At 65.3% G+C, this 53,897-nt stretch carries 63 protein-coding genes, 1 tRNA gene and 1 pseudogene (2 of these 65 cut by a window edge); 38 read left to right on the top strand and 27 right to left on the bottom strand.

The window, feature by feature from the left end:
- The 9 genes from H165_RS0100855 to H165_RS0100815 form a co-directional block, all read left to right on the top strand.
- A protein-coding gene (locus tag H165_RS0100855; RefSeq protein ID WP_017937001.1) for an AAA family ATPase crosses the window boundary here: on the top strand, nucleotides 1-489 show its 3' portion. It extends 231 nt beyond the left edge of the window; only the last 489 of its 720 coding nucleotides appear in the window; its start codon lies off the left edge, out of view; it ends in the stop codon at nucleotides 487-489.
- Entirely contained in the window at nucleotides 489-713 is a 225-nt protein-coding gene (locus H165_RS0100850) for a hypothetical protein (protein WP_017937000.1), read from the top strand. Before H165_RS0100855 ends, H165_RS0100850 begins: the two co-directional genes overlap by 1 nt.
- A gap of 67 nt (nucleotides 714-780) precedes the next feature.
- Entirely contained in the window at nucleotides 781-1,251 is a 471-nt protein-coding gene (locus H165_RS0100845; RefSeq protein WP_211206279.1) for a hypothetical protein, read from the top strand.
- Nucleotide 1,252: 1 nt separating this feature from the next.
- The gene (locus H165_RS18205) at nucleotides 1,253-1,531 is read left to right on the top strand and encodes a hypothetical protein (protein WP_017936998.1); all 279 of its coding nucleotides are present in this window, start codon (nucleotides 1,253-1,255) and stop codon (nucleotides 1,529-1,531) included.
- A gap of 67 nt (nucleotides 1,532-1,598) precedes the next feature.
- Complete coding sequence (locus H165_RS0100835; protein ID WP_017936997.1) at nucleotides 1,599-2,060, top strand: phage protein GemA/Gp16 family protein; 462 nt, start codon at nucleotides 1,599-1,601, stop codon at nucleotides 2,058-2,060.
- Nucleotides 2,057-2,560, top strand: coding sequence for a hypothetical protein (locus H165_RS18200; protein WP_017936996.1), 504 nt, complete (start codon nucleotides 2,057-2,059; stop codon nucleotides 2,558-2,560). Before H165_RS0100835 ends, H165_RS18200 begins: the two co-directional genes overlap by 4 nt.
- Nucleotides 2,557-2,925: a hypothetical protein gene (locus H165_RS18195; protein ID WP_017936995.1), complete on the top strand. Its 369-nt coding sequence runs from the start codon at nucleotides 2,557-2,559 to the stop codon at nucleotides 2,923-2,925. Before H165_RS18200 ends, H165_RS18195 begins: the two co-directional genes overlap by 4 nt.
- Nucleotides 2,926-3,023: 98 nt before the next feature.
- Nucleotides 3,024-3,257 (top strand): hypothetical protein, encoded by a 234-nt coding sequence (locus H165_RS0100820; protein WP_040640557.1) that lies wholly within the window; start codon nucleotides 3,024-3,026, stop codon nucleotides 3,255-3,257.
- Nucleotides 3,244-3,600 carry a Mor transcription activator family protein gene (locus tag H165_RS0100815; protein WP_017936993.1) on the top strand — a complete coding sequence of 119 codons (357 nt, stop codon included), beginning with the start codon at nucleotides 3,244-3,246 and terminating at the stop codon, nucleotides 3,598-3,600. The genes H165_RS0100820 and H165_RS0100815 overlap by 14 nt, the downstream gene beginning before the upstream one ends.
- 27 nt (nucleotides 3,601-3,627) lie before the next feature.
- Here the strand turns inward: H165_RS0100815 and H165_RS0100810 are convergent, their stop codons facing one another.
- From H165_RS0100810 to H165_RS0100755, 11 genes are all read right to left on the bottom strand, one after another.
- The gene (locus H165_RS0100810; protein WP_017936992.1) at nucleotides 3,628-4,113 is read right to left on the bottom strand and encodes a phage virion morphogenesis protein; all 486 of its coding nucleotides are present in this window, start codon (nucleotides 4,111-4,113) and stop codon (nucleotides 3,628-3,630) included.
- Between the two features lie 64 nt (nucleotides 4,114-4,177).
- Nucleotides 4,178-5,500, bottom strand: coding sequence for a phage minor head protein (locus H165_RS18190; RefSeq protein ID WP_017936991.1), 1,323 nt, complete (start codon nucleotides 5,498-5,500; stop codon nucleotides 4,178-4,180).
- Complete coding sequence (locus tag H165_RS0100800) at nucleotides 5,475-5,669, bottom strand: hypothetical protein (RefSeq protein WP_017936990.1); 195 nt, start codon at nucleotides 5,667-5,669, stop codon at nucleotides 5,475-5,477. Before H165_RS0100800 ends, H165_RS18190 begins: the two co-directional genes overlap by 26 nt.
- Before the next feature lie 198 nt (nucleotides 5,670-5,867).
- A complete protein-coding gene (locus H165_RS0100790) occupies nucleotides 5,868-7,436 on the bottom strand; it encodes a DUF935 domain-containing protein (protein WP_017936988.1) in 1,569 nt (522 codons plus the stop codon).
- The gene (locus tag H165_RS0100785; RefSeq protein WP_017936987.1) at nucleotides 7,433-8,764 is read right to left on the bottom strand and encodes a phage terminase large subunit family protein; all 1,332 of its coding nucleotides are present in this window, start codon (nucleotides 8,762-8,764) and stop codon (nucleotides 7,433-7,435) included. The genes H165_RS0100790 and H165_RS0100785 overlap by 4 nt, the downstream gene beginning before the upstream one ends.
- Nucleotides 8,761-9,330 (bottom strand): DNA-methyltransferase, encoded by a 570-nt coding sequence (locus H165_RS19010; protein ID WP_169333504.1) that lies wholly within the window; start codon nucleotides 9,328-9,330, stop codon nucleotides 8,761-8,763. The genes H165_RS0100785 and H165_RS19010 overlap by 4 nt, the downstream gene beginning before the upstream one ends.
- An 85-nt stretch (nucleotides 9,331-9,415) precedes the next feature.
- Nucleotides 9,416-9,943, bottom strand: coding sequence for a phage protein Gp27 family protein (locus H165_RS0100775; RefSeq protein WP_017936985.1), 528 nt, complete (start codon nucleotides 9,941-9,943; stop codon nucleotides 9,416-9,418).
- A gap of 1 nt (nucleotide 9,944) precedes the next feature.
- A complete protein-coding gene (locus H165_RS0100770; protein ID WP_017936984.1) occupies nucleotides 9,945-10,265 on the bottom strand; it encodes a hypothetical protein in 321 nt (106 codons plus the stop codon).
- Nucleotides 10,258-10,581, bottom strand: a complete 324-nt coding sequence (locus H165_RS0100765) for a hypothetical protein (RefSeq protein ID WP_017936983.1) — start codon at nucleotides 10,579-10,581, stop codon at nucleotides 10,258-10,260. Before H165_RS0100765 ends, H165_RS0100770 begins: the two co-directional genes overlap by 8 nt.
- Nucleotides 10,571-11,092, bottom strand: coding sequence for a hypothetical protein (locus H165_RS0100760; protein ID WP_017936982.1), 522 nt, complete (start codon nucleotides 11,090-11,092; stop codon nucleotides 10,571-10,573). The genes H165_RS0100765 and H165_RS0100760 overlap by 11 nt, the downstream gene beginning before the upstream one ends.
- Nucleotides 11,089-11,571 carry a lysozyme gene (locus H165_RS0100755; RefSeq protein ID WP_017936981.1) on the bottom strand — a complete coding sequence of 161 codons (483 nt, stop codon included), beginning with the start codon at nucleotides 11,569-11,571 and terminating at the stop codon, nucleotides 11,089-11,091. The genes H165_RS0100760 and H165_RS0100755 overlap by 4 nt, the downstream gene beginning before the upstream one ends.
- Before the next feature lie 90 nt (nucleotides 11,572-11,661).
- Here H165_RS0100755 and H165_RS0100750 point away from each other — a divergent pair, with 90 nt between their 5' ends.
- The 10 genes from H165_RS0100750 (at nucleotide 11,662) to H165_RS19525 (ending at nucleotide 16,491) form a co-directional block, all read left to right on the top strand.
- The gene (locus tag H165_RS0100750) at nucleotides 11,662-12,582 is read left to right on the top strand and encodes a phage protease (protein ID WP_026146260.1); all 921 of its coding nucleotides are present in this window, start codon (nucleotides 11,662-11,664) and stop codon (nucleotides 12,580-12,582) included.
- A gap of 3 nt (nucleotides 12,583-12,585) precedes the next feature.
- Entirely contained in the window at nucleotides 12,586-13,491 is a 906-nt protein-coding gene (locus H165_RS0100745; protein WP_017936979.1) for a Mu-like prophage major head subunit gpT family protein, read from the top strand.
- A 14-nt stretch (nucleotides 13,492-13,505) separates the two neighbouring features.
- Complete coding sequence (locus H165_RS0100740) at nucleotides 13,506-13,766, top strand: hypothetical protein (RefSeq protein ID WP_017936978.1); 261 nt, start codon at nucleotides 13,506-13,508, stop codon at nucleotides 13,764-13,766.
- A gap of 87 nt (nucleotides 13,767-13,853) precedes the next feature.
- A complete protein-coding gene (locus H165_RS0100735; RefSeq protein ID WP_017936977.1) occupies nucleotides 13,854-14,267 on the top strand; it encodes a gp436 family protein in 414 nt (137 codons plus the stop codon).
- Nucleotides 14,264-14,716, top strand: a complete 453-nt coding sequence (locus tag H165_RS0100730; protein ID WP_017936976.1) for a phage tail terminator protein — start codon at nucleotides 14,264-14,266, stop codon at nucleotides 14,714-14,716. The genes H165_RS0100735 and H165_RS0100730 overlap by 4 nt, the downstream gene beginning before the upstream one ends.
- A 12-nt stretch (nucleotides 14,717-14,728) precedes the next feature.
- On the top strand, nucleotides 14,729-15,478 hold the full coding sequence (locus tag H165_RS0100725; protein ID WP_017936975.1) for a phage tail tube protein: 750 nt from the start codon (nucleotides 14,729-14,731) through the stop codon (nucleotides 15,476-15,478).
- 3 nt (nucleotides 15,479-15,481) lie between these two features.
- A complete protein-coding gene (locus H165_RS18175; RefSeq protein WP_040640549.1) occupies nucleotides 15,482-15,820 on the top strand; it encodes a hypothetical protein in 339 nt (112 codons plus the stop codon).
- Between the two features lie 2 nt (nucleotides 15,821-15,822).
- Nucleotides 15,823-15,981 carry a hypothetical protein gene (locus tag H165_RS19530; RefSeq protein ID WP_155943562.1) on the top strand — a complete coding sequence of 53 codons (159 nt, stop codon included), beginning with the start codon at nucleotides 15,823-15,825 and terminating at the stop codon, nucleotides 15,979-15,981.
- The gene (locus H165_RS18170) at nucleotides 15,974-16,342 is read left to right on the top strand and encodes a DUF6631 family protein (RefSeq protein WP_017936973.1); all 369 of its coding nucleotides are present in this window, start codon (nucleotides 15,974-15,976) and stop codon (nucleotides 16,340-16,342) included. The genes H165_RS19530 and H165_RS18170 overlap by 8 nt, the downstream gene beginning before the upstream one ends.
- 5 nt (nucleotides 16,343-16,347) lie before the next feature.
- Nucleotides 16,348-16,491 (top strand): hypothetical protein, encoded by a 144-nt coding sequence (locus tag H165_RS19525; protein WP_017936972.1) that lies wholly within the window; start codon nucleotides 16,348-16,350, stop codon nucleotides 16,489-16,491.
- A 1-nt stretch (nucleotide 16,492) separates the two neighbouring features.
- On the opposite strand, the gene H165_RS0100705 is transcribed toward H165_RS19525, so the two are convergent.
- Nucleotides 16,493-16,690, bottom strand: a complete 198-nt coding sequence (locus H165_RS0100705; RefSeq protein WP_017936971.1) for a hypothetical protein — start codon at nucleotides 16,688-16,690, stop codon at nucleotides 16,493-16,495.
- On the opposite strand from H165_RS0100705, the gene H165_RS19005 reads away from it, so the two are divergent.
- The 13 genes and pseudogenes from H165_RS19005 to H165_RS19860 form a co-directional block, all read left to right on the top strand.
- Nucleotides 16,689-20,045 carry a tape measure protein gene (locus H165_RS19005; protein WP_017936970.1) on the top strand — a complete coding sequence of 1,119 codons (3,357 nt, stop codon included), beginning with the start codon at nucleotides 16,689-16,691 and terminating at the stop codon, nucleotides 20,043-20,045. The two genes, H165_RS0100705 and H165_RS19005, sit on opposite strands and share 2 nt — an antisense overlap.
- Before the next feature lie 3 nt (nucleotides 20,046-20,048).
- Nucleotides 20,049-21,104: a hypothetical protein gene (locus H165_RS0100695; protein WP_017936969.1), complete on the top strand. Its 1,056-nt coding sequence runs from the start codon at nucleotides 20,049-20,051 to the stop codon at nucleotides 21,102-21,104.
- Between the two features lie 816 nt (nucleotides 21,105-21,920).
- Entirely contained in the window at nucleotides 21,921-22,463 is a 543-nt protein-coding gene (locus H165_RS20160) for a Cys-every-fifth RiPP peptide CefA (RefSeq protein WP_211206282.1), read from the top strand.
- A 256-nt stretch (nucleotides 22,464-22,719) separates the two neighbouring features.
- Entirely contained in the window at nucleotides 22,720-23,502 is a 783-nt protein-coding gene (locus H165_RS0100685) for a DUF2163 domain-containing protein (protein WP_017936967.1), read from the top strand.
- Nucleotides 23,503-23,515: 13 nt separating this feature from the next.
- Nucleotides 23,516-23,743 carry a hypothetical protein gene (locus H165_RS0100680; protein WP_017936966.1) on the top strand — a complete coding sequence of 76 codons (228 nt, stop codon included), beginning with the start codon at nucleotides 23,516-23,518 and terminating at the stop codon, nucleotides 23,741-23,743.
- Nucleotides 23,740-23,949, top strand: a complete 210-nt coding sequence (locus H165_RS0100675; protein WP_017936965.1) for a hypothetical protein — start codon at nucleotides 23,740-23,742, stop codon at nucleotides 23,947-23,949. The genes H165_RS0100680 and H165_RS0100675 overlap by 4 nt, the downstream gene beginning before the upstream one ends.
- Entirely contained in the window at nucleotides 23,949-26,231 is a 2,283-nt protein-coding gene (locus H165_RS0100670; RefSeq protein WP_017936964.1) for a phage tail protein, read from the top strand. Before H165_RS0100675 ends, H165_RS0100670 begins: the two co-directional genes overlap by 1 nt.
- Nucleotides 26,232-26,298: 67 nt before the next feature.
- Nucleotides 26,299-26,892, top strand: a complete 594-nt coding sequence (locus tag H165_RS0100665) for a glycosyltransferase family protein (protein ID WP_017936963.1) — start codon at nucleotides 26,299-26,301, stop codon at nucleotides 26,890-26,892.
- Nucleotides 26,893-26,904: 12 nt separating this feature from the next.
- Nucleotides 26,905-27,255: a DUF2793 domain-containing protein gene (locus tag H165_RS0100660; protein ID WP_017936962.1), complete on the top strand. Its 351-nt coding sequence runs from the start codon at nucleotides 26,905-26,907 to the stop codon at nucleotides 27,253-27,255.
- Between the two features lie 62 nt (nucleotides 27,256-27,317).
- A complete protein-coding gene (locus H165_RS18160; RefSeq protein ID WP_248681179.1) occupies nucleotides 27,318-27,866 on the top strand; it encodes a VOC family protein in 549 nt (182 codons plus the stop codon).
- The gene (locus tag H165_RS0100650) at nucleotides 27,863-28,711 is read left to right on the top strand and encodes an alpha/beta fold hydrolase (protein ID WP_017936960.1); all 849 of its coding nucleotides are present in this window, start codon (nucleotides 27,863-27,865) and stop codon (nucleotides 28,709-28,711) included. Before H165_RS18160 ends, H165_RS0100650 begins: the two co-directional genes overlap by 4 nt.
- 2 nt (nucleotides 28,712-28,713) lie before the next feature.
- Entirely contained in the window at nucleotides 28,714-29,148 is a 435-nt protein-coding gene (locus H165_RS0100645) for a lipocalin-like domain-containing protein (protein WP_017936959.1), read from the top strand.
- 133 nt (nucleotides 29,149-29,281) lie between these two features.
- Nucleotides 29,282-29,539: pseudogene (locus H165_RS19860) on the top strand (phage integrase); the annotation flags it as partial.
- Nucleotides 29,540-29,591: 52 nt separating this feature from the next.
- Here H165_RS19860 and H165_RS0100640 read toward each other — a convergent pair.
- Nucleotides 29,592-29,668: transfer RNA gene (locus H165_RS0100640), tRNA-Met, on the bottom strand.
- 345 nt (nucleotides 29,669-30,013) lie between these two features.
- Here H165_RS0100640 and H165_RS0100635 point away from each other — a divergent pair.
- Nucleotides 30,014-30,283 (top strand): hypothetical protein, encoded by a 270-nt coding sequence (locus H165_RS0100635; protein ID WP_026146255.1) that lies wholly within the window; start codon nucleotides 30,014-30,016, stop codon nucleotides 30,281-30,283.
- Between the two features lie 239 nt (nucleotides 30,284-30,522).
- Here the strand turns inward: H165_RS0100635 and H165_RS0100630 are convergent, their stop codons facing one another.
- From H165_RS0100630 to H165_RS0100620, 3 genes are all read right to left on the bottom strand, one after another.
- Complete coding sequence (locus H165_RS0100630) at nucleotides 30,523-31,746, bottom strand: type II toxin-antitoxin system HipA family toxin (RefSeq protein WP_017936957.1); 1,224 nt, start codon at nucleotides 31,744-31,746, stop codon at nucleotides 30,523-30,525.
- Complete coding sequence (locus H165_RS18995) at nucleotides 31,743-32,054, bottom strand: helix-turn-helix domain-containing protein (protein ID WP_017936956.1); 312 nt, start codon at nucleotides 32,052-32,054, stop codon at nucleotides 31,743-31,745. The genes H165_RS0100630 and H165_RS18995 overlap by 4 nt, the downstream gene beginning before the upstream one ends.
- 144 nt (nucleotides 32,055-32,198) lie before the next feature.
- Nucleotides 32,199-32,438 carry a helix-turn-helix domain-containing protein gene (locus tag H165_RS0100620; RefSeq protein ID WP_017936955.1) on the bottom strand — a complete coding sequence of 80 codons (240 nt, stop codon included), beginning with the start codon at nucleotides 32,436-32,438 and terminating at the stop codon, nucleotides 32,199-32,201.
- Nucleotides 32,439-32,525: 87 nt separating this feature from the next.
- Between H165_RS0100620 and H165_RS18155 the strand changes: the two genes are divergently transcribed.
- Genes H165_RS18155 through H165_RS18990 form a run of 4 tightly spaced genes read left to right on the top strand, consistent with a single transcriptional unit; the run spans nucleotide 32,526 to nucleotide 34,184 of the window.
- Nucleotides 32,526-33,008 (top strand): hypothetical protein, encoded by a 483-nt coding sequence (locus H165_RS18155; RefSeq protein ID WP_211206278.1) that lies wholly within the window; start codon nucleotides 32,526-32,528, stop codon nucleotides 33,006-33,008.
- A gap of 30 nt (nucleotides 33,009-33,038) precedes the next feature.
- Nucleotides 33,039-33,455 carry a hypothetical protein gene (locus H165_RS0100605; protein WP_017936952.1) on the top strand — a complete coding sequence of 139 codons (417 nt, stop codon included), beginning with the start codon at nucleotides 33,039-33,041 and terminating at the stop codon, nucleotides 33,453-33,455.
- Nucleotides 33,452-33,928: a putative molybdenum carrier protein gene (locus H165_RS0100600; protein ID WP_017936951.1), complete on the top strand. Its 477-nt coding sequence runs from the start codon at nucleotides 33,452-33,454 to the stop codon at nucleotides 33,926-33,928. The genes H165_RS0100605 and H165_RS0100600 overlap by 4 nt, the downstream gene beginning before the upstream one ends.
- Nucleotides 33,915-34,184 (top strand): hypothetical protein, encoded by a 270-nt coding sequence (locus H165_RS18990; protein ID WP_017936950.1) that lies wholly within the window; start codon nucleotides 33,915-33,917, stop codon nucleotides 34,182-34,184. Before H165_RS0100600 ends, H165_RS18990 begins: the two co-directional genes overlap by 14 nt.
- A 6-nt stretch (nucleotides 34,185-34,190) precedes the next feature.
- Here H165_RS18990 and H165_RS0100590 read toward each other — a convergent pair whose 3' ends face one another.
- Complete coding sequence (locus H165_RS0100590) at nucleotides 34,191-35,765, bottom strand: AAA family ATPase (RefSeq protein WP_026146253.1); 1,575 nt, start codon at nucleotides 35,763-35,765, stop codon at nucleotides 34,191-34,193.
- Nucleotides 35,766-35,894: 129 nt separating this feature from the next.
- On the opposite strand from H165_RS0100590, the gene H165_RS0100585 reads away from it, so the two are divergent.
- Complete coding sequence (locus tag H165_RS0100585) at nucleotides 35,895-36,605, top strand: hypothetical protein (RefSeq protein WP_017936948.1); 711 nt, start codon at nucleotides 35,895-35,897, stop codon at nucleotides 36,603-36,605.
- Here the strand turns inward: H165_RS0100585 and H165_RS0100580 are convergent.
- From H165_RS0100580 to H165_RS0100535, 10 genes are all read right to left on the bottom strand, one after another.
- Nucleotides 36,591-37,454 carry a DUF7281 domain-containing protein gene (locus tag H165_RS0100580; protein WP_017936947.1) on the bottom strand — a complete coding sequence of 288 codons (864 nt, stop codon included), beginning with the start codon at nucleotides 37,452-37,454 and terminating at the stop codon, nucleotides 36,591-36,593. The genes H165_RS0100585 and H165_RS0100580 overlap by 15 nt on opposite strands.
- Nucleotides 37,455-37,456: 2 nt before the next feature.
- Nucleotides 37,457-40,210, bottom strand: coding sequence for a hypothetical protein (locus tag H165_RS0100575; RefSeq protein WP_017936946.1), 2,754 nt, complete (start codon nucleotides 40,208-40,210; stop codon nucleotides 37,457-37,459).
- Entirely contained in the window at nucleotides 40,210-40,824 is a 615-nt protein-coding gene (locus H165_RS0100570; RefSeq protein ID WP_026146252.1) for a condensin complex protein MksE, read from the bottom strand. Before H165_RS0100570 ends, H165_RS0100575 begins: the two co-directional genes overlap by 1 nt.
- A complete protein-coding gene (locus H165_RS0100565; protein ID WP_017936944.1) occupies nucleotides 40,821-42,080 on the bottom strand; it encodes a hypothetical protein in 1,260 nt (419 codons plus the stop codon). Before H165_RS0100565 ends, H165_RS0100570 begins: the two co-directional genes overlap by 4 nt.
- 413 nt (nucleotides 42,081-42,493) lie before the next feature.
- Nucleotides 42,494-44,209 (bottom strand): GmrSD restriction endonuclease domain-containing protein, encoded by a 1,716-nt coding sequence (locus H165_RS0100560; protein ID WP_017936943.1) that lies wholly within the window; start codon nucleotides 44,207-44,209, stop codon nucleotides 42,494-42,496.
- 55 nt (nucleotides 44,210-44,264) lie between these two features.
- Entirely contained in the window at nucleotides 44,265-46,994 is a 2,730-nt protein-coding gene (locus H165_RS0100555; protein WP_017936942.1) for a DEAD/DEAH box helicase, read from the bottom strand.
- Nucleotides 46,994-48,718 (bottom strand): site-specific DNA-methyltransferase, encoded by a 1,725-nt coding sequence (locus H165_RS0100550; RefSeq protein ID WP_017936941.1) that lies wholly within the window; start codon nucleotides 48,716-48,718, stop codon nucleotides 46,994-46,996. Before H165_RS0100550 ends, H165_RS0100555 begins: the two co-directional genes overlap by 1 nt.
- A 10-nt stretch (nucleotides 48,719-48,728) precedes the next feature.
- Nucleotides 48,729-50,519 (bottom strand): AIPR family protein, encoded by a 1,791-nt coding sequence (locus H165_RS0100545; protein ID WP_017936940.1) that lies wholly within the window; start codon nucleotides 50,517-50,519, stop codon nucleotides 48,729-48,731.
- On the bottom strand, nucleotides 50,519-52,885 hold the full coding sequence (locus H165_RS0100540) for a S8 family peptidase (protein WP_081609307.1): 2,367 nt from the start codon (nucleotides 52,883-52,885) through the stop codon (nucleotides 50,519-50,521). Before H165_RS0100540 ends, H165_RS0100545 begins: the two co-directional genes overlap by 1 nt.
- Nucleotides 52,886-52,915: 30 nt before the next feature.
- A protein-coding gene (locus H165_RS0100535; RefSeq protein WP_026146250.1) for an AAA family ATPase crosses the window boundary here: on the bottom strand, nucleotides 52,916-53,897 show its 3' portion. Its footprint extends 5 nt past the window's final position; the window shows 982 of its 987 coding nt (coding positions 6-987); its start codon lies off the right edge, out of view; the stop codon is at nucleotides 52,916-52,918.

Raw genomic sequence — 53,897 nt, 5'->3', positions numbered from 1 at the left:
CCGGGCAGCGCCGACCGGGTGCTGCGGCGCGGCGCGGAGGCCGAGCGGGTGATGCTGGTGGTGGACGAGGCCAACAAGCTCTCCTGGCGGGTGCTGGAGACCATCCGGTATCTGGCCGACGAGTGCAGCTTTGCGGTGCTGTTGATCGGCACCGAGCTCTACACCCGCAAGTTCAGCGACGCGCGCACCCGGCCGCTTTTGGTGCAGCTGGGCAGCCGGATCGGCGCCAAGCGCGCGGGCACCCGGCACCTGGACCGCGCCGAGACCTATGCGCACGTGATCCGGCCTGCCTTCGGCGACATCACCGACAAGGAACTGGTGACGGCCTTCTGGCAGGCCTGCCGCAAGGGTAACTACCGCGAGGCGGTGGAGCTGGCCGAGGAGTGCCGCCGCATCATGGCGCAGAACGGCATGCAGGCGCTCACGCCTGCGGTGCTGGAGCTGGCGGCGAAGTGGATGGCGAACAGGCACGCGGCGGAGGCGGCTTGATGACGCTGGAGGACATCGCCGTGATCCTGGGGTGCAGCAAGCCCACCGCCAGTCAGCTTCGGTCGGGCACGTACCCGACCGACAACACCACGCTCAAGGCGCGCTATGCGCGCCTGGTGGCGGTGGTGGAGGCGGCGCGGCGGGAGGCGGCGCTGGACCCGGAGGCGATTTGCCGCAGCTGCCCGCGCGAGGATTGCACGGGCTGCCGGGTGGCGGAAATTTGACTGTTGAGGGCAATCAGGCCCGCTGGCCGGCGGGCAGATGTGTGGAGTGAATGACATGGCAAAGGCGGTGACGAAGAGCAAATCCGAAGATCTTGGCAAGCGCAAAGGCGCGCAGCCGGCGGCGTGGATCGAGGTGCACGGCTCGGATGAGCGGCTGGGGGCGGTGGCGCCGAAGCTGGTGCAGGCGGCGATGCGGGCCATGGAGCTGGTCAAGCGCATCGATGAGCTGGATGAGGAGCTCAAGGGCCTGAAGGCCGAGTTGGCCGAGGGCGTGGGCGCTGGGCGCAGCCTGGTGGTGCCGGGGGGGTGCCGCGTCAGCGTGGCCAAGACCACGAGCGTGGGCATCAAGGATGCGGACAAGCTGCGCGAGCTGCTGGGCAGCCGCTTCGGCGACCTGGTGAGCGAGTCGGTGAGCTACAAGCCGAGTGAGGCGCTCATCGAGATGAGCGCCGATGGCGACGATCCGATGGCGCCGGCTTACCGGGCGCTGCTGACGGTGCGCTCGGGCACCACGGTACGCATCATGGCGGAGAAGTGAGATGGATGCGCTGGCGATCGACCTGATCGAGGATGGGGAAGACGCCGCGCTGGCCGCGCCGCCGGCGCGCGTGATCGATACGGAGCTGCCGGCGCGGATTGCGCGCGGCGGCGGCACGGTGTGGGAGGCGCAGCAGGTGGCCGGCCTGATGGCGTGGATGGAGCGCTACGAAAGCGCGCTGCGGCACATCGCGGTGCACGGCACGGGCGAGGCGGCCATGGTGGCGGCCCGCGCGCTGGTGGGCGACTGGGCAGGCGAAGACGGCGTGGTGTCTGCGTGATCCAGCCCATGCCCATGCGCCATGGGCGCGTGGGCATGCACGGGATCGACGCGATGGAGGATGTATCGTGGATGCCAAGACGAGACGGCGCGTGCTGTTGGGCGTGGCGCACAAGGCAGCGGCGCAGCTGGGGATGGATGAGGAGACGCGCCGGGCGGCGCAGATGGCGTTTGCGGGCAAGGGCAGTCTGCGCGACTTCAGTGACGCGCAGCTCATCGCCTGGTGCTGGGAGTTGAAGCGCCGGGGCGCCGACATCGGCATCCCGGCCCCGCCGCCCAAGGGTGGCGCGGGCTGGGGGCGACCCACGGATACGCAGTGGGCCGAGATCGAGCGGCTGGCGCTGCGGATGGGCTGGAGCGGGCTGGATGACGGCGCGCTGCGCGGCTTTGTGCGGCGCACCTGCGAGGTGGAGGATGCGCGCTTCATCACCCGCGGGCAGGCCACCGCCGTGATCTCGGGCCTGCGGCGCTGGGTGGCGCAGCGCGAGCGCAGCGCCGGGCAGCGTGAAGTGAGCCGGGGGCGGGCATGAGGCTGCGCTGTCCGGTGTGCCACGCCGAGGCGGCGCTGGAGGCCTGGGCAGAGGACGAGGCGGCGCGCGAGATGATGGGGCTTTTGTCCGGATTGGAGGCGACGTTAGGCCGGGCGCTGGTGGCGTATCTGGGGCTGTGGCGCTCGCCCAGCCGGGCGCTGGCATGGGAGCGGGCGCTGCGGCTGGCGCGCGAGGTGCTGGCGCTGGAGCCGGATGCGGCGCGGCTGGCCGCGGCGCTCAGCCAGACGGTGGAGCAGCTGCGCGGCAAGCGCGAGGCGGGCGATGGACGGGCGCTGTCGAGCCACGGCTATCTGCGGCGCGTGCTGGAGGGGATGCCGCGGGCGGCGCAGGCGCTGGCCGCTGCGCAGCCGCAGACGCCGGAGGCGGCAAGCGGCCGGCGCCCGCGCGCAACGGCGCCGTCGGCGACGCTGGATGGGTTGATGGCGCTCGAGGACCTCAAGCGCCGCGCCCGCGGCGATGATCCGGGAGCGGCGAGATGAGCGCGGATGAGGCGGTGCCGGGCTGGCTGGTGGCCGAGGTGGCCGAAGGCGTGCAGCGGCTGCTGGTGCTGCGGCTGGAGGGCTGCCCGCCGGCCGATACGGTGCAGGCGGTGGCGCTGGCGTGGGCCGATGCGCTGTGGCTGCGCGCTGGGCGCTGGTCGGCGCAGGAGGATGCGCCGCGCCTGCGGCAGGCGTTTCGGGCGCTGGCTGCGCACGCCACGCGCTGGCCGGCGCCCGCGCAGCTGTGGGAGCATCTGCCGCCGCGCCCCGAGCCGCTGCGGATCAATCCGCCTCCGCTGACGCCGCAGGAGCGCGAGCGCATCCGCGCGATGCTGCAACAAGCGCGTCGAAAACTTGTATCATGATAAGGATTTGCGCGACGCCTGCACTGTGCGGGTGGCGCGCAAACCCCTATCCGGAGGGCACCTGACGCGCTGTGGCCGAAGCGCTTTGGGGGTGCGACATGGCAAGTATTCACGCCGCGCGGCTAGAGCGCTCGCCGCGCTTGCAGCGGGTGCTGGAGCTGCTCTCTGACGGGCGTTGGTACTCCACGCTCGACATCGTGGTCGGCGCTGGCGTGTGCGCCGTCAACTCTTGCGTGGCGGAGCTGCGCGCCAACGGGATTCCGGTGGCCTGCCGCCGGGTTGGGCGCGAGCGCTTCGAGTACCGGATCGGATCGAGCGATGGCCGCGCATGATCTGGAGCGCCTGATCGGGCGCGAGGCGCTCGTGACGCTGGCGCAGGTGGCCGGCGGCCTGGACCTCTACATCCCGGCCAAGGTGCCGATGGACGGGCCGTTGCTGGAGCTGCCGCTGGCGGCGCAGGAGGCGCTGGCGCGGTACGCCGGCGGCACGCGGTTGTACATTCCCATGCTCTCCGGCGAACTGCGGCGCATCCGCGATGCGCAGATCCGGGCGGCCTCCGACGCCGGCGAGCGGGTGCAGGACATCGCGCGCCGATTCCGCCTCTCCGAGCGGCGGGTGTGGGCGATCCTGGGGTCGCCGGAGCCGCAGGATGAGGCGCAGGCGAGCCTGTTTTGAGCGGATTGCAGGCGACAAGGCGCGGCGTCAGCGGCCTTGCGTAGCTCGCTCCAGCGCCTCGGTGATGGTCTCCAGCACGGCCTCCTCGTCCTCTTTGGATAGCCCAACAAAAGGCCGCGCCGGGATGTCGCCCCACGGAATGGGCGCGCCGCGGCGGGTTTTGCCGTGCGCGCCGCGCTTGGCGCCGAAGTGCAGCGTGGCGGCCTGCACGGCGTTGCTGCCGGCCTCGACATAATCGCGCCCGGCCTGGTACGCGAACTGGCTGGCCATCATGCCGGAGTCCACCAGGGGGCGGGTGCCCTTCTTGCGTGCCAGCGTCACGGGCGAGTTGGGCGCGAAGGGCCGGCCCTCCACGTCGCGGCTGTCGCGCAGCCGCGCGCGCATGCCCTCCACCAGCACCTGGCCGATGTCGTGCATGACGGGGGTGAGGTCCGAGACGCGGCGCTGGAGGTTTTCGAGCGCCTGCCGCACTTCGCGGTCGTCGATTTCGATGCGGATGGGGGGCTTGGTCATCTTCCTGTTTGCTATACTTTATTCAGGTGCGGGCATCCCATCGTCGCGCTCATACCGCGAAGCGTTACGGACGTATGATGGGGGGACGCACCTTTCTCTTGTACATCGTTTTGAGCGCCACCATGCGGCGCTTGGGCAACACTTCAAAGACGGCATGGTATTCGACGCCGTCGATATCGTGAATTAACTCAATGGCTCGTCGGCCTGCATCCGTGACGCCTGCGTCCTCTATGCGCCGGGCATCATTGATGATGCGCGGCAAGAGGCGATAGTCGCCAGCGGAAACGGCAATTTGTCCTCTTCGCGCCTCGACTGAGACATCCCCATGTTGATTGTGGATATGTCGCACGGCGTAGGGATCGAGCGCCCAGTCATATAGCTCATTGCCGAGCTTGTCGATGCCTGTGATGGCGGAAATCTTCCGCGACTGATCCGATGTCAGCAGCCCGATGGTCTGATAGGGTGATGTCGGCGGAGGGACAGGCGCGCCGTTGCGCAAGCCAAGTGCGCGTTCGGCATAGCGGCGCACAATGTCAGCGGTTTCTGCGGCGCTACGCTGCGCAGTCGCGAAGGCGTCTCGCGCAGTCTGTGGCACGGCATCCATGTAAGCCTTGGCGATGGCGTATTCCCACTGGATGGTCTTTTTTGCCAGCGCCCGCACCCGCTCCACCACGCTGCCGCCGGGCATATAGCCGAACCCCTTGTCCACCCCCACCGGCGCGCCGGTCTTGGGGTCGGTCTGCCCGGCCCACGAGGGCAGCGGCTTGTCCCAGTCGCCGCCCAGGCGGCGCGCCTGCGCGGGGCCGCGCACCCCAAGCACCCGGCAGCGGCAGCCCCAGCCGTTGGGCGGATAGTGCGTCTGCCAGAAGGGGTCGTCCTTGGATCGCACGATGCCGTTCAGCGCCACGTGATGCGGGCGCGGGCGCTGCACGAAGTCGCTGTGCTTGTACATCCAGTGGGTGTAGCCGCCGTCTTCGAGCTGGGCGCGGCGGCCGGCGGCGTAGCTGGTGAGCAGGTTGGTCTCGTAGATGACGCGCGTGCGCCAGGCCAGGCCGCGGCCGCCCTGGGGACGGTCGGTGGTGCGGTCGTCGCCGGTAAAGCCCGCCCAGCCGCGGCGCTGGATGATCTCCAGGAAGCGGCGGCGGAACTGCTGGATCGTCTCGCCGTTGCTGATCGCCTTGTCCACCGCCTCGGCCAGGTCGGCCAGCAGGTCGGCCTTGGCTGCACCCGCGACCATGAAGGCCACGTCGTGCTCCTGCTGCCAGAGGTCGGTCCACTTGGCGGTGGGCACGAGCCGCCCGAGCTTGCCGCGGAAGAAGGCGATCTGCTCGGCAAACGGCAGCTTCAGCGCTGCCGCCACCTCAGGCGCGCGTGCGGCGGCGGGCATGGGCGTGCTCCTCAAAGCGCTGCCAGGCAGGCAGCCTGGCGGCCCGGCATTCCAGCCATTCTCCGACCCCACCCACCATCATGAGCGCCCGGCCGGCCAGCATCAGCGCCGCCCGCACGAGCACGACGGGGGTGAGGCACGCATTGCGTGCAATCAGGCGATATTTCACGTGTGCCGGTCTCCCATCAAGGCCGTGCGTCTGGAATGGGCGCGCTCCCAATCGTCGCGGCAGTCGGTGTCGCACCAGCGGCGTGGTGCGGGCAGCGGCTCGCCGCACCAGTAGCACTGGCCGCAGTAGGGCAGGATGGGTGCTGGCGGCGTGCGGCGGCGCAGGGCCTCTTCGCGCTCCATGCGCTCCTGGGTCAGGTCAACCTCGTCCGCCACTTTCCGTCTCCACGTCATAGCGCCCGGCCAGATGCGCGGCGGCAAAGCCGAGCGCCATGACCTCGGCAAGCTGGTCGCTGGGCAGGTCGCCGTAGGCGGCAAGGAGCGCATCGCGCAGGTCTTCGAGGCTTTCGGCCTCATCGACCAGGCGGCGCACGGCGTCGAGGATCACCCCCCAGGCGGGCGCGGCCTCGATGTCCATGCGCTCGACCATGGCGGTGACGGGCGTGGGGTCGTCGGCGGCATCGCGCCAGCCGTCCGGCGTGCCCGCATTGCAGGCGACAAGCTGCGCGGCATTGGCTTCGGTGTCGGGCGCAGGCGGCGGCGCGGCGCCGCCCAGCACCGGCTCGTCCTGCGCCGGGTCGGGGATGCCCAGGCGCTGGCGCACCCAGCGCTCGGGGATGCGCACGCCGGCGGCCGCCAGCGCCGGGATGGCCTGGGCGTAGGCGGCGATGTCGTCCGGCTCGCTGGTATCGAACACCAGGCGCGGGCAACGGACTGGCGGGATGCCAAAGTTCAGCGCGGCAAAGGGCGCGATGAGGTCGCGCGTGAGCGTGGCGGCCACCTGACGCGCGTCGGCGTCGCGGATGTCCTCGCGCACACGCTCGTGCATGTCGGCCACGCCGGAGCCCAGGCCGGTGCTCTTGGCCTGGGTGGAGAGCGTCTGCCCAAGGATGGCGAGGGCGATGGCCTCATCCGCCCAGCGCACCATGGCCAGGTGCGGGCTGTCGCCGCCGGAGGCGTTGACGTGCTGGATTTCCAGCTGCATCTCGAGCGGCATGATGGCGCGCGCATCGTGGGCGAGGCTGGCTACTGCTTGCAGCAGGCGGCTCTTGTCCTCCTCGGTGGCCTCGCGGCCGTATTTGCCGATGACGAAGGGCAGGCCGAAGGTCTCCAAAAACTCGGCGAAGTCGCCAATGGCATAGGCCTTGTAGACGAACGGCCAGACGATGGCGCGGTAGATGCCGCCGCGCGCCACATAGCCCGCGCGCGGCATGCGCGGCTGGTGCAGGATCCACGTGTAGGGGCGCAGCGGCTCCGATCCGGCGTCGGTGGCCAGCTCGATGCTGCGGCGATCCTCGGAGATGGCGAACCAGTCGTGGGGCCGGGCGTGCAGCTGCGGCAGCCACAGGCCGTCGCCCCTGTCCCACGCGATCTCGATGGCGGAAAACCCATGCCCCACGGCGTCCATCAGCGCCACGATGGCGTCCTCGATGGCGTCGTCCATGCTCTCCAGCCACCCGGCGATGGCCTCGGCGGCGCGTTTTTCTGCCGTCGAGGCGTCCTTGGGCGGCTCGATCTTCCTCGGCAGCCGCGCGATGGCGAGCGCACGTTGCTGCATGGCGGCGGCGATCATGGCGTCGCGGTCTTGCATGTCGGCAAAGAGCCGCGCCTGGGCGGAGAGGTCGCCCGCGTCGGCATCGCGCAGCATGGCGGCCACGGTGGCGGGTTTGAGGCCCGAGAGGGCCGACTCGTGCCAGGGCCGGGCGTAGCGCGCCACGCGCGCGGTCTGCGGCTCGCGCAGGGCTGCGGGCCGGATGGTCTCGGTCATGCGAATACCTCCCCGCGCCCGCCGTATCGGGGCGCGTCATCGAAGTCCGGTTTGGCTGGACGGCGCGGCAGCGGCACGAAGCCGTCATAGGCCGGGGCGGCATCGAGGCTGGCGGAGACCGCCAGCGCCAGCGCCCAGAAGCGGTCGGCGTGGCCTTGCTCGCTTCGCTCGGCCACCAGGCGCGGCGCGCCGGTGGGGCCGGCCACCCGCTGCACGGAATGCAGGTCGGCGCGCAGGGCCGCGTTGCCGGCGGGCAGGCGCAGCCTGCGGTCTTCCATCGCCTCCTTCAAGGCGGTGGCCATGTCGAGCTTGCGCGCCTGGCTGAAAAGCACCCCCTCGACGCGATAGGCGCCGTGCCGCCGCTGCGCCTCCTGCACCGGCATCTCGCCCAGCCCCGTCTGGTCCAGCGCGGCGCGGATGACGCGGTATTGCCGCATCACGCGGTCGAGCTCGGCCAGCTGGGCGGCGAAGCTCGTCGCGCGCAATTCGATCAGTTCGCGCAGCCAGAGCACGTCGCCGACCTGCTCCAGCACGGCGATGACGGTGAGGTCGCCGCGCGCGGCGAAGTCCATGCCCACGTACACCGGGCCGCCGGTGTACTTGCCGGGGGCGGCGGCATCCTCGCAGCCGTCGATGAGGTCGTAGGGCAGCCAGGCGGTGGCCTCGTCGATGAACTGGCACTCGAACTCCTGCGCCCAGGCGATGGGGTCGGACATGGCGCGCTTGAGCTCGTCCACGTTGCGCGGCAGGCCGTCCGCCACGGCGTCGTAGATGGTGACCACGTGCCGGGAAAACAGGCTGTCCGGCGCGGTCATGATCTCGTAGAACTTGTCGCCACGGCCGTTGGGCGTGGAAATCACGCGCAGCTTGAGATCGGGGCGCGAGACCACGGGCAGCAGCGCCGTCCAGATGGCGCGGTTGTCCTGGTGGTGGGCGAACTCGTCCAGGATCAGGTTGTCGCTCATGCCGCGCGCGGTGGATGGCTTGCTGGCAATGGCGCGGATGTAGCTGCCGCGGTGGCCAATCCTCACCACGTGCGCGAGCTCGTCCACATCCAGCGGCTCATCCAGCGCCTCGAAGGCCGCGCCGATGGCGCGCAGGTGGAGCTTGACCCCGTTGTCCATCGCATCCAGCGCCCGGTCGCGGCTGACAGACAGGATCGTCCAGCGCGACACGCGCCCGGCGGCCTCGGCCTCGAGCACGTCCAGCACCGCCTCCAGCGTGGTGGTGAAGGTTTTGCCCGTCTGGCGGCTCCACATGCCGGCCTTGAAGCGGGCCGTGTCGGCCAGATAGCGGCGCTGGTAGGGGTAGAGGATGGGGCGGGTCATGGGATTGTCCCTGCCTCCGCTTCCGTCAGGCGCTCCACGGCCACGCGGTGGTAATACTCCACCGACTCAACGCCGATATATCGGCGCCCGCTTTTGATCGTGGCCACTCCTGTTGAGCCGGCGCCCTGATATGGATCGAGTACGGTGCCTCCTGGTGGGCAGGCTTCCACGAGCTGCGCCAAAAGCTCGACTGGCTTTTCGACGGGATGACGCCGAGATGCTCTAGGCACTACTGGGTGGCGGAACACTCCGTCTAGATAGACGACTGGTTCGCGGAGCTGCTTGCCTGGTTTTTTTGCGCAGATGATGAACTCAGACTGTGCGCGGAAGCCGTTCTGCGTCGGTCGCGTTGCGCGGCCCTTGTCCCATACGCAAACGCTTGCGATGCAAAACCCGATGTCACCCAGCATGTCTAACATTGGAGTCAGCGCACGCCAGTCAGAAAATGCCAGCGCATATCCCCCTGGCTCCAGGACCCGGTGGCACTCGAAGAATACCGCTCCTGAACCATAGGGCGGATCGGTCAGCACCATCTGGATGCTGTTTTCAGGCAGATGCTGCAACACGCGTTGTGCCCTGCCGCAGTAGGCTTCGAATCGAAGCCCGGCATGGTGGTGCGTGTAGTCTGACCTGAAGCAGAAAGGGCGTGCATCACCCGCCATACAACCCCTCCCTTACAGCCTTGAGCGTCTCGGCATCGAGCGTGCGGCCGGCTTTTCCTGCCTCGCGCTCGATGGCGTCCAGTTTCGTTTTCACTTCTTCCGCCCACTTCTTCTGCCCGATGCTGGCGCGGCTGGCCTCGGCCACGGCGCGGGCGGCTTGCGACAGGAGCTTGACCTGCTCGGCCGGGTCGGCGTCTTCGGCTTCGCGCACGCGCAACATCGCCTCGAACAGGGCCGACTGCACCAGGCGGATGACGGCTGCCGAGTGTTCGTCGGCGGCGTCGGGCGCGGCTTCGGCGATGAGCCGGGCGGCTTCGGCGCTGGCTTTGATGGCGCTCATGGTGCGCTGGATGCGCTGATCCGCCCGCCAGATGGCCGAGTGCGAAAGCTCATACCCTTGCGCCTTGAGCGCTTCGGAGAGCGCCACGTAGCCTGGGTGGCTGCGGTCGGCCAGGGTCTTTTCCAGCCAGGCGCGCACCTCGGGCGGCAGGGCATCGACCTTGCTTCTGCGCGCCATGTCACCACCTCGGCGGGCGGGCGATGCCGGCGGGGGCGTCCGCGCGGTATTCGTACACGTCCATCCCGTGCGCGGTGAGTTCGGCGGACCACACGGGGCCGCGCTCGTCGATGGTGACCAGGCCGTGGGCCTTGAGCCAACCGAGTTCGCGGCGGATGTCGGCGGCGCTGGCGCGCACCGGGATGTCGTGCGCGCAGGCGGCCAGCAGCGTCTCCAGCGCCCCGTAGGGGCGGGCGTGCCACAGGGCGGTCAGCAGCACCCAGCGCAGGGTTTCGCGCTCGGCGCGCTCGATGTCGATGGCCTGGCCGAGCGGGTTAGCCATGGCGGGTCTCCTTGACGATCATGAGCAGCATTTCGTGGATGCGGTCGAGCTTGATGGTGATGGCCGACATGTCGCGGATGTGGTCTTCGCGCCGGATGTAGTGCAGCGGGAGTTCCGCGCGCAGGCCGGTGAGCTCGGCGTCGATGCGCCGGATCTCGGCGGCCATGGATTCCAGGCGCTCGAACCGCTGGTCGATCTCGCGCATGAGCCGGTTGGCAAAGCCGCGCGCCATCAGCGCCACGGCGCCCAGCAGCGCGCCGATGGCCCACACCGAGACCTGCCAGCGCATCAGGCCGGAGAGCACGTCACCTTCCATGCGTCACCTCGTCCCACTGGCGGATGGCGTCGATGCGGGCGCGGCATTCGCCGTAGAGGGCGATGGCGTCTGCGGCCCATCCGGCGATGTCGGCCTCTGTCGCGCCGGGATCGGCGGAAGCGGCGGCATCGGTGTGAGCAGGCTCGCCGGCGGGCGCGGGCACGGCACTGGCGTCTGCGATGGTGGCGTTGAGCAGCCCGCGAGCAGGGCCAGACAGGCCGCAGCGGTCAGCGGTCGGCAATCCATACAGGGTCTCCTTGAGGCGGCGTTGGGTGTCGGTGAGGCGGTTTTTCGTCGCCTGCAATGCGTGCACGGCGGCGCGCTCGGCGTCCTGCGCGGCGGCCAGCCGCCGGGCCGCATCCTCGGCGGCGGCCTGGCGTTCAGCGGCATGGGCGGCCTCAATGCGGGCGATTTCGGCGCTGGCAAAGCGCCCCTTGAGGGCGTGGCCGGCGGCAAATCCGCTTGCGGCACAGATCACGGCGACGGCGAGCAGGGGCCAGGGGGTGATCACTTTGATTCTCCAAGGCACAGCCTGTATTCCGCCTCGCGCCGCTTGACCAGTCCGGTCAGCTCGCGCCCACCGGCGCGCGTCCAGCGCCTGATCTCGGCGCAGGCCCCGGCGTAGTCGGGCGGGGTCTGTTTGAGTTTCTTCACCAGCGTGCTGCGGCAAAAGGCGCCCGGCCCGATGTTGTAGACCAGCGACTGAAAGGCGGCCGCCTCATGGGCGGCCAGCGGCACCTCGCCAATGCAGGCGGCCGCCTCGCGCCAGAGGCGGTTGGCATCCTGCGCCAGGCGCAACACGGCGCGCTCCGGCGTGATGGTGTCGCCGGGCCTGACCGGGCGGCCGTCTTCGTGGGTGGTGGAGCCAAAGCCCACGGTCTGCACGCCTGCGCCGTCGTCGTAGGCTGTGCGGCGGTAACCCTCCCAGCCGGCGATGCCGGCCAGCGTGATGGCCGAGACGGTGATGAAGATGGCGGGTGTGCGCTGCATGCCGGCGATGCTCGCGCGACGCCGCGCGCGATGGCAGCCTGACGCTTTTCATGCTTCCCATGCCCTCCCCCGGCGCGCAGCATGCGCGCCATGAAGTGCACACACCACGCTCACGCCATTGATCTGCATGCCTCCGCCGACGCCCCGCCGGAGTGGGTCGAGCTCATTCCGGCGGGGGATTTTTCCGGGCGGGACGGGCGCGGGCCGTACCGGCTCGATGCCGAGGCGGTGCTGACGGCCTTTGCCGACGGCGGCATCGACCTGCCCATCGATTACGAGCACCAGAGCCTGGCCGCCGATGACAAGGCCGGTCCCGTACCGGCAGCCGGATGGATCAAGGCGCTGGAGGTGCGCGAGGGCGCGCTGTGGGGGCGCGTGCAGTGGACGCCGCGCGCCGCCGAGCTGATCGCCGCGCGCGAGTACCGCTTCCTCTCCCCGGTGTTCCGTCACGTCCAGGGTCGCGTGGTGGCCCTGGCCGGGGCGGGACTGGTCCACTACCCGAATCTCGACCTCACGCCGGTTGCCAACCGACAAGGAGACGCCATGTCCGATCAGATCGATCTTGCGCCCATCGCCGAGGCCCTGGGCGCGCCTGCCGACGCCGACGCCGCGCAGCTCGCAGCGCACGCCGCGAGCCTGCGCCGCCGCGCCGAGTCGCCCGATCCCGCCGAGTGGGTGCCGATGAGCCAGCACAAGGCCGTGGCCGACGAGCTGGCCCGGCTGCAGGCCGAGGTGGCCCGGCACAAGGCCGAGGCCGCCGTGAGCGAGGCCATGCGCGCCGGCAAGCTGGCCCCGGCGCTCAAAGACTGGGCCATGGGCTACGCCAGCCGCGACCCCGAGGGCTTTGCCGCCTGGGCGGCTGCGGCGCCGGTCATCGTCAGCGCCCAGTCCGACGCGCACGCGGCCAAGACGCCCGAGGCGCTGACCGAGGAGGAGCGCTACGTCTGCGCCCAGCTCGGCCTGACCGAGGCCGACTTCATCGCCCACAAGCGCCTTATCAATAAGGAGTGATCCATGGCCATCATCACCCCCGCCCTGCTGTCCGGCCTGCGCACCGGCTTCTCGAAAGCCTTCCAGGACGCGCTCGCCGCCACCCCCACCGACTGGGAGAAGGTCGCCACCCGCGTGCCGTCCTCTTCCGCCAGCAACACCTACGGCTGGCTGGGCCAGTTCCCGGCCCTGCGCGAGTGGGTGGGCGACCGCGTGCTCAAGGACATGGCGGCGCAGGCCTACCAGGTGCAGAACAAGCTCTACGAGGGCACGGTCGCCGTCAAACGCACCGACATCGAGGACGACAACGTGGGCGTCTATACCCCGCTGTTCGCCGAGATGGGCCGCGCCGCCAAGGCCCACGCCGACCAGCTGGTCTTTGCCCTGCTGGCCGCCGGCGAGACCACGACCTGCTACGACGGGCAGAACTTCTTCGACACCGACCACCCGGTCTATCCGAACGTGGACGGCACCGGCACGGCCACGCTGGTGTCCAACCTGCAAGCCGGCACCGGCCCGGCCTGGTATCTGCTGGACACCAGCCGCGCGCTCAAGCCGCTCATCTTCCAGGAGCGCACCACGCCGGAGCTCGATGCGCTGACCAGCACGCAGGATGAGATGGTGTTCATGTCGGACACCTACCGCTACGGCGTGCGCTACCGCTGCAACGCGGGCTTCGGCTTCTGGCAGCTGGCCTACAAGAGCAAGGCCGCGCTCGACGCCGACAACTTCAACGCCGCGATGGCCGCCATGATGGACGTCAAGGCCGATGGCGGCCGCCCGATGGGGGTCAAGCCCACCCATCTGGTGGTGCCGCCTTCGCTTCGCGCCGCCGCGCTGTCGCTCATCGAGGCGCAACTGACCACGGGCGGGGTGAGCAACCCCAACTACAAGGCGGTCGAGGTGATCGTCTCGCCGTGGCTGGCCTGAGGTGAGGTGACGCCGTGATCCGCCTGATCGTCCGCACCCGGCCCGCCCACGGCGACGCGCGGCGCTACCGCGCGGGCCTGGGCCCCTTCGGGCGCGAGCCGCTCGAAGTGCAGGCCACGCCCGCGCAGGCCGAGCGGCTACGCGCCGACCCGGCGCTGCTGGTGGCCGAGGCGGACGGGGCAGCCGATGCGCCCGCGCCCGCCGCAAAACCCGCGCCGCCGCCCGCTGCTGCACGCACCCGGCGCAAAAACGGCGCTGAGGCCGCGAACGGCTGAGGTGGCTATGGAGGTATCACCCATCCCCAAAAAATCGCTCCACGGGCCTAAAAACCCGTTTGACGGGGTTAGATGGAGGACGGCGCAATGAGCTACGCCGCATTTGCCGATTTTGTGGCGTCGGTGGGCGAGGCCGAGGCCACCGAACTGACCGATGCCGTGGGCGCTGGCGTGCCCGATGCCGCCGTGTATGCAGCGGCGGCGGCGGACGTGGACGCGGAGATCGACGGCTATCTCGCCGGGCGCTATGCCCTGCCGCTGTCGCCGGTGCCGCGCCTGATCGTGCGCATCGCCTGCGACATGGCGCGCTACCGGCTCTGGCGCGAGCAGGCCAGCGACGAGGTGCGCCGCCGATTCGAGGATGCCCGCCGTCTGCTGGAGGCCATCGCCGCCGGGCGGGTGCAACTGGACGCGCCGCGCCCGGCTCAGGAGGGCTTGACCGGCGGCACGCTGGAGGTGGCTCCGGGCACCCGGCCGCGCGACTGGGGGGTGCTGCAATGAGGCTGCCGCAAGACTGGCTCGACATCGGCGCGCAGATCGTCGAGCGGCTCCAAGGCGAGCTTTCCGGCGAGCTCAGGCAGGTCCGGCTGGCCGCCGCCATCGAGGAGATCGGCGACGCCACCCCGGCCTCGCCTGCCGTGTGGGTGGCCTGGGGCGGCGACCGCATCGTCGAGGGCGCAGGACCCGGACAGGGCGCGGCCCAGGCCATCGACCAGCAGTGGATCGTGGCGCTCTTGGTGCGCTCGGCCAAGGACGCGGCCAGCGGCGGCGGTGTCACCGACAAGGCCGGGCCGCTGCTCGCCCGCATCCTCGCCGCGCTGATGGGCTGGCAGCCCCAGGGCTGCCGCGCCCTACGGCGCGTCGAGGCCCCTCGCCCCACCTACCTGGCCGGCACCGGCGTCTATCCGCTGGCCTTTGCCGCCCGCCTCACCCCCGTCAACACACCGTAAAGGAGTCCCACCATGGCCTATTTCTCCGGACAAGGGCGTGTGTATCTGGCCCAGCGCGACGCCACCGGCAACCCGCTGTCGCTGCGCTGGGTCGGCAACGTGCCCGACCTCAAGATCAGCCTCAATGTCGAGACCATCGAGCACAAGGAGAGCTACTCCGGTCAGCGGCTCACCGACTTGCAGATCATCAAGAGCAAGGACGGCGAGTTCTCCTGCACGCTGGAGGAAATCTCCAGCGAGAACCTCGAGCTCTCGCTGTTTGGCCAGACCAGCCAGGTCAACAGCGGCAGCGTTACCGGCGAGGCGCTGCCCACCGGCATTGCCGCTGGCGACCTGCGCTTGCTGACCCACCAATTCGTTTCTGCCGTCACCGTCACCGATTCGGCCAGCACGCCGGCCACCCTTGTCGAGGGCACCGACTACCGGGTGCATGCCGCGCAGGGGGCGATTGAATTCCTGTCCGTGACCGGCTTCACCCAGCCGTTCCTGGTGGACTACAGCTACGGCGCGGCCAAGCGCACCGCCATGTTCAAGAGCGCTCAGCCCGAGGTGTGGCTGCGCTTCGATGGCATCAACACCGCCGACGGCAACCGCCCGGTGATCGTCGACCTGTACCGCGTGGCCATCAACCCGACCAAAGACCTCTCGCTCATTTCGGATGAACTGCAGAAGTTCGAGCTCTCCGGCAAGGTACTGGCCGATGTGAGCAAGGACGTCTCGGGGCCGCTCGGCCAGTTCGGCCGCATGATCATGCAGGGCTGATCCATGGCTGAGTTTTTTCGCAAATTCGACGTGCCTGATCTTGCGGTCAATACGTCATGGATGTCACCCATCATCGACATGATAGGTGTGCCTGGTGTCGTCAAGATCGTGTCCCATTTCACCAATGGCGCGCCACAGTGCTCTGCGTATCTCGTGGAGTCGGACGATGCGACGGAATGGTGGTCAATGGTGGCTGATAACGGCGTTACCGCGTGGAATGATTCTGTCTATGGCCCGGTATTGGCTGGCATGAACACTGCGCGATACGTGAGGGTGGTGTTCGAGGCTGGATCGACGCCAACGCCTGCCTGCAAGTGCATCATCGCCGGTCTGAGGAGTTGATCATGCGCGAGTTTTGTGACGACGAAGAACTGCGCGAGTGGATCGCCAGGCATGAGTACATACTGATCGATGCGCGCGAGGATGGTGGCGGCACGGTCTATGAGCCTGGCGATCCTCTTCCAGAATGGTTCGCAAGCATCAAGGCTCCGACTCATGACTGATATCGCTCCCCTCAAAGTAAAAGACCTGCCGGCCTTTCTCGCCGCCATCGAGCCGGTGGCGCGCGAGCTGGTGGCGGGCGACATTTTCGCCGCGCTGGCGAAGCATGCAGATGGCGTGATCGAGGCCACCGCCATCGGCGCGCGCGTGGATCGTCAATGGCTGGAGGAGCAGCCGATCGACGTGCTCGTCGATCTGGCCATCCGCGTGCTGGAGGTCAACGCGGATTTTTTCGTCCGGCAGGTGCTGCCGCGCATCACGGCGGCGGCGGAGCGGCTCGCCGCGCTGCAGGCCGCGAGCGGCTCTGGTGGCACGAATGGGTCGCCCGGCTCGTCGGCGCAGGCTTCGGCTATCGGGACGTGATGGAGATGCCGTGGACGCTGGCGCGGGATTTCGCCGAGGCTTGTGCCCGCATTCGGCGCGACAAGCTGCTGGAGGCTGCGGTCGCGGCGCGCGCGGCGCAGGCGGAGGGCAAGGATTGGGCGAGGTGGGTGAAGGAGATCGAGCGGTGAGTCAGCGCGGCCAGAACAGCCAGCCATTGACGCGCCTGGCCCAGCCGTACCCGAGCCCTTCGGCGACGGCGAGCAGCAGGACGATGATGCCCACCACGGCGAGCGTCTTCCACAGCCAGCCAGGCCACAGGATCAAGGCGAACACCGCGCCGAAGGCCGCCAGCATCCAGCCGACGAACTGAAGCAGCAGTTTGACCATGGCCAAAGACCTCGACCTCGCGATACGCATTACCGCCAAGGATAGCACCGCCGGCGCGCTCGGTAAGACGCGCGCGGGGCTGCAATCCATCTCCCGCGAGCTGGCGGTGATGCGCAACGCCTTCCTGAGCATCCAGGGCGTGATGGGCTTGCAGTCCGGCATCGCCGGCCTGGCCCGCCTGGCCGACGCAGTGCAGTCCACCAACGCCCGCCTCATGCTCGCCGTCGGCACGGTGCGGGAATTCGCCCAGGCGCAGCAGTTCGCCTACCGCGTGGCGGCGCAGACCGGCGCGGGCTACGAGGCGGTGGCCACCCTCTACACGCGGCTGGCGACCACGGCTAAGGGTTTTGGTCTCTCCCAGGAGCGGATCGCCACCGTCACCGAGGCGACCGCGCTCGCGTTCAAGGTCTCCGGCGCGTCCGCCGCAGAATCCGCCGGAGCGGTGCGCCAGTTCGCCCAGGCGCTGGGCTCTGGCGTGCTGCGCGGCGATGAGTTCAACTCCATGATGGAGCAGGCCCCACGCTTGATGCAGGCACTTGCCGACGGCCTTGGGGTGCCGATTGGCAGGCTGCGTCAGCTGGCCGAGCAGGGGCTGCTCACCACCGACGTGGTGGTGCAGGCCATCGAGTCGCAACGGGGTGCGATCCAGCGCGAGGCCGAGGCCATGCCGCGCACCCTCGGGCAGTCCCTGTCCCATGTGCGCGATGAGTTCGGTCGGACTATCGATGCGTTCAACCAGGCCAGCGGCGCAACCCGCATCGTCGGCGCGGCATTCGACGCACTGGCGAATCACATGGACGCCATCGCCGGCACCGGCCTGGTCGCGGCAGTCGGTGGGGTCACCGTGGCGATCACCCGCGCAGGCATCGCCGCCAAGGAGCGTGTGGCCGCCATGCTGGCCGAGATCGCGGCCGAGCGTCAGGCCACGGCCACGGCCATCGCCCATGCGCGGGCCAAGGTGTCGTATGCCCAGGCGGAGCTTGCCGCCGCCCAGGCCGCCGTGGCCTCGGCCACGGGCATGGCGCGCCTGGCCGTGGTCGAAAACACGCTCGTCCCGGCCCAACAGCGGCTTGCGGCAGCCCAGGCCGGGCTCAACGCGGCCATGGCCGCAGGCACCGGCATCGCAGGCGGGTTGCGCGCCGCGCTTGCGTTTTTGGGCGGGCCGCTCGGCATTATCCTCACCCTGCTCACGGCGGGCGCCACCGCATGGGCCATCTGGGGCGACAAGGCCGAGAGCGCCGCAGACAAGGCCCGCGCCGCCATCGACCGCGCGCGCGAGGCGTCCGAGCGGCTTGCGCGCGAGCAGAAGTTCGGCACCGGGGATGCCGCCGACCTGCGCGAGGCCATCGAAGCGCTCGAAAAGCGCAAGGCGGTGCTGGAAGAGACCGCGCGCGTGACCTATCGCGGCAAGCCCAGCAACGAATTCCAGTCCGAGCTGGATCGCGTGACCAAGGACCTGGAGCGATTCCGCTCCGACCTGGCCGAGATCGAAAAACGCGACGGAGTATCCAACCCTGGCGCACCGACCGAGGCAGGCCGAGCGCTGCTGCGCAAGCAGTGGGATGCCTACATCGCCCAGTACGAGACCGGGGCCGACCGGCTCAAGCGCGCCATCGCAGAGCTGCGGGAAAAGGCCAGGGAAGCAGGCATCGGCGAGGATACGCCGGAGTTCCGACGTGCCCTGGAAAATCTGAAAGCGAAACTCGGCGGCCAATCCGCCGGCAAGGCGGATGCCGCGGTTTCCACCCGCCTGTCCGCCGACCGCGAGCAGGCCGAGGCCGCGCTTGCCCTGCTCAAGGACGGCCTTGCCCGGCAACAGGCCGCGCTGGATGCCGCGCTGGAGGATCGGCTCATCTCCACCCGCGACTACTACGCGCAGAAAGCGGCCATCGAGCAGCGGGAGATCGACGCCGAGATCGCCCGCCAGACCGCATTGCTCGCCGAGGCGCGTCGCACGCAATCCGATCCGCGCGCCTCCGAATCCGACCGTATCCGCGCCAAGGGCGAGGTGGCGAAGATCGAGTCCGAGCTGATCGTGCTCAACAACCGCCGCGCCGATATCGAGCAGGCCAACGCTCGCAAGGCGGCCGCCGCCGAGCGCGAGCTTGCCGATGCGCTCGCCCAGGCGCGCGAGGAACTCGCCCAGCTCACCGGCACCGACACCGCAGCCGACCGCCGCGCGGCCATCGAGCGCAGCTATCGCGACTTGCGCGCGCGTCTCATCGCCGAGAGCGACACGGCGGGCGTGCAGATCATCGACCGGCTCATCGACGTGAAGGCCGCGCAGGCCAACCTCGCCCGGCTGGAACAGGAGTGGCGGCTCGTCACCGAGCGGCTGCGCAACGCCCAGGAGGCGATCCAGATCCAGAGCCAGGCGGGGCTGCTCACCGAAGCCCAGGCCCGGCAGCGGATCGTGGTCTTGCAACAGCAATCGGCGGCCGAGATGCAGCGCCTGCTGCCCGCGATGCAGCAGGCCGCGCAGGCGATCGGACCGGAGGCGGTCAACCGCGTGGCCGCCTGGCGCAACGAACTGGAGCGCACGCGGCTGGTCGCCGACGAGCTCGCGCCGCTGTGGAACCGCATCGGCGAAGGCTTCGGCAACGCCCTGCAAGGCATGGTCACCGGCGCGCAGACGCTGCGCGAGGGCCTGTCGAGCATCTTCCGCAGCATCTCGGACGCCTTCCTGCAGCAGATGGTGATCCAGCCCTTCCAGCAGTGGGTGGCGATGCAGGCGCGGATGCTCGCCATGAAGCTGGGATTCACACAGCAAGAAGCGGCCATCGAGCAGGCGGCCGCCGCCCAGTCGGTAGCCACCAAATCCGCCGAGACCACCGCCAAGGTGTCGATGGACGCCGCCCAGGCCGGCGCGGGCGCGGCCGCCTCGCAGGCGTCGATTCCGTATGTGGGGCCGGTGCTGGCGATTGCCGCGATGGCGGCGATGGTGGCCGCCGTCATGGCGCTGCTGGGCAACATCAAGAAGTTCGCTGTGGGCGGCTATGTCACCGGCCCCGGCACCTCGACCTCGGACTCGATCCCTGCGCGGCTGTCGGCGGGCGAATACGTGGTGCGTGCGGCGGCCGTCAAGCGCGTGGGCGTGGCCTTTCTGGACGCCATCAACGGCCTGAAGGCCCCGCCCGGCTGGGACGGCCAGCGCCTGGCCTTCGCCGCTGGCGGACTGGTGCCGGCAGTGAACGTGCCGCCTGCGCAGCCGCAGGTGAACCAGGCCGTGCGCATCGTCAACGCCATCGACCCCGGCGTGACGCACGACCATCTTCAGACGCCCGCCGGCGAGCGGGTGATCCTCAACATCATCGGGCGCAACGCGCGCGCGGTGCGCGCCGCACTTCAAGGGTGAATCATGGCACTGATCTTCATCGACGGCTTCGACCACTACGACCCGCAGGCACTCGACCCCTTCGGCGATCCGTGGCTCGCGCGCGGCAAGGCGGCGTACCTGTCGCCGCAGGCCACGCGCATCCAGGGCCGGCGACCCTCGTCCTACGCCTTGCGCCTGCCCGCAGGCGCCGGCGGCGGGTATGTGAAGAACCTGGAGGCCGGGCGCACCCGCCTCATCGTGGGCGCGGCACTGCGCGTGGCGCCCTTCGAGAACACGGGCGCAGAGCCCGTGCTGCTGGGCGTGCGCGATGCGAATGCGCGAGTGGCGCACCTCGTCAAGATCGGCGAGGACGGGCGGCTCAAGCTCTACCGGCGGCTGTACGGAAACGACCAGCTGATCTCGACCTCGGTCATGACGGCGGCCGCGCGGGGGTGGCACTACGTCGAACTGCAGGTCGTGCAGGGCACGAGCACCGGCACGTTGAACGTGCGCCTCAACGGCGTGCTCGCGATCACCCTGTCGGCGCAGAACACCACCCAGGGCGGCGGGCAGTTGCTCACCGCCTTCGTGGGCGCTGTGCCGGGCGAGGATTGCCTGGTGACCACGGACGTGGACGACCTCTATCTCGCGGACACCTCGGGCACGATCAACAACACCTTCCTCGGCGACGTGCGGGTCGATGCGCTGAAGCCGCAAGCGTCCGGGGCACTGAACCAATGGGCGGTCGAGGGCGCGGCATCCGCCTGGGAGGCGGTCAGCGATGACGACGAAGCCACGGCCATCCGTGCGGCCACGGCGGGCCTGAGCCAGACCTTCGGCGTCGAGGCGCTGCCCGCAATGACCACCCCGGCGATCCACGGCGTGCAGGTGACCCTGCTCGCGCGCAAGACCGATGCGGGCAACGGCCGCGTGCGCGGGATCGTGGCGAGCGGTGCGCAGACGGCGGTGAGCGACGACATCCTGCTGCAAGAGCAACTGGCCTGGCACACGGCGCTGTTTGAGCGCGACCCCAACGGCAACGTGCCGTGGACGGAAGGCGCCTTCAACGCTGCCGAGTTCGGCGTGGAGTCGGCATGACGGATCGGCTTGTGCCTGAGGTGGTGGCCGAGGTCGGTGGCCAACCCACACCGGGGGTCAGCGTTGTCGAGCAACGGGCCGAGGCGATCTCGCGCGCGGCCTTCGGAGCGCTCGCCGTCACCGCCTTCGCCGAGACGCTGGCCGAGCCCGCGCCGCCGCTGCACGCCGCCGCCTTGCTCGTCGAGGTGTTGCGCCGCGACACCGCCGCGGCGGCGATGGTCGCAGAAGCGATGGAGGCCTTCGGCGAAGCGCCCTGGCCCGAGGCTCCACGCGGGGTGTTCGCCTTCCGTCACGACTGGGCCGAGCCCCTCATCGAGCGCCTGCAATGGGCCACCGGCGTGGCGCGGCTCGCCTCGGGCAACGAGGCGAGGCAGGGACAGCGGTGCGTGCCGCGGCGCTTTCTGACCTACCACGTGGGCCACGGGCGCGCGAGCGACGCGCTGGTGGCCGACTGGCTGGCCGACCATCTGGGCAGGACTGCGTGGTGGCCGCTGCCGCAACATGCGGTGCGGCTGGGTGCTGCCGCCGAGGCCGGGGCCTTCGCGCTGGACATCCTTGCGCCAGCCGGCCACGGCTTCGCGTCTGCTTCCTACCGGCTGGAAGAGGGCGGGCTGCAGCGCGAGGACGCGCCGTTGCGCGCCATCGTGTTCACGCAGACGGGCTGGCAGGTGCTGACGCTCACCGAGGTGGAGCCGGATCGACTGTGGCTCGCCGAGCCGCTAGCGCGGGCGGTTCCCGCGGGCGCGACCGTCCTGCCGCTGGTCGAGGGCGTGGCGGTGGAGCCGGCGGAGTTCGCGCAGTGGGTGCCGGGCGTCAATGCGGGCCGCGTCACCGCGCAGGTGGCCTTCGAGCCGCTGCCCGACGAAGAGCTGCCCGACGAAGAGCTGCCCGACGAAGAGCTGCTCGACGAAGAGCTGCCCGACGAAGAGCTGCCCGACGAAGAGCTGCTCGACGAAGAGCTGCCCGACGAAGAGCTGCCCGACGAAGAGCTGCTCGACGACCCCTGGCTCGACGGCCTGCCCGTCTGGCCCGACGGCAACTGGCGCGACGACCCCACCCATACGGCGCAGGGCGTGCTCACCCGGCAGGACCTCTCCCCGGCCGCCCCCTGGGTGCGCCGTGACGACCCGTGGCCGACGAGCACCTTCCAGCGCCGCTATCTCGCCACGGGGCGCGAGGACATCGCCCGCTGGCGCGCGCGGCTGTACCGCGCCCAGGGGCGGCTCGGTGCCTGTTGGATCCCCGACGGGCTTGCGTCCGTGCTACACGTGCGGGACGAGGCCGAGGTCGAGGCCGGGTACTTGCGCGTGGACGCCGAGGCCGGCGCCGCCTTCTGGCACCGCCCGGCCGCCGCGCTGATCCTGCACCCCGACGGCACGCGCCAGGCCGTGCTGACGGGCTCATTCCACCAGGACCACGGCGGCGTGCTCGTCTTGCGCTCGGGCCTCGATGCCGCCGTGCCCGCCGGCAGCCGCGTCGTGCGTCTGGCCCGCTGCCGGCTCGACCACGACGCCGTCGATCTGTACTGGCACACCCCCGAGCTGGTCGAGATTCCCCTGACCCTGCGCCGGCTGCCCGAGCCGCGCGGCAACGATCGCCTTACCCACGCCGAGGCATGAGCATGAACGAAGGGCCCTTGTCCGAGGTCGAGCTCTACGCCTTCGAGGGCGCGAGCGGCAGCTTCTACCTCACCCCGCACGAGTTCGACGTGGAGCTCTACGGGGAGCGCTACGAGCGCTGCCCCCTCGAGCGCAGCGCGCTCGCGCTCGGCGCCGAAGCGGCCAAGTCGGCGCTGGAGTTGAAGCTCCCGCCCGACCACGCGCTCGTGCGGCATCTGCTGCAGGCGACCCTCACCGGCGAGGCGACCGCGGTGCGACTGCGGATCGTCCAACGTGAGTATTGGTGGCTTTCCGGCACGCGCTGGATGGGCTGCGTGCTCGGGGTGGAGGTGGCCGATGACGCGGCCCGCATCCGCTGCGAGTCTGCCCAGGTGAGCTTGAAGCGCATTGGTCTCAGGCGGCTCTACAGCCGCGCCTGCTCGCACGTGCTGTATTCCGCCGCGTGCGGGGCGAAGCCGATTGCGGCCTGGGCCACGGTGGTCCAGGTCCTCGGCCGCAGCGTCGAGTTCGATGGCGGTGTGCCCGCCGCCGTGGCCGGCACGCTCGCCGGCGGCTGGCTGGAGACCGACGCCGGGGCGCGCCACATGATCGTGAGCGAATCGACCGTGGGCGTGGAACTGCTCTACCCGGTTGCCATCGAAGTCGGCACCGGGGTGCAACTGACAGCGGGCTGTGACCACAGCACGTCCACCTGCCAATCCCGCTTTGACAACCTCGACAACTACGGCGGATTTCCCTTCATCCCCACCAAGAACCCGTTCTCGACGGGCATCTTCTAAGGAGATCGATTGCATGTGGTACCTCGCCGTCATCGTCGTCGCCGCGCTGGTCTCCGTCGCCCTCGCGCCCAAACCGCCCACCCCGAAACCCGCCGAACTCTCCGACCTCGACGCGCCCACGGCCGAGGAGGGCCGACCGATCCCGGTCGTCTTCGGCGCGGTGCTGCTGCGCGGGGCGAACGTCGTGTGGTACGGGGATCTTTCTGCCGAACCGATCAAGAAGAAGGGCGGCAAGAAATGAGCAAGGACGTGACCGTCACCATCGCCCACGTGCGCGCCGCAGGCCTGTGCGTGCACGGCACGCGCACCTGGTTCGCACGCCAGGGCCTGGACTTCCGTGACTTCCTCGCCCGGGGGCTGCCGGCTTCGGTGCTGCTGGCCACGGGCGATGCGATGGCGCAGCGCGTGGTCGAGGTCGCGTGCCGAGATGCTGAGGAGCTGCGCTGATGGGCAGCCGCCGCAAGAAGAAGCAGACCGTCGGCTACCGCTACCGGATCGGCATGCACCTGGTGCTGTGCCAGGGGCCGGTGGATGCGGTGCAGGAGATCCAGGTCGGCGATCGCAGCGCCTGGGGCGATGCGAGCCGCGCGCCGCTGGCGAGCGGCCATGGGCTGGGGCGGCTCTCGATCCACAAGCCCAGGCTCTTCGGCGGCGACGAGCGCGAAGGCGGCGTGGTGGGTGAGGTGGATGTGCTCAGCGGCGATGCGACGCAAGGCCGCAACGACTACCTGATGAGCCGCCTGGGCGCAGCGATCCCGGCGTTTCGCGGGGTGTTGTCGATCGTGGCACGCAAGATCCTGTTCGCCGCGAACAACCCCTACCTCAAGCCCTGGGCGGTGCGGGTGCGGCGCTTCACGGCGGGCTGGCACGACGAACCCTGGGAGCCCTGGGACGCCGAGGTGCGGGCCTGGGATGACGAAGCCGGGGCCTACGTCACCGTCGGCATGAACCCGGCCCACATCCTGGTGCAGTGCCTCACCGATCCGCACTGGGGCATGGGCTATCCGCGGAGCACCATCGGCTGGAGTTTCTGGAACGCGGCATGGGCTTTGTCGAGTGATGGCTTCGGCCTCAATCTGATCTGGACACGGCAGCAGCCCATCGAGAGCTTCATCGGCCAGGTCATCGACCACATTGGCGGCATCCTCTACACCGATCCGGAGCAAGGCACGTTTGAGCTCAAGCTGCTGCGCGACGACTATTGGATCGACAGCCTGCCGCAGTTGGGGCCTGACGAAATTGTGCGGCTGGAACGATTCGAACGTGCCCAGTGGGGCGAACTGCCCAATGAACTGACCGTGGTCTACACCGACTGGGCCACCGGCAAGGAGGCCACCGTCACGGTGCAAAACCTCGCCGCGATCCAACTGCAAGGCGGCGTGATCAACCAGCGGCGCGACTATCCGGGCGTCAACTACGGGCCGCTGGCCGCCAGGCTTGCCTTGCGCGACCTGCGGGCGCTGGGTTCGCCGCTGGCGCGCATGACGCTCACCATCGCCCCCGGCGCCCTGGAGCGTCCGCCCCTGCCGGGAGACGTGTTCCTGCTGCATTGGCCACGCCTCGGCATCGAGCGCATGGTGGTGCGCGTCACCGGTATCGACACCGGCACGCTGGGCGCCACCGAATGGCGCATCGAGGCCGTGGAGGACGTGTTCGGGATGAGCAACACCGTGCTCTCGCCCCCGCCGCCGCACGTCGAGGAGCCGCCGCTGGAGGCGCTGCCGCCAGCCCTGGTGCTGGCGGTGGAAGTGCCGTACTGGGAACTGGCGCGCAACCTGAGCCGGGCCGATCTGGCCCAGATCACCGACACCGACACCTACGTGGGGGCCCTGGCCTGTGCGGGCGGCACGGGGCAGTTGAACTGGCAGCTCGCTACCGGGACCGCGAGCGCCGATCTCGAGGCGGTGGCCCCGGAGGACTACGCGCCTTTGCTCACGCTCGGCCAGGCGCTGTCGGCGAGCGAAGCCGATGCGTTGGCCGTGCCGGTGACGGCGCTGGCCCAGCCCGAGCGCCTGGCGGTCGGCGACTACGCCTACCTGGTCGATGCGGCCGGCGCCCCGCGCGAAGCGGTGGCGATCCTCGCCTTCGATGCCACCGCGGGCACGGTGGATCTCGCCCGCGGGGTGCTCGACACCACGCCGCAGATGCATCCGGCCGGCACGCGACTGGTGGGCGTGGGCGAATGGCTGGCCGCAGAGACCACCGAGCGCGCGCCGGGCGAGTCGGTGTTCGTCGCCGCCATCCCGCGCACGGCCAGCGCCGAAGGGGATGCGGTGCTGGCTGCCAACGGCGCGCCGATCGTGCTCGCCGGCCGCCAGGCGCGGCCGTACCCACCCGGGCGCATCCGGCTCAACGGCCAGCGCGAGCCCGCCGTGGTCGCCGGCGACCTGATCCTGACTTGGGCACACCGCGACCGCCTTCTCCAGACCGCCTACCTCGTGCGGCAGGACGAGGGCGACATCGGCCCGGAACCGGGCACCACCTACCGGGTGCGCGTGCGCGACCGCAACGGCACCCTGGTGCGCACCGAGACCGGCCTCACCGGCAACACCTGGACCTGGGACGTGGCGAGTAGCGCGACAGACGCCGGCGCGGCAGGCGACCGCGTCACCGTCGAGATCGAGGCCGAGCGCGACGGGCTGGCGAGCTGGCAGGCGCAAGTGCGCACCGTCGAGCGCGCGGGCTATGGCCTGCGCTGGGGGCAGTACTGGGGCGGGGTGTCGCCATGATCGCCGGGCCGTCCCAAGATCATGGCGCGCCCCCTCGGGGGGCCGCCGCCCAGCGGCGGGGGCAGCTATGAGTCCGCCGCGCATCGACGTGCACATCTTGACGCTCGATGATCCGACCGAATGGCGCGAGGCCTGCATCGCCAGCCTCGCCGGCGCGCCGATCCGCCTGCACCGGCTGCCCGGCATCCGGGAGCGGGTCGGGCAAGCCCGCGCGGCGGGCTTCGCGCGAGGGACCTTGCCGCTCGTGTCCTTCGTCGATCCCGACGACCGCTATGAGGCCGGCGCCTTCGCATCGCTGGCCGATGCCCTCGATGCCTACCCGTCGGCGGTGCTGGCCTACACCGACGAAGCGCTGATGGACGAAGATGGCCGCCCCCTCGGCGTGCGGCGACTGGCCTACAGCGCCTTCCAGCACGCCCACTCGGCCAGCCACGTCCACGGCCTGATCGTGATGCGCCGAAGCGCCGTCGAGCCGGTGCTGACACGCATCGCCGATCTCGACGCCGGCGCCGACTGGTGGCTCACCCGCCTCGTGGCCAGGCGTGGCGGCGTGCTGCACCTGCCCCTCGTCGGGCGCCACTGGCGGCAGCACCCGAACCAGCGCCACCGCCGCGCGCGCAGCACGGCTTTGGGGCCACTGCCGAGTCTTTCGACACCTTGAGGAGATGAACCGATGCCATTGACCGATCCGAACCTGGGCCTCGTCTACGGCTGGACGCTGGGCGAATCCGGCTGGCACGCCGGGATGGACGCGAACCTGAAGCGCCTGGGCGCTGTCGTGGGCCTGTCGGTGACGAGCCGCACCGTGACCACGCCACCCGCAAGCCCCGCCGAGGGCGATCGCTACATCGTGCCGGCCGGTGCCACCGGCGCCTGGGCCGGCAGGACCGACCAGATCGCGCTGTGGATCGACGGCGCCTGGGAGTACCACGCCCCGAAGGTCGGCTGGCTCGCCTACATCGCTGCCGAGGACAGGCTCGCCGTCTACAAGACCGGCGGCTGGAGCGCCGGCGTCGTCGTCTGATCCTCGTGCTCGCATTGCGTGCGAATATTTACGTCGCACGTAATCCGATCATGTCGCCTGCAATGCGATCACTCGTCGCATTTAATTTGTGCAAGCCCACCGAGCACTTCGACGAGCTCAGCCACCTGTACCGCAACATCTTCGGCTTCAGGGTCAGCGACCACACCCAGGCGCCGTTCCGCGTCGAGTTCCTGCACTGCAACCCGCGCCATCACACCATGGGCCTGGCCCATACCGGCGGCCCGGCGAAGATCTATCACCTGATGCTCGAATACAACGACTTCGACGACCTCGGCAGGGCCTACGACATGGCTCTGGAGAAGCCGGAGTCCATCGGCGTCACCCTGGGGCGCCACATCAACGACCACACCACCTCCTTCTACCTGAAGAATCCGGACGGCTGGATGTTCGAACTGGGCTGGGCCAGCCGCACCATCGGCCCCAACTGGCAGGTCGAGGAACTGCAGGGTATGAGCCTGTGGGGCCACGACCGCACCTGGCTGCCCGATCACAAACGTGAAGAAGCCCGCCAGATCCTCAAACGCCTGGCCGCACAGGGTGTGCGTGCCCCGGTCGTCACCAACTCGCAAACTGCCAAGGCCTCACAATGAGTACCAATGCATCCCCGGAAATCGCCAAGCGCATCCAGATTGGCGAATGCACCCTCAACTACCATGACCAGGGTGAAGGCGAGGTTATCCTGCTGATCCACGGCTCCGGCCCCGGCGTCACCGCCTGGGCCAACTGGCGCGGGGTGATTCCCACCCTGTCCCAGCGCGCCCGGATCATCGCCCCGGACATGCTTGGCTTCGGCTACACCAGCTGTCCGCCCGAGTGGAAGCTCGACCCGGCCACTTGGGTGGAGTCCTTGGTCGGCCTGTTGTCCGCCCTGGACATTCCCCGGGTGTCCATCGTCGGCAACTCCTTCGGCGGCGCCATCGCCCTGCATTTCGCCAAGACCTATCCGCAGCGCGTGCAGCGCCTGGTGCTGATGGGCGCGGCCGGGCTGTCGTTCCCCATCACCGATGGCCTGGAAAAGGTCTGGGGCTATCAGCCTTCGCTGCAGGCCATGCGCGAGCTGATGGAAGTCTTCGCCTACGACCACAGCCTGATCAACGACGACCTGGTGCGCATGCGCTACGAAGCCAGCATCCGTGACGACGTGCAGACCCGCTTCGCCCAGCTGTTCCCGGCGCCACGCCAGCAGGGTGTGGAAATGCTCGCCCTGGCCGATGAGGATCTGCGCGCGCTACCCCACGAGACCCTGCTGATCCACGGCCGCGACGACAAGGTGATTCCGCTGGAGCTGTCCGAGCGCATGCTGCGCCTGATCCCCCACGCTCAGCTGCACGCCTTCGGCGAATGTGGCCACTGGGTGCAGATCGAGAAGGCCCAGGCCTTTACCCGTCTGCTGGTCGATTTCCTGATCGAGCAGCCTGCCAACCAAGGAGCATGAACATGAATCGCGACAGCATTAAGGGGCGCTGGACCATCCTCTCCTGGGAGCAGGTCTACGACGACGGTCGGATAGTGCGGCCCATGGGTACCGAGCTGGAAGGTTTCATCGAGTACAGCGATTACGGCATGTTCTGCGTGGTCGCCAAGAAGGACCGTGCCAAGTTCACCACCGGCGGCCAGTGGAACGCCTCGGACGCCGAGAAGGCGGAGGCCTACAACAGCTACCTGACCTATGCCGGCGACTACGAAGTGAACGGTGACACCATCACCCACAAGGTGCGTTACAGCATCTTCCCCAACTGGGTCGGTGGCAGCCAGCTGCGCAACGCCGAATTTGACGGCGAAGTCCTGACCCTTACCGCACGGCTGGAGGAAGGCACCTCCGAAGCCCGCACCGCCCGCCTGAGCTGGAAGCGCGCCGTCGCTGCCAGCTGACCTGCCCCGGGCACCGGCACCGCTGCTCGGCGCGCCGGTGCCCCTTCCTTCCGTTCAGTCCCCGAGCCTTAGAGAGCCGCGATGCGGCTCTTTTTTCTGCTGTGTGCCCCGTCCGTGGAAATGGGGTAGAACCCTGGGGATGCTGGGGAATGGGCGTCTGTTCATGCCTTGCCGGTCTGCCTTCCGGGCCGCTTACCAGCGGTGTGGTTTCCATGGTTTGCTGCGGATCTTGGGGCATTCGTCGATCACGATGACCATGCGCTATGCGTACCTGTCGCCGGGTCATCTGGAGTCTGCGCCTAGGCTGTCTCCGCTCTCGCAAGGCGGATATGTGGGGCGGTTGATGGCCCCAGGCGGGGAGGGGGGTAGTCGGGACGTAGTCTGTTTGTAGGCTGCCCGGACAATAAAAAAGGGGCTAGCTCTCGCTAACCCCTTGAAAATCATGGTGGCTACGCAGGGACTTGAACCCCGGACCCCAGCATTATGAATGCCGTGCTCTAACCGACTGAGCTACGTAGCCATTCGAGGCGCGCATTATTCTTGGCGCGAGGCCTGCTGTCAAGCTCTTTGCGAAGAGTTTTTCACGTCGGATCAAATGCTTAGGCTAGCCTTGCAGAGCCTCGGGGGTGGGGCGGCGAGCGGCGGGGGCGGTCTCGTAGCGACAGGCTGGCGTCTTGCCTTTCCGGGTGGAAAAGCGTGTGTTATGGCAGCGCATGCTCCCGGCCCCGTGGAGCTTGTGCGGACGGCCCCAACAGCTGATGCGCTGCGGCTGTCTGCCACTGCAGTCCGCGGAAGCCCTGGAAAGCCTGGTCAGGCTCGTGAGATAAAAAGAGGACGTTCCTGAGGATCTTTTCGGAGTACGCCCATGCGCCTTTCTGAGGGCCGCTGCGCCACGCCCTATCTGTATGCAGGGATGCTGGAATCCCGCCCCGAGGTGGAAGCCGCCCTGGCGGCAATGAACGACAGGCCCTATACCGCGGTGCCCAGCTGGCGCCAGGACGGCACCTGGGAACTGTGGACGCGGGAGGGTGGCGAGGAAGGCGAACCCTGCATCATCAGCGGCCCGTCCACCACCTATCCCAGCGAAGCGGCGGCCTTGGCCGCCGGCGCCGCCTGGCTGGCCAGTCGCGGCTGATCGGCACGAATATCCGGACGGGGGCCAGAAACAAAGAACCCCGGGAGACCCGGGGTTCTTCGCTCGCTTCAGGATGTCGCTGCGCAGGGCTCAGACGTTGAACAGCGATTGTGACTGCAAGTCATTGAATGAAAGGTTAACCATGCTGCTCCATTAAAAAACATACTCATGTTTGTACTCAAGAAACTCAGCATTGAGTATGTTCAACCCTGATCTGGCACCGTTGCGCCGGCTCGGATTCAGGTTTCCAGGCGCCGGCGACAGGCATCAATGGTGGATTTGATCTGTTGCACCAGCATCTGCCTGATCGGCGCACGCTCCAACCGCTCACCCAATGAGCTTGCCTGCGGCAGCATCCGTTCGATGACCTCTTCCGCCCGTTTCCTTGGGACGCCACCTTCCTCCGCCAGACGCAATAAATGCCGGCGTTCGATGGCAGCACCTTCGCCGCAAACGTCCAGGTGATGCTGGCCCATCGGGCCTTCGCTGAAGGTCAGGTCGAATGCCGGAGCCAGACGCCAGCGCCGGTCAGGCCCGAGACGCCAGGCGAAATTCTTGGGGTGGTCGTCACGGTTGTGGAAGAGCACATTGAAGACGGCTCGCGCGTAGGCTTTCTCCACTTCGCGCTCGTCGCGCGTCAGGAAACGGGTAGCTCGCAGGAAGGCGGTGTAGTCGGTGGCACCAGGCAGGCGAAAATCCACTTGCAACAATCCAGCCAGACTGTGCACCGGGACGCGTTGCCCTCCCTCCCGGTCGAAGCGCGCGACGCCGAAGGCGGCCAGCTCGGGGCCAAGGTCGAACCAGCGACTTTCGGGCACATCCAGTCCGCAATCCCGAGCCAACTCGGCATAGAGCTGCTCGATGACGCAAACCTCCTTGTGTTCGTTCTGCGCCGGAAACTTGACCAGCCAGGGGCTGCCGGGCGCATCCGGACGGGTGCTCACTTGCCCGGTCGTTGCGTCGTACTGCACCAAGGCCTTGGGCCTGGCCCCTTGCGGTGAGCCGCCGGTGAGCGCGAGCTCGCGCAGGGCTGCCCCCGCCTCGCCCGCGAGCGCGAGACGGCTTTGCTCGGCCAGCGCCAGCAAGGACCAGTCGGGCTCGTGGGCGCCGGCGTCGCTTGCTGGAACGAAGCGCAACGCGCCCATCGCGCGCTCACCAATGAAGGCCAGGCGGTCCAGTGGCCCGGGATGGCGCAAGCCGTGTTGACGGAACAGGCGATCCATCAGCAGCAAACCCCAGCCGTCAGGCAGACTGTCGGCTATTAGGCCCGGAAGGCGATGCAAATGGGTCGGAAAACCACCGTAGGCATCCGCACGCAGCTTGAGGTGCAAGGGCGACAGTTCCAAGCCCTGAGACAGAGCTTCGGGAGAATATTCGAAGAGCAGGGATTGACCGTCATCGGCCAGGCGTCCCAACGGCCAGTCTTCTCCCCAGCCGCAATAATGCACGGTAAGCAGCTTCATGATGTTCTCTTACGCGGCGCACGCTGGCGGCGGCTCACAAGGTCCACCTGCTCCATCTGGGCGATGGATTGCCGTTTAAGTACAAAGAGATCGTCCAGCGCCTCCAGCAAGCCAAGTGCCTGCGCGACACGGACCAGCGTTTCCAGCGAGCACTGACCGTCGCTTTCGAGTTTGCGCAACGCCCCCAGCGACAGTCCAGCCATTTGCGCCAGTTCACGCTGCGTAAGCGATTGGGCAAGCCGCTGCTCGCGCAGACGAACACCCAGCGCGTGCAGGATCTCAGCGGGAGTCGAGAGATGAAAAGTCACTTTTATGACCCTTAACGCGTAAAAAATTGCGTAAGTACCATTTTAGTGGACTTTACTTATTCTTGAAAGCAGATGGCTGCGATAGCTGCCGCGAGCGACTAGGCAGTGACCATCGTAACGTTACGATACCGTAGCGCTACGATGTTACGGAGTTGGCTCCTGTCCAGCCGCCGGCGCCTCCAGCAGTACTGAAGGCTCCACCCCCAGCGCCTCGGCCAGCTTGAAGATGTTGAGCAATGCGATGTTGCGCTGACCACGCTCAACACCCCCCAGATAGCTGCGTGCCAAGCCACTTTCCAGTGCTAGGCGTTCTTGCGACCACCCTCTAGTCTTTCTGATTTCTATCAGCTTCAGGCCGAAGCGTAGTCGGGGATCAAGGGCCATATTTCTCTCTTCTTTAAAGAGAAATGACTCTATGAGTACCCCCTCTATAGGGCTACGCCCGATAAGCACCCGCACTATGAGTGACAATTGAATGCAGGCGCCATAGCAAGCGCGGCAAACCGCAACAGCTTGCTGGGAACTCCACTGCATAACGCCTTGCGCCAGAATCTGTCTACCGACGGTCGCGCCCCGGAGTGGCCCAAGGTGGCGATCAGCAATCTGCAAATTCCGGCGGATCAGATGACCCTGACCCGTAGCCTCACGCTCAAAGCCAGTGATTGCATTCGCTTTGACGCAGTGCTCTGGTACGACGCCAAGCGCTCCGAGCGCTTCAGCAATCTGTCGCTTTGCGCGCCGGAGCTGCCAAAACAGTCAAACAACTTCGTACTGACCTGGAAGAGCTTTTCCATCTCCGGCAAAACCACCGGTCAGGTTCGTAGCGATGGACCGATCCCACCGTACAGCAAGCTGCCCAGCGATGGAACGCTGGCTGATGAATCAGTTCGGCCTTTACTATGTCGGCTCGCTGCTGACACTGGTCGGCTACGACCCCAATTTCACGGTCGATGACCGCCGCTTCTGGATCAGGAACATCAAGGGATGAAAGCGTTGCTACTGGCAGCCATGCCGGTGGTGCTGATGGATGGCACTGCCCCAGACCTCAACCACTGGTTGCGGATCGAGCCAGCCATCGTCGCCGCCGTGGAATGCCGTCAAGCCTTGCCGTTGCACGTACTGGACGGCATTGCGCCCAATGCTCCCGGCAGTTGGTCGCTGACGCCGGAACGCAGCTTCACGGCATTCGGCTTGCCGGTGACGCGTATCGAGCTGTTCATCGACCCGGATGGTGAATTGGGTGCGAGCTATACCGCAGTGATCGAAAAGCGCAGCCTGGAACAGGTGCGCAAGCAACTGACACTTGCCAGCCAGCGCGGGCGCATCGGCCAGCTCTCGGCAGATCAGCCCAGCGCAGAGGTTCAAGTGACTTGCACGGTCGCCGCAACGGAGCAAGGGTGAGCATTCAGCGCATCCTCTCCGGCGGCCAGACCGGCGTAGACCGGGCGGCGCTGGATTTCGCCATTGCCCGGCAGATTCCGCACGGCGGCTGGTGCCCGGCAGGCCGACGGGCCGCTGATGGCGTACTGGATGCTCGCTACCAGTTGATGGAGACCGAATCCAGCGGTTATCGCCAGCGCACCAAACGCAATGTGCTGGACGCTGATGCCACACTGATCATTTACCGGGACAGGATCGAAGGTGGCAGCCTGCTCACTCGCGATCTGGCGACGGGACACGGCAAGCCGCTACTGCTGAGCGATTTGCATGACCCTGCAGAAGAGCTGTTGGCGGCATGGCAAGACTGGTTGCTTAGCCATTCCATCGCTATTCTCAACATTGCTGGCCCGAGTGAAGCACGCAACCCCGGTATCTACCTGCAGGCGAGCGCACTACTGGAGCTTTTCTGGAGCAAGGAACATGAGCCGATCTGATGCCCGCTGCGCGACACCCTATATCTACTCGGGTGAGTTGCAGATTCGCCCCGAAGTGGATGCCGCGCTGGCTGCGCTGAAAGACAAACCCTACACCGCCATCCCTAGCTGGAAAAATGACGGAACCTGGGAGCTGTGGACGGTGGAAGGCGACGGCGAAACCAAGCCCTGCATCATCAGCGGCCCATCGACCACTTACCCCAGCGAGGCCGATGCACTGGCCGCCGGTGCGGCCTGGCTATCCGGACAACGCTGAGCAACCTCAATTCCAGCCCTCGCTGACAAAGCCAACGCCATGGCGGTTGATCTCGACCGGCGGCCTGATGTCTTGCACTTGGACAACACCACGGCCATCACGAGCTGCCGAGCCCAAGGCCCGCTGCAGAACCAGACGCACACTGCGCGGCGGCAAGGCTTGCAGACGGGACAGGACATCATCATTCAGTCGCTCGGCAAAGGCAGTGCCCCAGCTCGACTCGTCGCGGAGGCGGTTGTAAATCGACTGCGCAATGCTTCTTACCTGCTCCGGTCTGGGAGGTTGAATGTGCAACACCGTCAGCCGTGAGCGCAGCGGCCCTGGAATCGCTTCCAGCTCATTCGCGGTCGCCATCCAATTGACATGACTGGCGTCGATGGAGAAATCACGGATCGACAGGTCGATGAAATTCCGCGCACTGCGCGGTTCCAGCAAGGTATAGAGCGCCGCCAACGGATCGTATTGCGGTCGCCCGTTGCTGGCCTTATCCAGCTCATCGAGCACCACCACCGGGTTGGCCAGTGGCTGGTAGGCCAACAGCTCAAAGAGCTGGCCTGGCTCGGAATTGCTCCAAAATGATTCGGAACCGGCGAGCGGCGAACTCGATTGCGTACTCGCCATGTCGAAGACCCGGAACGGTAGCACGAGCTGATCGGCCAGCCAGCGTGCCGCCTCGGTTTTGCCGATGCCCGCCGGGCCGACCAGCAACACGGCAGGCCAGGATACGCGGCCATCGCCCAGGCTGGAGAGGGCAAAGTGGTCACGTAGCAGCTCTGCCAGTTCATGGAAGTTTGGAAAAGCCAGCGCGAACTCATCCAGAAGGGCTTTCCAGTCCTGGGGCAGCAGGCCCAATTGGCGGCTGCCATGCCCCGCCCGCTTGATCCGCTCCGCCATCGCCTGTGCGCGCTTGAACTTGTCGTCGCCTTTCGGTCGGTGGCGATCCACGAACGCCTCCAGTCCGGCTTCATCAAGAAAGACGATGCTCGGCAAGGGCACTGATTTAGCGGCTTCTGCTGGCTGCTCCTGAACCTGCTCCGACTTGGCCTCACTCGGGACAGGCCCATCTTTAACCGCCATGGCGGGGCATACATCTTCGGTCGTCACCTTGCCCAGGTTGCGCACCACCTGCTGTACCCCCTGTTCGACGATGAGCTGGCGGCTGCGGCGCACTTCTTCGGCAAACAATCCTTGGATGCCGTCGTGTTGCGGGCAGCGTTGCGGACGTATGCCGTCCCCGACAACCTGTACACCGCACACGGGGCATTGTTGCAGCGAAAGGTGCTTGGTCTGGGCAATCAGATCGAACACTGCTGCTGCACGTTCGCTGTGGCGTCGCGGCGGCTGGTAATGGATGGCCAGGCGATCCCGATTGCAGCTCACTGACAGTGAGCCCTTGCGGGCGAGCACGGCGGGTGGCAGCAGGTATTCCACCTGGGCAAACAGATGTGCCACCACGGTCAGATGCCCCGGCGCAGGTTCGACGATCTGCCGGACAAGCCAGGGATGCTGCTCCTTGAGCGCAGCAATGGCTGCTTCGTATTCCCGCAGGCGCAATGGGCGGGCTTGCTTTGGCTTACGCATGATGGCCTCCGAAGTGATTTAACTATAATTTACTATAACAGCGCTTTGCGCGAATCGCCAAACTCCTCACTCTCGTCTTGTCGGTCAATAAGTCTTATAGTGATTTACAGTGAATTCAGAGAGCCCGACATGCCAACCCTTGCCCCCGAACAATTGCCAGCCCTTGCCGCCGCCTTGATACGACTGCGCGGGGAAACGCTGGGGCGGATCGCCGAAGCCACCGGTATCCGCGCCGCCAACCTCTCGGTCTGGCTGCGTGGCAAGGAACAGGTGATCTCCGCCAAACGTTTGGTCGGCCTGTTACATCACCTCGGTATGGAAGGCGGCCGCCTGCGTACCGACGTGTTGCACCAGTGGCAGGATCGTGGGGCACTGGATGACAGCAAGCTCGTGCTAGGCAAGCTGCTGGCCAACAAGCAGTCGGTGTGGTTGTTTCAGGATGAGCAGCCGGGGCTTATCAAGACCCGCTTTCTGTTGGCTGGCGATGTGCTGATCCGCATGGAGATCGAGCCGGGCGTCGATCAAGCCCTTGATTTGGCGACAGTCGTCAGGGTGGATCGTGTCATCACCACCCCTGCAGCATTGGCCGGGGTGCCAATCGACTCGTTGGCATCAGCACACAACGTCCTCTTGGCGCTGGCGGAGCAGGCCGCAGCGGACGTGGGTGACGAAGAACTGCTGGAAGGGCTGATGTTCCGTCTAACCGAAACATTAGGCAGTAATGTCTCTTCAGCGCAGGGCTGGCAACAATTGGAGCAGGCGCTGAGGCGGTCCCTAGAGGCTGGCCTGGCCCCAGGTGACATTGCGAGCTTACTCAAAGGGCACCTACAGAACAGATAGCCAGACCGCTTCCTGTTCGAGTGCCAGCCCGGATTGGCGCATTTGTTCGGTTAACGGGCTCAGATAGTCGGGCAACTGGGCAACGGCACTGGCGAATTCCCGAAACGTATCCTGCCATAGCCGCTGGCTGCCATAACGTGCCAGCTTGCTTTGCCAGTCGGGCATCAGCCAGCATTCGCAAGCATCGCCCAGCTGTGCATAAAGCCGCGCGAAATTGGCCAGCCCCACGCCGTCATAGTCCGGGAACAGTACGACACGGCTTGCACGCGGGCGCTGCCCCAGCCAGGCGAGAAGCCGGCCATCAAGCTGTCCGCCGTAGTACAGCAGGGTGGCTTGCGTTCCTACTGGCAGCCAATCCGTGCGGTCAAACAGCGCCTGGTTCTCCACCAGCCAGAGCGGCTGCCCGCTTTGCCAGGTGTCGCCAGTTTCAATGCGCAGGCTGGCAGCCCCGAAGTGGTGCGTGAGCTGGCTGAGTGGCAGTTCGCTCCCGTGTTCGCCTTGCCGCCAGAGAACCTTTTCGCCAACGGCCTTGAGCAAGGGGTAGTAGCACTCATGCTGATGATTGCGCGCTTTGCTGTCGCGCGCGTGGGCGATGTGTTGCGCGCGCTGCGGCAGGTCGTCCGTGGGCGGTATCTCGACTTGAGGCGAAAGCGCGCCCAGATGGATATCGAATAGCTGTGGGTCGCCGACACGGTAAACATCCCCGCGCCCCTGACGCAGGCAGATTACCGCTCCTGTCTGCCGGGCAAAGCGATCCAGAGCGCTGCGCTGAGCGGCGGTGAAATGGCTGGCCGGCAGGGCTTGTTGGCCATGCAGCTTGAGCAAGGCTGCGCGCAGGGTTCGATCCATGCTCAGGCGTCCAGCGGTTCGATGACCTGCCAGCTATGGCGGCTGATCTGGTTGCTGCCGTTGCGCGTGCGAATTGGCACGCAGTAGCGCACGGTCGTCAGCGGCGCGGGCGAGGCAAAAATCAACGAGAAGCCGAACTCCGCTGCCGTGTCGATCAGGCTGCGCTGATTGCGTGCGTCCAGGGCCAGTGCCTCGTCCAGATAGCAGATGCCCTGGATGGGGCGACGCTGATCCTGCATCAGATGCAGCATCGCCAGCCCCGTCACCAGTTTGGCCATCAGCACGGTGCCATTGGAGGCGGCACTGTCGAGGTCGTCGAAGGCTTCCGGCTCGCGATCGGCCTTGCCGACCCAGAAGCGCAGGCGAAACAGGTCGGCCACGCGCAAGCCGTGGCGGGCATTGCCCTCTTCGATCAGCAGGGTCTTGGCGCGATTGAGTTGCTCATCGTCGAGCACACTCTGCTGGTTGAACAACTCGAAGGTTTCGCCGCTGTCCACAGTTGCCGCCGTATTGATCAGCAACTCGATGGCTTCGACCAGCGAGGTCTCATCCTCGGGCTCGATCTTGAAGACCGCGAGGTCGGAGAGCTGCCGCCCACTGATCTTGCGATTGAACTCGCGCATCCGGCGCTTGAAGGCCGCGAGGCCATCGCGCAACTCACGCAGGCAGGCGGCCACATTCACCACAGCCGAGCGTACTTTCCTTTCCAGAGCTTCGGCTTCCTGCGGCAGGTGATGGGCGAATTCAACGAGACGAACAATCTCGCTTTCCGGTTCTCCGACAAACTGATACTTGGTCAATCCGCCGCTATGGATTTCACCCAGCAGATGGCGAATCTGCTCATCCAGCTCCAGCAACTGGCGGCAGTCAGTCAGATAAGTCTGCAGCCGTTCGGCCAGTTGTTCCGGCGCAAACTCGGGCTGGGCCAGCCAGGGGTGGTGTGGCAACTCGGCCAGCCAGGTGAAGGGGCCTTCGTGGTCGATGCGCTGATGACGCCGTTGCTCGATCTGCCGGTGTTGCTGCTGCAAGGCCGCCAAATCCTGTTGCCGCTGCTGCCGCTGCTGATCCAATGCGCGGTGCCGCTCTGCCGACTGCGCCAGACTGGCGCCGAGGTCGGCGAGCTTTTGCGCCAGTGTCTGCAGCCGCTCCTCGCGCTCGGCCTCGCTTTGCCGCAAGTCCTGCATGTGCGCGTAGTCCCGCAATTCGGCATCCAGTTCGGCTAGTTGCTGCTCTAGCGCTTGGCGTTGCTGTTTGACGTTTTCCAGAGCCAGTGCGGTGGCCAATTGTTCTTGCAGCTGAGTCTGCTGTTGCTGCAACTCCTGCTGCAATTCGCTCAGTTCCGCCAGGGTCCGTTGCTGATACTGTGCCGGCAGGGCTTCCAGCCGCAATTGCAAGCCAGGCAAATTGAATTGCCCGGCATTCGCATCGACCAAGGCCGCAAGCAGGGCCTTGCCATCAAGGCGGAAATCTTCGTTGCCCAGGGTCAGTACCGGCTTGGCCAGCACCTTGTTCAGCGCGTTGAGTTGTTCCGCAGATACGACACTGGCCAGTTGTTGATAGAGGTTCTGCCCCTGGGTGCGCAACTCCTGCGCCAGCTGCGCGGATTCCCGTTCGATCCGGGCCAGCTCGCGCTCGATGGCCGCAGGCGTGCGGCTCTGTGCCTGGCCGATACGCACCACCAGCGCATCCCGTTGTTCCTGCAGCTCGCGGCGGCGCGCCTCCAGCAGGGCGCGGTCGGGGATCAAGGCAAAACGCTGCTGCAACGCGCGCAACTGTTCGCTTTGCTGGCGGAGCTGCTGTTGTTCCAACTCGCACTCTTTCTTCTCGCCAGCCGACTGCATATCCTGTTCGCGCAGGCGCTGCAGCTCGACATCGCACTGCGCCAACTCATGCTGCAAGGTTTGCTGGCGGGTCTCGTAATGCTGTTGCCACTGACCCAGTGCCGCGTCGATCAAGGGGCGCCAGCACAGCAATTTGCCGCGCAACACCAAGCGGGCCTCCTGCTTCTGTTCCAGTTCGCTCAGAGTGGCTTGCAGCCGCACGGCGGCCAGGTACTGACTGCGTTCGGCGTTGAGGTCGGCAAACGCCTTGTCCCATTCGGCCTTGAAGTCGATGCTGGCATCCGGCAGATCGCGGCGGAAAATCTGCAGCAGATAGTCCTTTACCTCGCTGGAGCGCAGTTTGTCCAGGCGCAGCGTGCGGGTCAGCACCCGCTGAAAAACGCTGGCATCGCTGGCGTGCTCCAGCCGGAAAACGCAGAAATCCTGCTCGCTGGCAAACTTGCGGCTGCGTCCGCCGTACACCATGTCTTTGAATTCGCTGCTGCTGTAGCTGAACACCCGGCGCCCAAAGCTCGCCAGATGGCTGGCCAGTTGCGGTTGGGGTACCAGGGTGCCGTCCGGCAGGCAGAACTCCTCAACCTTCAGCGGCCCGGCATAGGCGAAATACTCGTACTCGAAGCTTACCCCTTTGCCCACGCAGCCCAGCACTACGGTGCCGGACTCCGGCAGCGACACCTCCAGCAGCACATAGGCGCTGTTGTTGGGGAAATAGAAGCGCCGGCTCTTGTCCACATCGTGCGCCCCGAAATCCATGCGGCGGCGGTCGATGATCAGCAGAAACTGCAGGGCATTGATCAGGCTGGTTTTGCCGGTATTGTTGGGCGCCACCAGAGAGACCGCACCATCGAGCGGCAGCTCGGCGCGCGAGTAGCCGGCGCTGCCCAGCAGGACCAGACGTTGGAAGCCGTACTGCATCAGGTGTTCTCCTCGTCGTCTGGTGCATCCGCAGTCCAGTCTTCCGCTGCGGGCGTGCTCTCTTCGTCGCCATCGGTCTTGGCCGTCAACGCCAGGCTTTCGAAATGATCGAGGTAACGGCATACAGCGGGCAGCAGTCGCCAGCCCGCCGGCTCTGGCACGGCAAAGCCGAGGTTGCAGGCGCGGCCCATTAGCTCCACCAGGGCGTCGGGGTTGAGGCCCTCGGCATCCAGCAGGTCTTGCTGTTGCTTGTAAACCTCGGCCAGCCAGGCGCTGTCGATCAGCCAATCGGTAAAGCGCTGCAGGGCCTTGCCGGCGTTGGCCTGGGCATCGAAGATCACCATGAACAGCAAGGCCAGCTGGCGGCTGATTTTGCCGATGTTGCTGTTGGCGTCACTGTTGTGAAACCAGGCAAAGCCCCTGGCATCCAGGCGCAGTTCGAACCCCAGCGCGGCAAACAAGCCGACATAGCTGGCCTCGTGCTGTTCCAGCTCCGCCCACAGCGCGGGCTCGGCCATTCGATTCAGGTGTTTGCCGGAGAGAAACAGGCGGAACAGCTCGGCCAATGCCGGCATTTGCGACAGCGCGGCTGCCAGAGCGTGTGGGATCGTCATTGCGGGATACTCACGCGGTGAGGGTGATGCAGGACGCGAATCGTCTGCAGCGTGGTTTTTTCAGGCTGGCTGGCTGCCTCGAACTGCCAGCCGGGCTCATGTTGCAGGTCATGGAACAGGCGCAGCAAGGTGGCATCCTGCAGGTGGGTGTAATGGCGGTGCAGCCAATCGAGCAGATTTTCCACTGGCAGGCTGCGGGCCAGATGCGCACGAATAGCGGCTTCGTCCACCTGCTCCAGCAACGGAACGTCATCGCCGGGTTCATCCTGCGGAAAGGCCACCGCCTGCGGCTGGTATTGGCGCGCGGCAGCCATGACCACCCGTACCTCATCGCCCAATTGCAATTTGAAACCGCGCTCATTGCGCCAGACGGGAAGTGCGGTCTCATCCGCCGGGCGCGACAGTGCGCGACGCAGGCCGCGTTTGCGCACCTGCCCCAACAGCAAGCTGATGGCACTGGTCAGTGCGTTGTGCTGACGCAGCTCTTCGCGTAAGGGCAGCAGTGTATCGGCGCACTGTTGCGCAACCAGCCGCCCAAAGCGCCGCAGCTCCTTGGCCTGGTGCGCCACCTGACGCAACTGCAGGCGATGCGAGTAGAGCGCACCCTGTACCGACAATTGCTCTAGGCTCAAGTCGAGCGCACGCTCCGCTTCTTCCAGATAGCGATAAAAGGTACCCTGCGAGCCGCTGTCCATCATCTGGTTCATCGGCTCCACATAATGATCGTAGGCTTCCAGCACCTCGCGGTAGCGCTGGCTGATTGGCATGCTGCTGTCGGCGCTTTTGGCGTTTTCCGCCAGCTCAAAGAGCGCGTGCCGGTCCTGATCGAGCTGCAGGCTGATCTGGCGGAAGAGTTCTGCCAGCTTGTTGGCGGCCCCGCGCACGCGATCCATGTCGGCCCCGAGCATCCCTTCATTGAGTGCTTCGGTGGCTTCACGGATCGCAGCAACACGAGCCTGCAGTACGGCAGCCAGGCCCAGCTCATGTTCACGGGTGAGGCCGCGCACGAACTCCAGCACATAGGCATTGAGCTGCAGATCGCTGCTGCGCGGCAAGGTTTGCAGGATGTCCGCATTGACCAGGGCACGCAGCACCGCGCCCTGCGCTTCGCCATCCCGTTGCCCGGATACCTTGGCAATACCGTTCAACACCTGATCGCTGGTCAGCACGGCAAACTCGCGCGACAGCCGCACCAAAAGCTCCACGGTGTCCCAATGGGTGTAAAGCGCGTAGACCAGCGAGCGAGGGTTGGCCATGTCAGTTCAGTCTCCCACCACCGAGCAGACATGCCCTGTGCGGCATGCTCTCACCCGCCAGCCGCACAGGGCGGCAACCCGGCGCATGGCCGCAGCGGGGTTTCATAAGGTGCAGGCTGGACGCATCGACCATTCGTTGTCCCCACGCCGCCGCGCCCGATTTCTGGCGAAATCGAGCCCAGCGGCCACATTCTTTGTGCTCTCGAGAGCCAGCACAAAGAATCTGCTCATCGTGCTGGGGACAAGCGACTCTCGGGCTGCGTCCCGGCCGGAATGTGTCAGGCATGGTGGCAACACTGTGTGCACAAAGTGGCGTCAATGTGGTGAACAGCGTGGCAACATTGTGTTGAACATGGCGGCAGCATTGTGGCGACATGTGGGTCACCGTGTGGCAACAAGGTGGCGCTGACAGCTCAAGCGGTCGCATGGATGAAAGCATTCAGTGCCGCCGCGATGCGTTTACGGCGCTCCTGCAAGAACGCCTTGTAGTGATCCAGTACCAACAGTTCCTCCTCCACCGGGATGCACTGTGCCGCGAATGGTGCCGCACCGTGCTGCGCCACCAGCGGCAACAGGTAGGTCACAGGAGCCTTGTCGCTGATCGCACGATTGGTTTTGCCGCCGATGAAAGCCAGGTTGGCGATGTCGTCAGCCTCACGGGAGGTATAACTGCCGCGCAGCAATGCCTTGGGGAAAATGTGATGAAACTGCAAGCGGTGCTGGCTGCCGGAGTGATCCAGGGCAATCGCCAGGTGGCTGCGCCAGTCCTTGGCGCCTGCCGCACGAAATGCCAGGAACATGGTCTTGAACAGCGCACTGCGCTGGTTGCGCCCCTCCAGCTCTTCCGGCGTGATCTCAAGGTGGCCGAACTGCAGACGCAGCCGGTCGATCAGTTCATTGACGCCGCCGCCATTGCGGATGATCGCCAAATCCTGATCCAGAATGGTCTCACTGGAACCCCGGGAGAAACGGCCTTTAGCATTTGCGGCCAGGGCCCAATAACGCAACTGTCGCGCCTCGTCATTGCCAAGCGCATAGTTGCGGCTGTGCCCGAAGTACGCCAGAACGACCAACAGGAAGGGCGACGACAGCAGCGCCGGGCTATCGATGCCCAGGTTGCTCCGGGCGAAGTTGAGCGCGAATTCCATTCCCTCGCAGGCTTCTTGCCATGCCTTCTGCAGCTTCTCCACGCTCAGGCTGGCGACGATCTGGAACCGCGATTGACCGGTGGCAAACGCCATCAAATTCTTCAAGTGCAAGCCGAGATCCAGGTCAAAGCCCGTTTTTGCACAGGCCTGCTGGAAATCCTGGAATGTCTGCAGCGAGTGCCGCCACTTGGCGGTGATCTGCGCCAGCGCCAGGTCGGAACTGCGCAGCTTGGCGCCCAATGAATTCACGCGAACGAAGATTTCCGTGACCTCGTCATATGAAAGCGTGCGCTCCAGTACATCCATCCGGTAAACGTACTTGCGGATGCCTCGCAGCCGGGCCAGGCGCTGGCTGTATTTCTCGTAACGCGGATCGTCAAAACCACTGACGCCGGCACGCTTGAGGAACGGCGCATCGTTGTCGGTCTTGAACACGTCCGATACCTTCACCCACTGCGGAAGCTGCTCCAGCTTGCGGGTTGCCACCACGAAGGTCATCTTGTTGAAGCGCTTGAGCAGTTCGTCCTCGGTCGAGTCCGTCTCGTCACCGATCAGTTCGCCGTCCTCATCGAAATCCTCCTCATCGCCACCGTTTTCTTCCACTTCGGTCACAACCGCCAGTTGGTCGGGATGCTCGAGGTTGAACAACAGGTCGATGGGCCGACGACGGCCGCGCACCGACACCGGCTCGCCGCGAATGACGGCCGAGAGTGATGTCAGACGCTGCTGACCATCCAGCAGAAGCCGCGTGCTTTGGTAGGGGTTCGTGCTCTGGCTGACCGCGAAATCCTGCAGCGGCACGGCTTCATCCGTTTCCCAAAGCAGGATGGCGCCCGATGGGTAGCCGCGATACAGCGAATCCAGCAAATCGCGCACCCGCGTGGAACGCCACACATACTGCCGCTGCATTTCCGGCAAGCGCAGCTCACCGCGCTCGATCATCGAGACCAGTTCTTCAACGCTGGCTTCGGCCTTGGCCATGGTTATTCCTTATTGCGTCATTTGAGGTGAGCAAGTCGCCAGATACGGTAGTGCCTCAAGCCTTCACAAACCTCAAAAAGTCGGCCAGCCGCCGCGACTCATTGACTTCATCGTGAGGTACGAGCAGATACCGCCACGGTTTGCCGCCGACGCTCGCCGTAAAGTCCGACGCGTGCTGGCACCACTGCAAGGCAGCAGCAGCTTTGGCCTGCACCTCTTGCGTGTTGATATCGCCGCGTGCTTTGGTTTCCACCATCAAGATCGCCGAGTCCGTTTCGGCGACGAAGTCCGGGATGTACTCCGGCTGCTCGGTGCCAAGCTTGTAGTAGATCTGGAACTGCCCCTTCGCAGGCTTGAACCACTTCAGGGCATCGCGCTCCAGGATGATGGCGAAGCGCCGCTCAGTGTCCGAATCGAACTTCTGTAGCGGGTATAGACAACGCGAGAAGCCCCCGAAGAGCATCTGCTTGATGCGACTGGTTTCGGTCACGGTCTCCCGGAAGTGGTGAGCCGTTTGGCCCGCCGTGGCGGTGTAGTTGCACGGCTTGAGTTCGGTGAAGCCGCGACTGACTTGCACCTCGTACCCGGTCGCCTCTTCCCAGAAGTGGTCCATCATCTGGGCGTGAATTTCCCGCGCGATCAGGCGGCGGTCACGATCCAGCACGCTGATGGTTTCTTCCTCGGACAGATAACTGCGCAGGTGCTGCACCATCTGGCCAGCGAGGTCGTAGAGGAGGTCGGCGTGAGTGAAGTAGTCGATGTCATCGAAGTCCACCAGCGCGTGGACAATGTAGTCCTCCGGGCGTTGTTCCTTCAGTCCGACCTCGGCGGCCAGGGTGAACTGCTCGTTGGTGCGCAGCATCTGGCCGACGATCTCACGCTCACCCGGCTGGAGATGGAGCTGGCTCACATCCAGCTGGAAGGGATGGAAGCCGGTCGTGAACTCGCCCTTGGGCACCACCACAATGCGCGGGATATCGATGGTCTGCTGCACGACAACCTCGGTCGTCTTCGCCACCACGGCAGCAAGATCCAGCGCGGGCTGACTGGTATCCGCCTCAGCCAACAGATTTCCCTGCACCGGCTTCAGCCGTTCAGCGACCTCCGCCACGATCTTCTTCTGCACTTCCGGCGTCAACAGCGCGCTGCTTGTCGGCACAAGGTCTCGCCTGACCTCATACTTCCCGATCACCTCCATCACCATACGCGCAGCCTGTTTTTCCGCATCGGTCGTGAAAACCGGCTCAACCGCAGGCGCCGTCTGACTCCCGTCTTTGGCTGTTACCGAAGCCGGATCGGCTCCTGGCGCAACAGCCGCAAGCCCAAGCAGCGCCGCCGCACCGGACTCGACCTGCACGCTGACCTTCTTGTCGTCGGCACTGGGCGCTTCCAGGATGACCTGCTTCAGGCGAATGGGCGAGTCGCCGCGGTTGGCCTCGTCGATGATCTCCTGGAACTTGTCGTGCGCAACGATGTTCAGGCGATCCACGGCCGCGACGCCCGTGCGCTTGCCGTAGGGCAGGCGCAGGCCGCGTCCGATGGACTGCTCGATCAGCGTGCGTGCGTTTGCAGCGCGCAACGGCACGATGGTGTAGAGGTTGGTCACGTCCCAACCTTCCTTGAGCATGTTGACGTGAATCACGATCTCGGTCGGTTCATCCACGCTCTCCACGGCCAGCAGGCGCGTGATCATCTCTTCTTCTTCCGCGCCGGTGCGGCTGGAATCCACCTGGATCACCTTGCCTGCGTAACGCCCCTCATAGAACTGCTCCGACTCGATCAGCTCCTTGAGCTGGGCCGCGTGCTTGGTATCACGCGCGATCACCAGCATGAAAGGTTTGACGGTCTTGACGCCGTTCTCGCGGGCATAGGTCAGCAGCTCCACCTTGGTGGTTTCATGCAGGCGTACGCCATCTTCGAGCTTGATCTTCTCAATCTCTTCGGGCGTGTGATCGCTGGCCTTGAAGTTGCGCTGGGTAACGACCGCCGGCTCCTTGACGAAACCATCCTCCATCGCTCGTGCCAGCGGGTAGTCCATCACCACGTTCTTGAACGGCACCGGCCCTTTGCTGGATTCGACAAAGGGAGTCGCGGTCAACTCCAAACCGATCAAGGGCTTCAGCTCGTTAATGGCCCGCATGCCCGCTTGGGCGCGGTAGCGGTGCGACTCGTCCATCAACAATACGAGGTCCGGCAGATTCGCCAGGTAGTTGAAGTAACTGTCGCCTAACACCTCGCGCATCCGCTTGATGCGCGGCTCCTTGCCGCCGCGCACTTCGGAGTTGATCTTGGAGATATTGAAGATATTCACCCGGATACCGCCGAAAATGTCTCCGGTGATATCAGCCCCGGACTGATCGTAGTTGTCCCCGGTGATGATCCGCGGCGGATTGATGGCGAACTCGCCAATGCCCTTGAACACGTACTTGGGCGTATTGGGCGTGAAATCCGTGATCAGCTTGTTGTAGATGGTCAGGTTGGGCGCCAGCACAAAGAAGTTGTTGATGCCGTGCGCCAGGTGTAGGTAGGCGATGAAGGCGCCCATCAGACGGGTCTTGCCGACCCCCGTGGCCAGCGCGAAGCACAGCGAGGGAAATTCCCGCTCGAAGTCCTCCAGCGTGGGGAACTCCGCCTTCAGCGTGCAAAGAATGGCCCCCACCTCCCGATCGTGGCTCAACAGCTCGGGCGCGGCCCCAGTGGCGCGCACCAGCCGCTTCAGCGACTCCTCCTGCGGCGGCCGCAACGACAGGCGGCCGGTCACGGCGTGCAGAACGCGGCTGTTCATCATTCATCCTCCCCAAACAATGCGCCCTGGCCCGCCTCCGCAGCCGGCGCCTTTCTGCTTTTTTTTCTACTCGCTTCCGCCTGAGCCGGAGGCTCAACGGGATCAGGCTTTGCCATCGGCAGGTTCGCCACGTTCAGGCTGTAGTCGTCGCGCCCCCATTCACAGCGGGCCAGCACCATCTTCGGAATCTTCTTCAGCGTCAGGTTCGGCCAGCGCTCCGCCGCTTTGGCCGCGGTAACGCCATGGAAAGCGGCGCAGCACACCAGCAGGCTCCGCTCCGGGCCGACTTCATCGGCCAGCGCCTGCAACTGCTCGGCGGACAGGTTCTGCGTAGTGACGTAGATGAAGTCCCGCTCGCTGGAGTGGCCGTGCTGCCACCAATGCACCTCGGACGGCGCGTAAGTGAAGCCCTCCAGCTTGGCCAGTGCCTCGGCCAGCATCGCCGCGTTGTACTCCGGATTGATGACCGGGTTGCCCCAGCGGTCGTTGACGATCAGGCTGGGGGCAAGGCGGTAATAGCGGAAGCCGCCGCCGCCTTTCCAGTTCACGGCTTTGCTGATACCGCCTTGGTCCTCGCCGTCGATCACCTTTTTCAGGCGCGGGATGATGTGCGTATGGCAGTGATCGCCCAGTTCCACCATGATCCAGCGGCGGCCCATTTTGTGAGCGACAGCGCCGGTGGTGCCAGAACCGGCAAACGAATCCAGGACCAAATCACCTCGATTTGTGGCTAGGTCAAGTACGCGCTTCAATAGAGCCTCAGGCTTCGGTGTGTCGAACTGGCTTAACTGATCTATCAGTGCTTTAACTTCGGCCTTTGACGTCCTGTTGCTTCCAACCTCTTTGTGAGTCCAGATGGTCTCCGGAGGGCGCTGTTTCCCTTCCTCTGCATATATCTTGTAATAAGGATTCCATCCATTCTTGGACTTAACCCATTCAAGCTTGTCGGCATCTCGCTGTACGCGCTCTTGGCTCCACCGCCACCGACCATCGACCCCATCTTGACGCTTCGGATACACGGCGGTTCCATCCGGCGCCGTAATGGGAAAATACAGCGTTGGGCGGGCCTCCCTAGTGTCATCGCCGCTGCCCATTGCGCGAAGCGGCTTGGTGTAGTAACGGCGTCCATCGGAGTCAGTCTTGTTGTAGTGCTTTGTTGCATCATCGGTGTCATCCGGAAGTCGAGCTAATTTCAGCGCGTCAATGGATTTGGCATAAACTAAGACATAGTCATGGCGAGAAGAGAAATATCGAGAGTCCATCTTCGGACTATCTGATTTCTCCCAGATCACCGAGGCTACAAAGTTTGGGCGTCCGAATATCTCGTCGCAGAGCACCTTGAGGTAGTGAGCCTCGTTGTCGTCAATGGTGATCCACAGCGAGCCGTCCTCCGAGAGCAAGCGCCTGATGATCTCCAGACGGTCACGCATTAGCCCTAGCCAAATGGAGTGCTCCAGCCCATCGTCGTAATGGGTAAACGCACTCCCCGTGTTGTAAGGCGGATCGATAAAAACGCACTTCACCTTGCCGGAAAACTCCTGCTCTAGCGCCTTCAGCGCCAGCAGGTTGTCACCAAAGATCAGCCGGTTGTCGAAGATGTCGTTGTCCGTCACGCGATGCTTGGCGTGATACGACTTTTCCGGATCTTCCAGCAGGATACGCGGCTCCAGCTTCGGCCGCTTCTCCTTGCCGATCCAGGTTAGTTCAAGTTTTTGTTTGCTCATGAAGTTGTTCTCATAGTTGCGGCGCCTTGCTCGACAGGTAATCGAGCAAGCACTGGCGCGGATAGGTGTCCGCTACATTCTGAATAGTGCGTAGTGGCGCCATGGCCGGATCAGCACCCAGGTCGAAATGTGTTTCCATCAGATCAGCCAGGAAGGCCACCACGTTGCCCTGGTTGCGGAAGAATGCCAACGGCCCCCCACCCAGCAGGCGCTGCTGCCCGAGGTCGAAGGTCTGCTGCCGGAGCTGATCGAGCGGCTGGCTGATCAGCGCGAGAATGGTCGCGGGGTCAATGACGGCCGCCTTGCCAATGCGGCTGCGTAGGCGCTTCATCATCACCGCCGTGATGACGTGAATGCCGTGCCGATAAATCAGGCGTTCCTGGCTGCGCGCCGCAGCGTTCTGCTCATATCCGACAACAAGGGTACGGATGGCACGATGACAAAGCACAGCGTTGACCAGGGCCACTCCGTTCAACTTGGATGCAAACAGATCCCGGTATTCGGCAGTCTCAGGATTAGCCAGCCGACCGGGCTCACTTTTCAGCCACACGGCATAACGTGCATCGTTCTGCAGTGAGGCCAGGGCCCTCAACGCTTCTTCCAAGGTAATGATCTTGGTACCGGTTCCTGCTGCTTCGGGACGGTAACGGTAGTCGAAGCCGAGGTGGGCGATTTCCTGTCGCAGTCGTTCCTGGGTCTCATCGAGCGCAGCGAAGCTGGCGAGCTGTACCGGGTTCTGGTGATTGCGCGCCTTGGTGACAAGCTTGCCGAATGGCCTGTCTGCCGGGGCCTTGATCAAGGTGAGCATTACCTTGGCGCCATTGATGTCACTGTTCGGATGACGAGCCGCAAACTCGGCAGCAGATGCGATCGTCTGCGCGCCATTGATGATGGATAGGCCACGCACTATCAACTTCTTGGCATCATTCCTGTTGCCCTTCGGATCAATCTGGTCGCAGACGGCAGTGACGCCATTGTTGAGATAAAAGAAGCTGCCGGGTTCGTCTCGTAGCGTTGCATGGATGGCCTGATTCACATCGGTTTTGCTGCCGAGGAAGTAGCGAATATTCCGCTCGTACAGTGCCTTTCCCTCTTTGTTATGCAAATCGACCAGATCATTCAGTCGTGCGATGCCAAAGTAAGCCTCACGTGGCTCCTCGATATTTCTACACTTGTGCAAGGTGATCGCGGTATTAACAGGCTTATAGGCCTGTTCAGCGAGCAAGTCGCGGGTGATCTCAACTGATGTGTAGTAAATCACCTCCTTGTCGAGCCGCTCTTCGTCAAGATCATCGTCATTCAGCAGTTCTTGTAGTGCATCGAGGGCTGACTGTGATACGCCGTCTCCGGTATAGGGTACGACCAGCTTGATGTGGCTGCATGTATCGAGCGCACTTTCGATCTCAACCTGACGGTTTTGAACGTTCGCGTTGAACCTGCTGAAATCCTGTTTCAGGAGCCGGCGGATGCCGCTACAGAACGCCTGCGCATCCCCCTGCTTGAACTGCTCGGACTCCTTGAGCTTGGCTTGCACAAGGTAGAGCGTTTCCGTTGCAGCATGGTAGTAAATTGCATCCAACCCCTTGTCATTGAAATCGTCAACCACGGCAGCGGCAGACGCTTGCGGCGTGATGTCTAGTAGCTTGTGTAGAGCAAAAGCGCTGAACGCACGCGATACTTGCTTGGCCTGCTGCTGGTCGGCCGGCTTGGTGGTATCCAGCAATGGGGGCAGAAAAGGCACGAAGCACTCGGCCAGCGCCTTCTTCAGAATTTCCATGTACTGAGGTTCGAGCGCCGCCATCAGCCCATCCCTCCGATACGGGCGCGCGCGCGCGCCTGGGCACGGGCCTGCAACATGGCCTGGACTTGCGCATATAGCTGGGCGTTGGCCTGCTCCCTATCGGCCAGCACCACAGCCAAGGCGTACGGTTCTGCTTCGGCTCGATGCTCATCGTGTGACCACGCACTGTCTTGCCGGGTAACCACGACAAACACTTTGTCGCCCCGCACAGGTACTTGCCTGAACTCCCAACGGGAGACTTGCAAGGTGCCATTTTTGCGGGTCTCGTTGGATAGCCAGCGGCCATTGCTGTGCTCCCCCATACCTTCTTCCCGGTTGCGCTGGAAGGCACGAGTCACGTCATCCAAGCTGTCGGCTACCACGAGGTTGAACCAGAGTTTCGTGCGGCGATAGTCCAGGCGGGTTGTGCGCACATCGGGACTGTAGGCCAGCGCCACCGTAATTTCGCGGGTACGGCGCCCGTTGGCCCAGAAGCTTTCCGGCACGGGCAGTTCGAAGAAATGATGCTTGTCGCTGTCGATGCGTTCTTCCGCCAGCAAGGTCACCGTGTTATCAAGCGAGCGGTAGAGTGCCGCATCATCCACCCTGCCGTAGCCGATGAGTTGCAGGAGCCGTTCACGTCCTTCTGACCTGTACCCGGGGCCAAGCAAGGTTTCGCAAGCGCCAGGCCAACGCGCGTGCGCGCCGATCAATGCACGCAGCAGGTTCGGCGTGGCATCAGGAACTGCGGCCAGCAGGCGCGCAGCCTTGTGGGCCACCAGCGGCGCGGCATAGCTGGTGCCGATGCCTTCCGAGAAAGGTGAACCCGCGGCAAATCCACCATTTAGCGATATGACTCCAAGCCCCCTTCTTGCGTGGTGAGGTACTGCGCCATTACGCAGCAAAGCGAAGTTGCCAGCATGTTCGACCACATCCGGTTTGATGGCCCCATTGATGGATGGCCCGCGCCGCGTCAAAGGAAAAGGCTGGTTCGCCCGTGCCAGGATGTGATCTTCTATGGTGTCAGGATATCTCTGCGCATCGCGCGTAGCCTCGAACAGGCTGATGCCGCCCACCGTAAGGGCATTGAGCGCCGTGGCGGGGTCCAGAAGCCGTGCTTGCTCTTCAAACAAGTAGTTGGGGTATTGCTCGCGAGCGTCCTGCGGCAGCTGATAGGACTGCAAATTACCCGTCGGCACCACAAACAACACGCCCAGCTCGCGTGTCAGACGGTCCAGGGTATAGGCCAGTCCCCGGACATGCCGACCGTCGTAGACCTTATTCAGGTCGCCATAGCTGAGGTTGAAAATCTTGCAGCCGTACTGTTCGTGCAGATCGCGCACCGCTTCCTCGACCGCTTTTTCGACAAACTCGGCCTGATTTTTCTGTTCATCGTCTTCGAACACCTTGCCCGAAAACAGGCGCAACTGTGGAACGAACTGGCGCTGCTGGATGGCGTTATCGACATCACCGTACAACGCAAGTCCACCGACGAAGGTGCCATGCCACGGTTCGGCATCATGAACACTTCGATGCGGCTCCAGATAGCCTTGAGCATCGCCGACAGCAGCGGCAAGCAGGGGGTGACCTGAGGTCAAGCCGGAGTCGAGAACCGCAATCGCAGGCGCATCGGCAGACGGTGGATCGACAGCTGGAAACTGGTTGATGTCTGTCATCAACAGCTGAACGGAAACGCCCAGACGAGGCGGCAGATCCACCGTGCGAACGTCCCGGTGGCGCAGAAGCAGTTCTGCCTGTTGCTGGTTGCAGCGCACGCGCAGCATCACAAGCGAGGGTTGTTGAAGCGCGTCCAGCTTCTCGATACCGCGGTCCTGCAACCAGGCCACAAAGGCGCTGAACATGGCCTGACGCTTGTCTTGCCGCTCCTGAGGCCAGAGTTCAATATCGAGCGTGAATGGCGCCCGTGCGGGAAATCCCTGTTCGCGGAGAGCGTTGCCAGTGCGGTCTTCCGGTGTCCAGTGGTCGAAGTCCTCGATGGCGTACAGCAGCTCCTTTCGTGTAACGCTACCGTCGCGCGCCAACGATGCCAAACGCCGTTCGAACTCAGCCAGGCCTTCCTCGGTGGCGAAAGCCAGAACAACCGCCTCGTCTTCTTGACTAACGATCTCGACACCAGGGATGGCATCAAAGGGAGGAACACTCTTATCCCCAGCATGCAACCGGATCTTTAGCAGTTTTCGATTATCGAAGCCGCCGATATCTGCTTGTTCAGGATCCAAAATACGGGATTTTGCATCTCGGAGCTTATTTGAAAGCTCTGCACCATATGCACGCGGATTCTCCGGTTGGAGTCCGCCCCCATACTTTCGCGGATGACGCAGATTGATCGGTGTTTCCCGTTCCAGGCGCAAGTGTTCATAGGCCATGCCGTCGCTCCGTCCTTTCTGTATTTATTTTTAGTCCTTATGCCGGTACTCGCGGGCAAGCGCGTTATTCAGATGGTTTTTTTCCAGAAACTCGCGGCCAGACAAAATCATTTCCTTGACAGCCCTTCGCAGGACACGCTCGATATCCGCGTGCGACATGCCTTTGAACAGCGAAGCTACTTTCGCATCATCAGCTTCAAAGTTGCGCCGTATCCCTGACAACTTGAGCGCGAGCAGACGCTTGATCTGCTCTAAGTTCGGCATCTCGAAGTGCACGACTTCATCAAAGCGCCGCCAAATAGCCTTGTCGAGCAACGTTTCGTAGTTGGTCGTGGCAATGAGGATGCTTTCCCCCCGATAGCTATCCATCATCTGCAGGACTGCGTTGACGGAGCGCTTGAGCTCGCCATGGTCGCCACTGTCACCACGGTCTTTGGACAGTGCGTCGAACTCGTCAAACAGCGCGACGACGGGTTGCTGCGCGATATAGTCGAAGACCTTGCGCAGATTGGCAGCCGTTTCTCCGAGAAAAGATGAAATCACCGAGTCCAGGCGAACCAGAACGAGCGGCATGGACACGGCGTTGGCAATGACCTCAGCAGCCAAGGTCTTGCCGCAACCTGGAGGACCGCAAAACAACAGCTTCTGCGCAGGCTGCAAGCCGTAGGAGCGCAATGTGTCGGCCCGGTTGTGCTCCATTAGGATTTCGTCCAGGGCCGACTGCGTCGCATCGGACAAGACGATGTCTTTCTCTTCTCGCACAACCGCGCGCTCTTCAAGCAGCGCAAGACCGTTGTCCTTGTTTGTTGGCAGACCGGGAAGGCTGTGTGACCTGCGGCTGCTGTTCCCGGCAGAGGTCTGATCGCCATAAAGCAGGCGTTCGAGATCATTAGCGAGCAGGTGATGATTCTTTTCTCTCTCTTCCTTGATAACAGCCTCGGATGCCGAACGAAAAGCTGCGGCATCGCCATGAACTCCAGATTTGATAAGTTGCCGCAGCAATTTTCCGCTA

This window comes from Pseudomonas thermotolerans DSM 14292, assembly GCF_000364625.1.
GTDB lineage: Bacteria > Pseudomonadota > Gammaproteobacteria > Pseudomonadales > Pseudomonadaceae > Aquipseudomonas > Aquipseudomonas thermotolerans.
The sequence above is the reverse complement of the archived record's forward strand: the minus strand, read 5'-3'. Positions and strand labels throughout refer to the sequence as shown.

Excerpts from the sequence above, each read along its gene's own strand:
- H165_RS0100650 (WP_017936960.1), top strand. The coding sequence starts at position 27,863 with ATGAGTACCAATGCATCCCCGGAAATCGCCAAGCGCATCCAGATTGGC.
- H165_RS0100745 (WP_017936979.1), top strand. The coding sequence starts at position 12,586 with ATGGCCATCATCACCCCCGCCCTGCTGTCCGGCCTGCGCACCGGCTTC.
- H165_RS18190 (WP_017936991.1), bottom strand. The coding sequence starts at position 5,500 with ATGCCCGCCGCCGCACGCGCGCCTGAGGTGGCGGCAGCGCTGAAGCTG.
- H165_RS0100665 (WP_017936963.1), top strand. The coding sequence starts at position 26,299 with ATGAGTCCGCCGCGCATCGACGTGCACATCTTGACGCTCGATGATCCG.
- H165_RS0100540 (WP_081609307.1), bottom strand. The coding sequence starts at position 52,885 with ATGGCCTATGAACACTTGCGCCTGGAACGGGAAACACCGATCAATCTG.
- H165_RS0100545 (WP_017936940.1), bottom strand. The coding sequence starts at position 50,519 with ATGGCGGCGCTCGAACCTCAGTACATGGAAATTCTGAAGAAGGCGCTG.
- H165_RS0100770 (WP_017936984.1), bottom strand. The coding sequence starts at position 10,265 with ATGGCTAACCCGCTCGGCCAGGCCATCGACATCGAGCGCGCCGAGCGC.
- H165_RS0100810 (WP_017936992.1), bottom strand. The coding sequence starts at position 4,113 with ATGACCAAGCCCCCCATCCGCATCGAAATCGACGACCGCGAAGTGCGG.
- H165_RS0100735 (WP_017936977.1), top strand. The coding sequence starts at position 13,854 with ATGAGCTACGCCGCATTTGCCGATTTTGTGGCGTCGGTGGGCGAGGCC.
- H165_RS0100820 (WP_040640557.1), top strand. The coding sequence starts at position 3,024 with ATGGCAAGTATTCACGCCGCGCGGCTAGAGCGCTCGCCGCGCTTGCAG.
- H165_RS0100815 (WP_017936993.1), top strand. The coding sequence starts at position 3,244 with ATGGCCGCGCATGATCTGGAGCGCCTGATCGGGCGCGAGGCGCTCGTG.
- H165_RS19530 (WP_155943562.1), top strand. The coding sequence starts at position 15,823 with ATGCGCGAGTTTTGTGACGACGAAGAACTGCGCGAGTGGATCGCCAGG.
- H165_RS0100680 (WP_017936966.1), top strand. The coding sequence starts at position 23,516 with ATGTGGTACCTCGCCGTCATCGTCGTCGCCGCGCTGGTCTCCGTCGCC.
- H165_RS0100660 (WP_017936962.1), top strand. The coding sequence starts at position 26,905 with ATGCCATTGACCGATCCGAACCTGGGCCTCGTCTACGGCTGGACGCTG.
- H165_RS0100580 (WP_017936947.1), bottom strand. The coding sequence starts at position 37,454 with ATGGATCGAACCCTGCGCGCAGCCTTGCTCAAGCTGCATGGCCAACAA.
- H165_RS0100695 (WP_017936969.1), top strand. The coding sequence starts at position 20,049 with ATGGCACTGATCTTCATCGACGGCTTCGACCACTACGACCCGCAGGCA.
- H165_RS0100575 (WP_017936946.1), bottom strand. The coding sequence starts at position 40,210 with ATGCAGTACGGCTTCCAACGTCTGGTCCTGCTGGGCAGCGCCGGCTAC.
- H165_RS0100620 (WP_017936955.1), bottom strand. The coding sequence starts at position 32,438 with ATGGCCCTTGATCCCCGACTACGCTTCGGCCTGAAGCTGATAGAAATC.
- H165_RS0100630 (WP_017936957.1), bottom strand. The coding sequence starts at position 31,746 with ATGAAGCTGCTTACCGTGCATTATTGCGGCTGGGGAGAAGACTGGCCG.
- H165_RS0100670 (WP_017936964.1), top strand. The coding sequence starts at position 23,949 with ATGGGCAGCCGCCGCAAGAAGAAGCAGACCGTCGGCTACCGCTACCGG.
- H165_RS0100755 (WP_017936981.1), bottom strand. The coding sequence starts at position 11,571 with ATGCAGCGCACACCCGCCATCTTCATCACCGTCTCGGCCATCACGCTG.
- H165_RS18175 (WP_040640549.1), top strand. The coding sequence starts at position 15,482 with ATGGCTGAGTTTTTTCGCAAATTCGACGTGCCTGATCTTGCGGTCAAT.
- H165_RS0100705 (WP_017936971.1), bottom strand. The coding sequence starts at position 16,690 with ATGGTCAAACTGCTGCTTCAGTTCGTCGGCTGGATGCTGGCGGCCTTC.
- H165_RS19005 (WP_017936970.1), top strand. The coding sequence starts at position 16,689 with ATGGCCAAAGACCTCGACCTCGCGATACGCATTACCGCCAAGGATAGC.
- H165_RS0100775 (WP_017936985.1), bottom strand. The coding sequence starts at position 9,943 with ATGGCGCGCAGAAGCAAGGTCGATGCCCTGCCGCCCGAGGTGCGCGCC.
- H165_RS0100645 (WP_017936959.1), top strand. The coding sequence starts at position 28,714 with ATGAATCGCGACAGCATTAAGGGGCGCTGGACCATCCTCTCCTGGGAG.
- H165_RS0100785 (WP_017936987.1), bottom strand. The coding sequence starts at position 8,764 with ATGACCCGCCCCATCCTCTACCCCTACCAGCGCCGCTATCTGGCCGAC.
- H165_RS0100790 (WP_017936988.1), bottom strand. The coding sequence starts at position 7,436 with ATGACCGAGACCATCCGGCCCGCAGCCCTGCGCGAGCCGCAGACCGCG.
- H165_RS0100750 (WP_026146260.1), top strand. The coding sequence starts at position 11,662 with ATGAAGTGCACACACCACGCTCACGCCATTGATCTGCATGCCTCCGCC.
- H165_RS0100635 (WP_026146255.1), top strand. The coding sequence starts at position 30,014 with ATGCGCCTTTCTGAGGGCCGCTGCGCCACGCCCTATCTGTATGCAGGG.
- H165_RS20160 (WP_211206282.1), top strand. The coding sequence starts at position 21,921 with ATGCGGGCCGCGTCACCGCGCAGGTGGCCTTCGAGCCGCTGCCCGACG.
- H165_RS0100585 (WP_017936948.1), top strand. The coding sequence starts at position 35,895 with ATGCCAACCCTTGCCCCCGAACAATTGCCAGCCCTTGCCGCCGCCTTG.
- H165_RS0100675 (WP_017936965.1), top strand. The coding sequence starts at position 23,740 with ATGAGCAAGGACGTGACCGTCACCATCGCCCACGTGCGCGCCGCAGGC.
- H165_RS0100605 (WP_017936952.1), top strand. The coding sequence starts at position 33,039 with ATGAAAGCGTTGCTACTGGCAGCCATGCCGGTGGTGCTGATGGATGGC.
- H165_RS0100590 (WP_026146253.1), bottom strand. The coding sequence starts at position 35,765 with ATGCGTAAGCCAAAGCAAGCCCGCCCATTGCGCCTGCGGGAATACGAA.
- H165_RS0100550 (WP_017936941.1), bottom strand. The coding sequence starts at position 48,718 with ATGAGCAAACAAAAACTTGAACTAACCTGGATCGGCAAGGAGAAGCGG.
- H165_RS0100850 (WP_017937000.1), top strand. The coding sequence starts at position 489 with ATGACGCTGGAGGACATCGCCGTGATCCTGGGGTGCAGCAAGCCCACC.
- H165_RS0100685 (WP_017936967.1), top strand. The coding sequence starts at position 22,720 with ATGAGCATGAACGAAGGGCCCTTGTCCGAGGTCGAGCTCTACGCCTTC.
- H165_RS19525 (WP_017936972.1), top strand. The coding sequence starts at position 16,348 with ATGCCGTGGACGCTGGCGCGGGATTTCGCCGAGGCTTGTGCCCGCATT.
- H165_RS18205 (WP_017936998.1), top strand. The coding sequence starts at position 1,253 with ATGGATGCGCTGGCGATCGACCTGATCGAGGATGGGGAAGACGCCGCG.
- H165_RS18170 (WP_017936973.1), top strand. The coding sequence starts at position 15,974 with ATGACTGATATCGCTCCCCTCAAAGTAAAAGACCTGCCGGCCTTTCTC.
- H165_RS18195 (WP_017936995.1), top strand. The coding sequence starts at position 2,557 with ATGAGCGCGGATGAGGCGGTGCCGGGCTGGCTGGTGGCCGAGGTGGCC.
- H165_RS0100570 (WP_026146252.1), bottom strand. The coding sequence starts at position 40,824 with ATGACGATCCCACACGCTCTGGCAGCCGCGCTGTCGCAAATGCCGGCA.
- H165_RS18160 (WP_248681179.1), top strand. The coding sequence starts at position 27,318 with ATGCGATCACTCGTCGCATTTAATTTGTGCAAGCCCACCGAGCACTTC.
- H165_RS0100565 (WP_017936944.1), bottom strand. The coding sequence starts at position 42,080 with ATGGCCAACCCTCGCTCGCTGGTCTACGCGCTTTACACCCATTGGGAC.
- H165_RS0100555 (WP_017936942.1), bottom strand. The coding sequence starts at position 46,994 with ATGAACAGCCGCGTTCTGCACGCCGTGACCGGCCGCCTGTCGTTGCGG.
- H165_RS18200 (WP_017936996.1), top strand. The coding sequence starts at position 2,057 with ATGAGGCTGCGCTGTCCGGTGTGCCACGCCGAGGCGGCGCTGGAGGCC.
- H165_RS0100725 (WP_017936975.1), top strand. The coding sequence starts at position 14,729 with ATGGCCTATTTCTCCGGACAAGGGCGTGTGTATCTGGCCCAGCGCGAC.
- H165_RS18990 (WP_017936950.1), top strand. The coding sequence starts at position 33,915 with ATGAGCCGATCTGATGCCCGCTGCGCGACACCCTATATCTACTCGGGT.
- H165_RS0100765 (WP_017936983.1), bottom strand. The coding sequence starts at position 10,581 with ATGGAAGGTGACGTGCTCTCCGGCCTGATGCGCTGGCAGGTCTCGGTG.
- H165_RS0100560 (WP_017936943.1), bottom strand. The coding sequence starts at position 44,209 with ATGGCCAAGGCCGAAGCCAGCGTTGAAGAACTGGTCTCGATGATCGAG.
- H165_RS0100730 (WP_017936976.1), top strand. The coding sequence starts at position 14,264 with ATGAGGCTGCCGCAAGACTGGCTCGACATCGGCGCGCAGATCGTCGAG.